This is a genomic window from Ectothiorhodospira variabilis, assembly GCF_022227625.1.
Classification (GTDB): domain Bacteria; phylum Pseudomonadota; class Gammaproteobacteria; order Ectothiorhodospirales; family Ectothiorhodospiraceae; genus Ectothiorhodospira; species Ectothiorhodospira haloalkaliphila.
The window spans coordinates 1-40,415 of record NZ_JAJNAO010000019.1 but is presented as its reverse complement, the minus strand read 5'-3'; the positions used below and the strand labels follow the sequence as shown (position 1 = coordinate 40,415).

Annotated in this window: 40 protein-coding genes and 2 tRNA genes; 23 read left to right on the top strand and 19 right to left on the bottom strand. The window is 64.5% G+C overall.

What is annotated here, in order from left to right:
* Positions 1-489: 489 nt before the first annotated feature.
* Together LPW30_RS14195 and LPW30_RS14190 are read left to right on the top strand one after the other, a co-directional pair.
* The gene (locus LPW30_RS14195) at positions 490-2,592 is read left to right on the top strand and encodes an adenosylcobalamin-dependent ribonucleoside-diphosphate reductase (RefSeq protein WP_239681166.1); all 2,103 of its coding nucleotides are present in this window, start codon (positions 490-492) and stop codon (positions 2,590-2,592) included.
* A 17-nt stretch (positions 2,593-2,609) separates the two neighbouring features.
* Positions 2,610-3,377 carry a TSCPD domain-containing protein gene (locus LPW30_RS14190; RefSeq protein WP_239681165.1) on the top strand — a complete coding sequence of 256 codons (768 nt, stop codon included), beginning with the start codon at positions 2,610-2,612 and terminating at the stop codon, positions 3,375-3,377.
* On the opposite strand, the gene LPW30_RS14185 is transcribed toward LPW30_RS14190, so the two are convergent.
* The 9 genes from LPW30_RS14185 to LPW30_RS14145 form a co-directional block, all read right to left on the bottom strand.
* A complete protein-coding gene (locus LPW30_RS14185; protein ID WP_239681164.1) occupies positions 3,349-5,955 on the bottom strand; it encodes a DUF2339 domain-containing protein in 2,607 nt (868 codons plus the stop codon). The genes LPW30_RS14190 and LPW30_RS14185 overlap by 29 nt on opposite strands.
* Positions 5,956-5,992: 37 nt before the next feature.
* Complete coding sequence (glk, locus tag LPW30_RS14180) at positions 5,993-7,018, bottom strand: glucokinase (RefSeq protein ID WP_239681163.1); 1,026 nt, start codon at positions 7,016-7,018, stop codon at positions 5,993-5,995.
* A 261-nt stretch (positions 7,019-7,279) separates the two neighbouring features.
* Positions 7,280-8,404, bottom strand: coding sequence for a transaldolase (gene tal, locus LPW30_RS14175; protein WP_239681162.1), 1,125 nt, complete (start codon positions 8,402-8,404; stop codon positions 7,280-7,282).
* Between the two features lie 48 nt (positions 8,405-8,452).
* A complete protein-coding gene (gene rsmA, locus LPW30_RS14170; RefSeq protein WP_239681161.1) occupies positions 8,453-9,247 on the bottom strand; it encodes a 16S rRNA (adenine(1518)-N(6)/adenine(1519)-N(6))-dimethyltransferase RsmA in 795 nt (264 codons plus the stop codon).
* A gap of 14 nt (positions 9,248-9,261) precedes the next feature.
* A complete protein-coding gene (locus LPW30_RS14165) occupies positions 9,262-9,591 on the bottom strand; it encodes a DUF4156 domain-containing protein (protein WP_025280718.1) in 330 nt (109 codons plus the stop codon).
* 54 nt (positions 9,592-9,645) lie between these two features.
* Positions 9,646-10,662 (bottom strand): 4-hydroxythreonine-4-phosphate dehydrogenase PdxA, encoded by a 1,017-nt coding sequence (pdxA, locus tag LPW30_RS14160; RefSeq protein ID WP_239681160.1) that lies wholly within the window; start codon positions 10,660-10,662, stop codon positions 9,646-9,648.
* Positions 10,662-12,029 (bottom strand): peptidylprolyl isomerase, encoded by a 1,368-nt coding sequence (locus LPW30_RS14155; RefSeq protein ID WP_239681159.1) that lies wholly within the window; start codon positions 12,027-12,029, stop codon positions 10,662-10,664. The genes pdxA and LPW30_RS14155 overlap by 1 nt, the downstream gene beginning before the upstream one ends.
* The gene (locus tag LPW30_RS14150) at positions 12,013-14,193 is read right to left on the bottom strand and encodes an LPS-assembly protein LptD (RefSeq protein ID WP_239681158.1); all 2,181 of its coding nucleotides are present in this window, start codon (positions 14,191-14,193) and stop codon (positions 12,013-12,015) included. Before LPW30_RS14150 ends, LPW30_RS14155 begins: the two co-directional genes overlap by 17 nt.
* A 76-nt stretch (positions 14,194-14,269) precedes the next feature.
* Entirely contained in the window at positions 14,270-14,932 is a 663-nt protein-coding gene (locus LPW30_RS14145; protein WP_025280722.1) for an adenylate kinase, read from the bottom strand.
* A gap of 177 nt (positions 14,933-15,109) precedes the next feature.
* Between LPW30_RS14145 and ppa the strand changes: the two genes are divergently transcribed.
* The 9 genes from ppa (at position 15,110) to lipB (ending at position 23,810) form a co-directional block, all read left to right on the top strand.
* Positions 15,110-15,643, top strand: a complete 534-nt coding sequence (gene ppa, locus LPW30_RS14140; protein ID WP_025280723.1) for an inorganic diphosphatase — start codon at positions 15,110-15,112, stop codon at positions 15,641-15,643.
* A 121-nt stretch (positions 15,644-15,764) separates the two neighbouring features.
* The gene (mrdA, locus tag LPW30_RS14135) at positions 15,765-17,612 is read left to right on the top strand and encodes a penicillin-binding protein 2 (protein ID WP_239681157.1); all 1,848 of its coding nucleotides are present in this window, start codon (positions 15,765-15,767) and stop codon (positions 17,610-17,612) included.
* Complete coding sequence (gene rodA / locus LPW30_RS14130) at positions 17,612-18,730, top strand: rod shape-determining protein RodA (protein ID WP_025280725.1); 1,119 nt, start codon at positions 17,612-17,614, stop codon at positions 18,728-18,730. The genes mrdA and rodA overlap by 1 nt, the downstream gene beginning before the upstream one ends.
* 29 nt (positions 18,731-18,759) lie before the next feature.
* A complete protein-coding gene (mltB, locus tag LPW30_RS14125) occupies positions 18,760-19,818 on the top strand; it encodes a lytic murein transglycosylase B (RefSeq protein ID WP_420796972.1) in 1,059 nt (352 codons plus the stop codon).
* Positions 19,815-20,699, top strand: a complete 885-nt coding sequence (locus LPW30_RS14120; RefSeq protein WP_239681155.1) for a septal ring lytic transglycosylase RlpA family protein — start codon at positions 19,815-19,817, stop codon at positions 20,697-20,699. The genes mltB and LPW30_RS14120 overlap by 4 nt, the downstream gene beginning before the upstream one ends.
* 122 nt (positions 20,700-20,821) lie before the next feature.
* Positions 20,822-21,994: a D-alanyl-D-alanine carboxypeptidase family protein gene (locus LPW30_RS14115; protein WP_025280728.1), complete on the top strand. Its 1,173-nt coding sequence runs from the start codon at positions 20,822-20,824 to the stop codon at positions 21,992-21,994.
* Positions 21,995-22,015: 21 nt separating this feature from the next.
* Positions 22,016-22,885: a D-amino acid aminotransferase gene (locus LPW30_RS14110; RefSeq protein ID WP_026623666.1), complete on the top strand. Its 870-nt coding sequence runs from the start codon at positions 22,016-22,018 to the stop codon at positions 22,883-22,885.
* Positions 22,882-23,160, top strand: a complete 279-nt coding sequence (locus LPW30_RS14105; RefSeq protein ID WP_025280730.1) for a YbeD family protein — start codon at positions 22,882-22,884, stop codon at positions 23,158-23,160. The genes LPW30_RS14110 and LPW30_RS14105 overlap by 4 nt, the downstream gene beginning before the upstream one ends.
* A complete protein-coding gene (lipB, locus tag LPW30_RS14100; RefSeq protein WP_338018743.1) occupies positions 23,157-23,810 on the top strand; it encodes a lipoyl(octanoyl) transferase LipB in 654 nt (217 codons plus the stop codon). The genes LPW30_RS14105 and lipB overlap by 4 nt, the downstream gene beginning before the upstream one ends.
* Here the strand turns inward: lipB and LPW30_RS14095 are convergent.
* The 4 genes from LPW30_RS14095 to hemA form a co-directional block, all read right to left on the bottom strand.
* Entirely contained in the window at positions 23,807-24,226 is a 420-nt protein-coding gene (locus tag LPW30_RS14095; protein ID WP_025280732.1) for a hypothetical protein, read from the bottom strand. The genes lipB and LPW30_RS14095 overlap by 4 nt on opposite strands.
* A 67-nt stretch (positions 24,227-24,293) precedes the next feature.
* Positions 24,294-25,130, bottom strand: a complete 837-nt coding sequence (prmC, locus tag LPW30_RS14090; RefSeq protein WP_239681154.1) for a peptide chain release factor N(5)-glutamine methyltransferase — start codon at positions 25,128-25,130, stop codon at positions 24,294-24,296.
* Between the two features lie 83 nt (positions 25,131-25,213).
* The gene (gene prfA, locus LPW30_RS14085; protein WP_238625222.1) at positions 25,214-26,296 is read right to left on the bottom strand and encodes a peptide chain release factor 1; all 1,083 of its coding nucleotides are present in this window, start codon (positions 26,294-26,296) and stop codon (positions 25,214-25,216) included.
* A complete protein-coding gene (hemA, locus tag LPW30_RS14080; RefSeq protein ID WP_025280734.1) occupies positions 26,293-27,576 on the bottom strand; it encodes a glutamyl-tRNA reductase in 1,284 nt (427 codons plus the stop codon). Before hemA ends, prfA begins: the two co-directional genes overlap by 4 nt.
* A 353-nt stretch (positions 27,577-27,929) precedes the next feature.
* Between hemA and LPW30_RS14075 the strand changes: the two genes are divergently transcribed.
* The 10 genes from LPW30_RS14075 to LPW30_RS14030 all read left to right on the top strand — a co-directional run bounded on the left by LPW30_RS14075 (position 27,930) and on the right by LPW30_RS14030 (position 35,625).
* The gene (locus LPW30_RS14075; protein ID WP_239681153.1) at positions 27,930-29,696 is read left to right on the top strand and encodes a tetratricopeptide repeat protein; all 1,767 of its coding nucleotides are present in this window, start codon (positions 27,930-27,932) and stop codon (positions 29,694-29,696) included.
* The gene (lolB, locus tag LPW30_RS14070) at positions 29,693-30,301 is read left to right on the top strand and encodes a lipoprotein insertase outer membrane protein LolB (protein WP_239681152.1); all 609 of its coding nucleotides are present in this window, start codon (positions 29,693-29,695) and stop codon (positions 30,299-30,301) included. The genes LPW30_RS14075 and lolB overlap by 4 nt, the downstream gene beginning before the upstream one ends.
* On the top strand, positions 30,298-31,152 hold the full coding sequence (gene ispE / locus LPW30_RS14065; protein ID WP_239681151.1) for a 4-(cytidine 5'-diphospho)-2-C-methyl-D-erythritol kinase: 855 nt from the start codon (positions 30,298-30,300) through the stop codon (positions 31,150-31,152). The genes lolB and ispE overlap by 4 nt, the downstream gene beginning before the upstream one ends.
* Before the next feature lie 26 nt (positions 31,153-31,178).
* Positions 31,179-31,253, top strand: a tRNA-Gln gene (locus LPW30_RS14060).
* A 103-nt stretch (positions 31,254-31,356) separates the two neighbouring features.
* On the top strand, positions 31,357-32,295 hold the full coding sequence (locus LPW30_RS14055) for a ribose-phosphate diphosphokinase (protein ID WP_029762245.1): 939 nt from the start codon (positions 31,357-31,359) through the stop codon (positions 32,293-32,295).
* Between the two features lie 97 nt (positions 32,296-32,392).
* Positions 32,393-33,031: a 50S ribosomal protein L25/general stress protein Ctc gene (locus LPW30_RS14050; protein ID WP_025280739.1), complete on the top strand. Its 639-nt coding sequence runs from the start codon at positions 32,393-32,395 to the stop codon at positions 33,029-33,031.
* Between the two features lie 42 nt (positions 33,032-33,073).
* On the top strand, positions 33,074-33,658 hold the full coding sequence (pth, locus tag LPW30_RS14045) for an aminoacyl-tRNA hydrolase (RefSeq protein ID WP_025280740.1): 585 nt from the start codon (positions 33,074-33,076) through the stop codon (positions 33,656-33,658).
* A 45-nt stretch (positions 33,659-33,703) separates the two neighbouring features.
* Positions 33,704-34,795, top strand: coding sequence for a redox-regulated ATPase YchF (ychF, locus tag LPW30_RS14040; protein ID WP_238625223.1), 1,092 nt, complete (start codon positions 33,704-33,706; stop codon positions 34,793-34,795).
* A 46-nt stretch (positions 34,796-34,841) separates the two neighbouring features.
* Positions 34,842-34,918, top strand: a tRNA-Met gene (locus LPW30_RS14035).
* Positions 34,919-34,998: 80 nt separating this feature from the next.
* Positions 34,999-35,625 carry a LysE family translocator gene (locus LPW30_RS14030; protein WP_026623670.1) on the top strand — a complete coding sequence of 209 codons (627 nt, stop codon included), beginning with the start codon at positions 34,999-35,001 and terminating at the stop codon, positions 35,623-35,625.
* 85 nt (positions 35,626-35,710) lie between these two features.
* Here the strand turns inward: LPW30_RS14030 and LPW30_RS14025 are convergent, their stop codons facing one another.
* The 5 genes from LPW30_RS14025 to pufA form a co-directional block, all read right to left on the bottom strand.
* A complete protein-coding gene (locus LPW30_RS14025) occupies positions 35,711-36,214 on the bottom strand; it encodes a DUF192 domain-containing protein (protein WP_025280743.1) in 504 nt (167 codons plus the stop codon).
* 55 nt (positions 36,215-36,269) lie between these two features.
* On the bottom strand, positions 36,270-37,127 hold the full coding sequence (hslO, locus tag LPW30_RS14020) for an Hsp33 family molecular chaperone HslO (protein ID WP_239681150.1): 858 nt from the start codon (positions 37,125-37,127) through the stop codon (positions 36,270-36,272).
* Positions 37,124-37,492, bottom strand: coding sequence for an arsenate reductase (locus LPW30_RS14015; RefSeq protein ID WP_274520802.1), 369 nt, complete (start codon positions 37,490-37,492; stop codon positions 37,124-37,126). The genes hslO and LPW30_RS14015 overlap by 4 nt, the downstream gene beginning before the upstream one ends.
* Positions 37,493-37,751: 259 nt before the next feature.
* Positions 37,752-37,892, bottom strand: coding sequence for a light-harvesting antenna LH1, beta subunit (pufB, locus tag LPW30_RS14010; protein WP_063464715.1), 141 nt, complete (start codon positions 37,890-37,892; stop codon positions 37,752-37,754).
* Between the two features lie 18 nt (positions 37,893-37,910).
* The gene (pufA, locus tag LPW30_RS14005; protein ID WP_025280747.1) at positions 37,911-38,114 is read right to left on the bottom strand and encodes a light-harvesting antenna LH1, alpha subunit; all 204 of its coding nucleotides are present in this window, start codon (positions 38,112-38,114) and stop codon (positions 37,911-37,913) included.
* A 230-nt stretch (positions 38,115-38,344) separates the two neighbouring features.
* Here pufA and LPW30_RS14000 point away from each other — a divergent pair, with 230 nt between their 5' ends.
* Positions 38,345-38,566, top strand: a complete 222-nt coding sequence (locus LPW30_RS14000; RefSeq protein ID WP_238625227.1) for a heavy-metal-associated domain-containing protein — start codon at positions 38,345-38,347, stop codon at positions 38,564-38,566.
* 219 nt (positions 38,567-38,785) lie between these two features.
* On the opposite strand, the gene tnpA is transcribed toward LPW30_RS14000, so the two are convergent.
* A complete protein-coding gene (gene tnpA / locus LPW30_RS13995) occupies positions 38,786-39,202 on the bottom strand; it encodes an IS200/IS605 family transposase (RefSeq protein WP_239681149.1) in 417 nt (138 codons plus the stop codon).
* Positions 39,203-39,225: 23 nt separating this feature from the next.
* On the opposite strand from tnpA, the gene LPW30_RS13990 reads away from it, so the two are divergent.
* The coding region (locus tag LPW30_RS13990) for an RNA-guided endonuclease InsQ/TnpB family protein (protein WP_239681148.1) at positions 39,226-40,415 on the top strand (1,190 nt) is incomplete at its 3' end.

The following is a 40,415-nucleotide window of genomic DNA, read 5'->3' as shown; positions in this document are numbered from 1 at the left end:
CCCGCCGGGGGGGGGGGGGGGGGGCCCCCCCCCCCCCCCCCAGGACCGGCAAAGTGCCTCCCCCGCCCCCTCATCCCCAGCCCTTCTCCCCCTCGGGGGAGAAGGGGGTATTTGTAGCTGAACCTTGATTCCTTCACGTTGACCTGCATGATTTGGCCCCGATCGTCGGGGCCATCCTGTCCCTGACATCTCTCCCGCGGTTGCCGACCGTTCGTCGGCTGGCCGAAAAAATTATCCGCCCCGACCAAACCCCTGGAACCCCGCATCCCAGGCCCGTTTCGGTGTCCCGCACCTCTCCCGCACCTCCCCAGAGGCGCCTTTGAGCGCTTGAAATCCTTTCCGCAACTGCCTAAGCTTCGATCGCCTCACATCCATGATGTTGTGTTCTGGTTAATCCTCAACCACAACAGATAGTAGAAAAAGGATCCCGCCACCATGAAATCCCAGTCCAGCCAGGCCCTTGCAACCGTTGTCTCAAGGGAGGTCCCCATGCAGCCCGCCTCCATGGATATCTGGGACAAGAAATACCGTCTCAAGACCCGCACTGGTGAGGACCTGGACCCCACCATCGACGACACCTGGAAGCGTGTCGCCCGCGCCCTGGCCGACGTGGAGGCCGAGCCGGCCCTGCGCGAGACCTGGTACGAGCGCTTCCTCTGGGCCCTGCGCCTGGGGGCCATCCCGGCCGGGCGCATCATCGCCAACGCCGGTGCCTGGGCACACAAGCCCGCCACCTCCACCATCAACTGCACGGTGTCCGGCTCCATCCACGACTCCATGGACGATATCCTGGAAAAGCTCCACGAGGCGGGCCTCACCCTCAAGGCCGGCAGCGGCATCGGTTACGACTTCTCCACCCTGCGCCCCCGGGGTGCCTATGTCTCCGGCGCCGGCGCCTACACCTCCGGCCCCCTGTCGTTCATGGAGATCTACGACAAGATGTGCTTCACCGTCTCCTCCGCCGGGGGGCGGCGCGGTGCGCAGATGGGCACCTTCGACATCGGCCATCCGGATGTACAGGACTTCATCCGCGCCAAGCGCACCGACGGTTGCCTGCGCCAGTTCAACCTGTCGCTGCTGATCACCGCCGACTTCATGGAGGCCGTGAAGAACGATGCCCAGTGGCCGCTGGCCTTCCCCCTGGGCCCCCAGGAGGCCGAACAGGACGACATCGACCTGAACGATCCCGCTCAGGTCCTGTGGCGCGACTGGCCGGTGGACAACGACTACATCACCAACGACGAAGGTCTGGTGGCCTGCCGCATCTACAAGATGCTGCCGGCCCGCAACCTGTGGAACATGGTGATGACCTCCACCTACGACTATGCCGAGCCGGGCTTCGTGCTCATCGACAAGGTCAACGAGATGAACAACAACTGGTGGTGCGAGCAGATCCGCGCCACCAACCCCTGTGGCGAGCAGCCCCTGCCACCCTATGGTGCCTGCCTGCTGGGCTCCATCAACCTGACCCGCTTCGTGCAGGATCCCTTCACCGATCAGGCCCGCTTCGACATGGAGACCTTCCGCGAGGTGGTGGCCGTCTTCACCCGCATGCTGGACAACGTGGTGGAGATCAACGGCCTGCCGCTGCCGGAGCAACGCGAGGAGATCACCCGCAAGCGCCGCCACGGCATGGGCTACCTGGGGCTGGGCTCCGCCATCACCATGCTGGGCATGAAATACGGCGACGAGGGTTCCCTGGCCTTCACCGAGGAGGTCACCCGCGAGATGGCCCTGGCCGGCTGGCGCGCCGGGCTGGAACTGGCCCGGGAAAAGGGGCCGGCCCCCATCATGGACGAGGAATTCCAGGTGACCCCGGCCATGCTGCGCTTGCGTCCGGAGCTGGAAAAGGACGGCATCCAGGTGGGCGACACCCTCAAGGGTCGGGTGCTGCATGCCCGCTACAGCCGCTACATGCAGCGGGTGGCCCAGGCGGACCCCGAACTGGTGGAGGCCCTGGCCGAGGAGGGGTGTCGCTTCACTCACCACAGCTCCATCGCCCCCACGGGGACCATCTCCCTGTCCCTGGCCAACAACGCCAGTAACGGCATCGAGCCCTCGTTCGCCCATCACTACGCCCGCAACATCATCCGTTCGGGCCGCAAGACCAAGGAAAAGGTGGACGTGTTCTCCTACGAGCTGCTGGCCTACCGGGAACTGGTGAACGCCAGGGCCATGCCGTATTCCGAGGAGCCGGGCGCCCAGTTGCCCGAGTACTTCATCACGGCCGACGACATCACGCCCAAGTCCCATGTGGATGTGCAGGCAGCGGCGCAGAAATGGATCGACTCCTCCATCTCCAAGACCGCCAACGTGCCCACGGACTACCGCTTCGAGGACTTCAAGGACATCTACCGCTACGCCTACGAGCAGGGGCTGAAGGGCTGCACCACCTTCCGCTTCAACCCGGAGGCCTTCCAGGGCGTGCTGGTCAAGGAAAAGGATCTGGAAAACACCACCTACCGGTTCGTGCTGGAAGATGGCAGCGTCGTGCTGGCCAAGGGCAACGAGGAAGTGCAATACGACGGCGAGACCCACAACGCCGCCAATCTCTACGAGGCCCTGAAGGAAGGGTACTACGGCAAATTCTGAATCAGGGGCACAGGCACATGAGCATCAAGATTGACAAACCGATCGTGGATTTCGGAATCTGGCGGGAGGAATCCGCCGAGGAGAGCGCTGCCCAGGCCGGCGCCCCCACGGAATCGTCCGCCCCGCCGGCGGCGCCCAGCGCGCCCGCCCCGGCCCCCGTGCAGCCCGCCCAGGGCTCCGGTAAGGTGGTGCACATGCACGAGAAGCTGGAACGGCCCGAGATGTTGCTCGGGTCCACCTACAAGTTGAAGACGCCGTTGTCGGAGCACGCCCTGTACGTGACCATCAACGACGTGATCCTGAACCCGGGCACGGAGCATGAGTTGCGCCGGCCCTTCGAGATCTTCATCAACTCCAAGAACATGGACCACTTCCAGTGGATCGTGGCGCTCACCCGGATCATCTCGGCGGTGTTCCGCAAGGGCGGGGACGTGACCTTCCTGGTGGAGGAACTGCGCTCGGTGTTCGATCCCCGCGGCGGCTATTTCAAGAAGGGCGGCAAGTACATGCCCTCTCTGGTGGCCGAGATCGGCGACGCCATCGAGAGCCACATGCGCATGATCGGCCTGATCAAGGACGACGGCCTGGACGAACACCAGCGCCGCCTGGTGGAGGAAAAGCGCGCCCAGTACGAAGAAAGCGTGCACCAGGCCAGTGACGACCCCCAGGCCCGGGAAAGCTTCCCCCCCGGCGCCCAGCTCTGCGGCAAGTGTCACACCCAGGCCGTGGTCGTCATGGACAACTGCCTCACCTGCCTCAATTGCGGGGATAGCAAGTGCGGTTGAGCCATTGCCGGTGAAGCCAGGCCAGGGCCAGCAGTGACAGGCCCAGGCCCATGAACGAGGCGACGCGCCACAGGCCATCCAGCCCCGCCATGTCCACCAGGAACAGCTTGGCGATCACCAGCGTCAGCAGGGCCATGCCGGCCCGATAGACCCCCTGAAGGCGCCACAGGCTGCCGGCCAGCAGGCCGGCAGCCGCCATCACCAGCCAGACGGCCGAATAGGTGTACAGTTCCCCCGGCCCGGTGGATAGCCACAGCGACACATCCCCCTGCCACAGGTGACGCACCTGCAGGCTCGCAAACAGCCAGAACCCCACGCCGGCCACCGCCAGGGCCACGGGCCGTGCGTGCGGGGCATGCTTCCAGGCCACCCACAGGGCCATGAGGACCGGTGCCCCGTAAGCCAGCAAGAGCAGATTGGCGATGGGGCGGGCAGAGACCGCTTCGGCGCTCCAGAGGGGGTTGAGCACCGTCACTGCCAGGGCATAGCTGCCCGCCGCCAGGGCCAGCAAAACCCACGAGCATACCCGATAAAGCCCCGCCAGGGCCTCATCACGGCCCGCCCGATACCAGTACACCATCGCCAGCGTCGCCCACAGGGTGGTGTTGATGGCCGCCTCGGTGAGGCTGTAATGATCGATGAAGATATCGCCGTCATGCAGCCAGTAACGCACCTCCGCACCCAGGGTGAGCACCAGCAAATGCAGGGTGCCGGCCTCCAGCCAGCGCTGCAGGGACGGGCGGCTGCGGCTCTGCCAGGCGGCCAGGGCGCAGAACAGCGTGGCACCGCCGCCGGTCCAGAGCGACCAGTGCACATCCGGTGGGTAGTTGAGCACCCAGGGGTTGAGAGTCAGACGGGCCACCACCAGCAGCAGGATCCCCTTGATGATGAACTCCAGCCAGGGCAGTGGGTAGCGCTTGCGCAGCCAGGCCAGGGTCAGCAGGGGCGCGGCCAGGGCCAGGGTGAGGCCGGCCTCCCGGAAGTACACGGCCGCCGACAGGGCGTAGGCCAGATGGCCCGCCAGCACGAACCACAGGGCAATGACATCGCCTGCCTGGCGTTGAAGACGTCGGGCAGCCACGGCGCCGTAGATCATGCCGGCGATCAACAGGGTCATGGCCCAGCCGGCGTGCGGGTCCATGCGGCTGACCAGCAGCCAGCCCAGGGCCACCCAGGCCAGTGGTGCGATCAGGGCCAGGGACATCCAGGCATGGGAAAAGCCGCGATGTTTCAGGTGTAGCAAGGCCAGGCCGGCGTAGAGCAGGCCCATGGCGCCGGCGAACTGCAGGAAGGGTATCTCCAGGTCGGATGCAAGCCCCCGTAGCTGGTACTGGTCCGCCAGCAGGTTGAGGGTCATGGCGCTGGCGAGCCAGGCCAGCCACTGTATGCCCAGGCTCAGCCAGGGCAGGGCCTGCAGTTCCGCACGCCGCCAGGCAGCCAGGGTGAGGATCACCACCAGGGGTGCCCACTGGACCAGTGCCTGGGTGTCGAACCCCTGGCGATGAATGGATGCCCCCCAGGCCAGGGTGATCAGCAGCAGCGTCAGGGCCTGCGGGCCCCATCGACGCCCCATCAGCGAGACATGCCCACCGACCATCCCCGCAGGGCGCGGGCGAGGCTTCCAAGGCAGCCATTGATGGCGCGGGATGGCGACCACGGCGTAGGCGAGGGCAGCCAGGTAAAGACCGCGTAACCCGTCCCCATCGGGGGTGGTCATGGATAACATCCACCAGCCCAGGGCTCCGGCGACGATCCCCCACCACAGCCAGGGGCGAAAGATCCTTCGCAGCAGCCAAAGCCCACTGGCGGTGATGATCAGGCTGTAGATCAGGGGGATGGCGATGTCACCACTGCCGTCGCTCACAAGCAGTGGCACCACGAAGGCGCCGAGCAAGCCGATGGCCGCCAGTATCGGGCCATGGAGCAGGGCCTGGGCCATGGTCAGCAGCGACACCAGGGCCAGCAGGACAAAGATGATGCCGGGGTCCAGCAGTGCATAGAGGTGCAGCGCTGCCAGCAGGGCTCCGTACAGGGTGATGCTGGCAGCGCCCGCCAGGGCGGCCAGGGACGGGTCATGGCCTCTGCGTTGCCGCAGCCACTCGGCCAGCACGTGGAGTGCCAGACCCGTGACCAGGGCCAGGATCACCCGACCCCATGGGCCAAGAAGACCGGCATCGATGCTGTACTTGACCATGAAGATCCCGGCCAGGCTCACGCACAGACCACCGAGCCAGACCATCCAGTGGCTGAGCAGGTGTTGCAGCCAGGCGGGGCGCTTCCATGGGTGAGGCAGGTCCGGTGGATCCTTGGCGGGCTGATCCGGCAGACTGATGGGAATGTCGTCGGAAGGGGGGGAGGCTGCTACCGGGGTCCGGGTATCTTCCACGCGGGTGGGGGAGTCGGTGGCCGTGCCCCGGTAGGCTTCCCCGGCTTGCCGCTCCGAAGAGGCCAGTATCCGTTCAAGTTGAGCGATGCGGGACTTGAGTGCCCGCTGTTGGAACAGGATCCACCAGCCCAGCAAACCTCCGACCAGGGCCGCCAGCACCAACAGACTGAGCAGGATGGAGATGACCTGCATGCCGGCTAAGCGGTCACGACCCGAAAAGGGTAGGGGTTCATGAGCGCCAGGCCGCCCCGTCCAACCCTCGACACAGGCTGGCCGCATGGCGGGCAGCCCCCAGCAGGCCGGCGTCGGTATCGCCGATCACCTGAACCGGCATGCGTTCCAACAGGTGGGTCATGGGGGGCTTGCTGCGAAAGGCTTCGATGAAGCCACCCTCGCGCATCCGTGGCAGCAGCCGCGGGGCGATGCCGCCGGCGATGAAGACACCGCCGAAGGGCAAGCAGCCCAGCGCCAGATCGCCGGTCTGGCCGCCATAAACGGCCAGGAACAGGTCCATGGCCTCCACTGCCACGGGGTCGCTGCCCTCCAGGGCCAGTTGGGAAATCACCGGAGCGGGGTCGTCCCCTTCCAGGGCCTGACTCAGGGTCTGCCCCGGCGATTGGCCCTGGGCCACCAGAAAACCGGCCACGCGCCCCAGCCCCCGGCCACTCAGCAGGTGTTCACGACTGCAGCGCCCGTCCAGGTCCGTCACGTACTGCCACAGGCGGTCCTGGGCGGCATTGGCCGGTGCGAAGTCCGCATGTCCGCTCTCCGTAGGCAGAACCTGAAGGGGCTGCCCGGGCGGCACGATGCAGACTCCCAGGCCAGTCCCTGCTCCGACGACCAGACGTACCCCGTCGGGTTCGGCCCGCCCGGCCTGCAGGGTATGCAGTGCTTCGGCGGGCAGGTCGTCCAGGCTGTGGCCGATGCCTTCGAAATCATTGAGCAGGGCCACCCGGGGGATGCCAAGATCCTGTGCCAGTCGGGTCGACTCCAGTTCCCAGGGCAGGTTGGTGAGTCGCGCCCGTTCCACCCCCTGAGCGCGCACCACCGGCCCGGCCAGGGCAAAGCAGGCGGCATCGATCTCCTCGTTGGGAAGCCCGGCATCACTCAGGAAGGCCTGCGCCATGGGGGCAAGGTCCGGGTAATCGGCGCTGGCATATCGCTCCCGCGCCAGCGCTGTCAGCCGACCATCAGAAACATCAGCCAGCATCAGCAGCGTTTTGGTCCCACCGATGTCGCCTGCCAGGATCTTCATCGCATCACCTGCCGGTAAAGGGCTCAGCACCCATGATGAAGGAACCTGCAGAAAGGGGACAGCCCCCTTTCACCTGCAGAGGGGGGCGGGCCCTTGCGGGAGCGGGCCTTGCCCGCGAAGGCGGTGGGCAGATGGCCTGATTTGGATGCTGTTGTCGCAGCACATCGCCGGCCAGGTCGGCTCCCACAGGGAGCCGGGGGGGGCTTGGGGGGAAAGGGGGCCGCTCCCTATTGCCGGGAGGAAGGTCCTGCCCTGGAGGAATCAGGCGGTCAGGCGGGCGCGCTTGTCTTCCAGGCCCTGCATCAGGTGATCGAAGGCCTTGGCGAAGGCTTCGATCCCTTCGCTTTCCAGGCGGTCGGTCACGCTTTCCAGGTCGATGCCCAGGTCGGGCAGGCCCTGGATCAGGGCGCGGGATTGCTCCAGGTCGGTGGCCAGGGTGGGCTCGGCGTGGCCATGGTCGCGGAAGGCATCGTAGGTGGCCGGGGGCAGGGTGTTCACCGTGTCCTCGCCGATCAGGGATTCCACATAGAGCACGTCGCTGTAGGTAGGGTTCTTGGTGCCGGTGCTGGCCCACAGCAGGCGCTGGGGACGGGCGCCGGCGGCCTTGAGGCGCTGCCAGCGGTCGCTTTGTGTGACTTCCAGGAAGTGGGCATAGGCCAGCTTGGCATTGGCAATGGCCAGGCGGCCCTGCATGTGCTCCACCGGCCGGCCCTCGCGGATGCGTTCCTCCAGCATGTCGTCCAGGGCGGTATCCACCCGACTCACGAAGAAGCTGGCCACCGAGGCCAGGCGATCCACCGCCAGGCCCTGTTCCATGCGCGCCTCCAGGCCCTTGAGATAGGCCTCCAGCACGGCCTCGTAACGGGCCACCGAGAACAGCAGGGTCACATTCACGCTCACGCCCCGGGCAGTGAGCTGCTCGATGGCGGCCAGCCCCGGCAGGGTGCCGGGCACCTTGATCATCAGGTTGGGACGATCCACCCGGGCGGCTAGGTCCAGGGCCTCGCGCACGGTGCCTTCGGTGTCGAAGGCCAGGTCCGGTGACACCTCCAGACTGACGAAGCCATCCTGGCCCCCGGTCCGGTCATGGGTGGCACGGAAAGCGTCGGCGGCGGCCTGGAGATCCTCGATGGCCAGACGGTAGAACAGGGCGGGGGTGCTGATGTCCGGATCTGCCGCCAGGGCCTGGCGGATGCCATCATCATAGAGATCGCTGCCGGTGATGGCCTTGTCGAAGATGGCCGGGTTGGAGGTGAGGCCGCCCAGGCCGTCCTCGCGAATCAGCCGGTCCAGTTCGCCGGATGCCATCAGGTCCTTGCGGATGTAGTCATACCAGACGCTCTGGCCCAGGTCACGCAAACGCAGCAAAGGGTTCTGTTCGCCCATGTGATTCTGTCCTCGCCCACGGCGGAGAAAAGCGTTCAGTGTAACGTGTTAGTCGGGGAGGTCGCCAGCGGTGTCGGCGACGCTATCGGCGATGCGCACGAAGGCCTCCACCGACAGGGTCTCGGGCCGATGCGATGGGTCGATGCCCGCGGCCTCGATCTGCTCCACCAGGGCCAGCCCCTGCAGGGCGTTGCGCAGGGTCTTGCGTCGCCGGGTGAAGGCCTGCTGCACCAGCCGGGCAAACAGGTGTTCGTCCCTGGCTGGATGGGGCAGGGTCTCGTAGGGGGTGAGACGCACCACGGCGGAGTCCACCTTGGGTGGCGGGCGGAAGGCCCCGGGACCCACATGGAACAGGGGCTCGGCGCGGCAGCGATATTGCACCATGATGCCCAGGCGCCCATAGGCGGCGGTGCCGGGGCCGGCGGTGAGCCGCTCCACCACCTCCTTTTGCAGCAGAAAATGCATGTCGCGGATCTGCGCGGCCTGATCCAGCAGGTGAAAGATCAGCGGCGTGGAGATGTTGTACGGCAGGTTGCCCACCACCCGCAGGGGCCGGGGCCACGGGATGCTGTCCAGGGCAAAGCGCAGGGCGTCGGCCTCATGCACGGTGATGGTGCCGGGTGGGCCCAGGGTGTGCAGGTGGGGGATCAGGTCCCGGTCCAGTTCCACCACGTGCAGGTGATCCAGGCGTTCCAGCAGGAGGCCGGTGATGGCCCCAAGGCCGGGACCGATCTCCACCAGGGTGTCATCACGGCGGGGGGCGATGGCCCCGACGATGCGCTGGATGACGCCGGGGTCGTGCAGGAAGTGCTGGCCGAAACGTTTGCGGGGGGCGTGATTCAAGAGGGGTTATCCGGTCATTGCAGGCAGCGGTAGACGTCATAGGTGCGTCTGCCGTCGATGATCTCGCCGCGGGGCACCACGGTGTCCCCGCCCATGTCGGCGGCGGCATTGCGGGCGGCGTGTTCCAGTTCCTGTTCTATGCGTTCGGGTGGGCGCTTGAGGAAGCCGATGCGCTCGGCCATGGAGGCGGTGGTGCTGCCCAGACGCTCGCAGTCGGCCACCCGGTCGGCGGGAACCACCCGGGTTTCCTGGGCCTCGGGGGTGAGTTTCACGAAGGTGCAACCGGTGGACAGCAAGGCGGCACCCACCAGGGTGAGGGCGATCAGGCGCGGGGCGCGGTTCATGGCTGGCTCCTTTGCATGGGGCAGGGTTTCAATGTCATGGGGCGGTTCGTTCCACTACGGCGCTACGTTGCCGTGACGGGCGTGGACCATATGAATGGCGGTGGCCAGGGCCTCATGCAGGCTGCCCCCTTCGGCCTGGCCGGTACCGGCCAGGTCCAGCGCCGTGCCATGGTCCACCGAGGTGCGGATGATGGGCAGGCCCAGGGTGATGTTCACGGCGCCGCCGAAACCGGCATGCTTGAGCACTGGCAGACCCTGGTCATGATACATGGCCAGTACTGCATCGGCATGACGCAGGTGCCGCTGGGTGAACAGGGTGTCGGCGGGCAGGGGGCCGGTCAGGTTCATGCCTTCGCCACGCAGTCGCTCCAGCACCGGTGTGATCACACGGATTTCCTCATCGCCCAGGTGCCCGCCCTCGCCGGCATGGGGGTTGAGGCCGCAGACCAGGATGCGCGGCGTCTCCAGGGCGAATTTGTTCCTGAGATCCGCATGCAGCACGCGCAGCACCGTCTCCAGGCGCTCGGGGGTGATGGCCTGGGCCACCCGGGACAGGGGCAGGTGGGTGGTGACCAGGGCCACCCGCAGGGTACCGGCGGTGAGCATCATCACGGGCATGGAGGCCCGGCAGCGCTCGGCCAGGAACTCGGTGTGGCCGGTGAAGGGGATACCTGCCTCGTTGATGACGCCCTTGTGCACCGGTCCGGTGACCAGCGCATCAAACACTCCTTCAAGGCAGCCGTCTGCGGCCTGGGTGAGGGTGTCCAGCACGTATCGGGCGTTGGCCGGGTTCAGTGTGCCGGGGATCACTGGTTCGGCCACGGTGCAGCCTTTCCACAGATGCAGTTGCCCCGGTGCGTTGGCCTGGGGGGGCTGGTCAGGATCCAGCGGGGTGAGCGTGAGATGTATCCCCAATTGCTCGGCCCGATCCAGCAGAACCTGTGGGTCGCCCAGCACCACCCGCTGCGCAGAGCAGGGCTCCCGGCTGAGCATGGCCACCAGGTCGGGACCAATCCCGGCGGGCTCGCCGGGTGTGATGGCAATGCGGGGAATCGCCTGGGCCAGGCTCATCAGCGGGCCTGCTGGTTCAGGCCGCGATCCACCGCTGCAACATCATCCAGGCGCATCTCCACGTAGGATTCGTCCCGCAGGCGGCGCAGCCAGATCTCCAGTTCGTCATCCCGCTTGCGGTCGCGAATGATTTCCCGGGCCTGGGAACGCATCAACTCGCGGGAGCTGTCATGGCTGCGGCGGTCCTCCACCTGGAGGATGTGCCAGCCAAAGCGGGTGCGGAAAGGCTCACTCACCGAACCGGGCTCGGTGCGGCTCATCACCTGTTCGAACTGGGGCACCATGTCGCCAGGGTCGGTCCAGCCCAGGTCACCACCGCGCAGGGCACTGCCACGATCGTCGGAATGGGCCCGGGCCAGTTCCGCAAAATCGGCCCCATCCTCAATGCGGTTGCGCAGGGAGCGAATGCGATCGTGGGCCTCCCGGTCGCTGACCACTTCGCTTGGGGTGATCAGGATATGGCGTACCCGGGTTTGCTGGATCAGGCTGCGGCTGCCGGCACGCCGATCGGCCAGCTTGACGATATGAAATCCCGAGGGGGAGCGGATCACCTCGCTCACATCCCCCTCCCGCATGAGCACCACGTGCCGGGAGAACAGGGTGGGGACCTGATTGGCATTGCGCCAGCCCAGATCCCCGCCTTCCAGCGCCTGCTGTCCCTGGGATTCGCGTAGTGCCAGTTGGGTGAAGTCGGCGCCCTCGGCGGCCTCTTCGCGGATGCGTTCGGCCCGCTGCCGGGTCTCCCGAATCTGTTCCGGGGTGGCCCCCTCGGGCAGGGACACCAGCAGGTGCAGCAGGCGATATTCCACATCCCGGTCGATGGCGCCGCTTTCGCTGGCGATCAGGTCGTCGATCTCCTGTTCGCTCACCTGGATACGGCTGTCCACCTGTCGCCGGTGCAATTGGGCGATGGCCATTTCATCGCGGATCTGTTCCCTGAAGGCGCGAAAATCGATGCCATCTGCCACCAGCCGGTCGCGGAACTGGCCCAGGGTCATGCCGTTTTCCCGGGCGATGTTCTCGATGGCATTGTTCAGGCTGATGTCATCGATACGGATGCCGATGCGGCGTGCCTCCTGCAGTTGCAGACGCTCCAGTACCAGCCGGTCCAGCACCGGGCGTACCAGTGCGTTCGACGGTGGGGCCCGGCCGTCCCGGGCGGCCAGCTGGCGCTGGATGGTCTGGATGCGCTCGAACAATTCGCTGTGCATGATCACATCCTCTTCCGCGACGGCCACGATGCGGTCCAGAAGGCGGCCATCCTCGTCCAGAGGCACCACCCCGGGGTGGTTGTTGCCGCCCTGGGACAGGGCCACGCCCGGGAAGGCCACAAGCCCCATGAGCAGGATGCTAATAATCGTCTTCATAACCCAGTATGCCTTCACTCAGGAGTTCTCCCAGCCCGGTGCCCAGGCTGCCCAGACCCTTGAGGATCAGTTGAAAGTAGATGCCTTCATTGTATTCGCCCTGCACGCCATCGGTCAGATAACGCCGGGCCACCACCCGCGCACCCCAGCAGCAGCTGTTGTACTCCAGACCCGCCAGGATCTCCAGATCCCGATGGTCTTCCAGGCTGTAAGCCCATCGCCCTACCGCATCCCAACGCTTGGACAGGGGCCAGGCGAAGGAGAGATCGGTCTGTTCCAGGCGATCCTCCTGGAACCGATAGCCCAGGTTGGCCACTCGATTGCCGTCCTGCCGGTATTGCAGTTGAGCGGTGCGGCGCTCGGTTTGTTCCCGATGCGGGTCCCATTGGGTCGTGCCACGCACATTCCAGTAGCGATCCGGCCGCCAGGCGGCCTCGGCCACGATGGAGGAACTGTCCTGGGTGCGGGGGGTATCCTCCGGTCGCAGCCGCACGCGCTGGTCGTCGAAATACTGGATCTGCCCCAGGCTTACACGGAAACGTTCGATACCGCTGCTCGCATCCACCACCCGGCTGGTGAGGGCGGTAGTGAGTTGGTTGGCGTTGGCTACCCGGTCCGGGCCGCTGAAGCTTTCGTCGCGGAACAGCTGGTCAAAGCTGAAACCGTATTCGGAGGTATCGAACCGGGGGATATCATCCTGGTCCCGGTAAGGGGTGTAGCGGTAGAACACCCGGGGCTCCAGGGTCTGGAAGCGATCTCCTTGCAGGGGGCGATCGAAGAACAGCCCCCCGTCCACGCTGGCGATGGGCACGTCCCGCTGCAACTGACTGTCGGCACCGGACGGTTGTCCCTCCAGGTCGTAGTGGGTGAGACGATACCGCACGCGGGGGGTCAGAAACCAGGCCGCGCCCTGCAGGGGCAGGCTGGCCTCGGGCATGATGTCGGTGCGCTGCCCGGTCACACTGTCGCGCCGGTCAAAGCTCACCCATTCCGCACGCATGCCCAGGTCGATGCCATGGGTGGCCCGCGGCCAATCTCCACGGTAAAGCAGTTGTGGCAGGCGTTTATAGGGCCGGTCCGGGCCGACAATGTTGTCGTCCACGGTCTGGTAATCCTCTACTCGAGCCAGCAGATTCCAGTTGCTGGCCTGGTAGCTCAGGTCGGCGCGCCGCTCCAGGTGCGTGGTGCTGGTGTCATCCAGGGAACTGCCGAAATCCGACAGGTAATCCGCATCGGATACATCCGTGCCCCGGGTGTGCAGACGCAGCCGGGAGGTGGGACGCCATTCCTGATCCCAGGTGAACCAGCTGCGGTCATCCCCGTACACTTCGTCATCCTGAAGGTATTCCAGATCGAAGCGCCCCACGGAGCTACCCGACATGTGTCGATACTGGCTGCCCAGCATGATGCCTCGACGGCCCAGGTAACGCGGGGCCAGGATGGCGTCCCGGTTGGGAGCCAGGTTGAAGTAGTAGGGAATCTCCACGTCCAGGCCGGTGGAATCGGCATTGCCGATGCTGGGCAGCAGCAATCCCGTCTGGCGCCGGTCGTCGATGGGGAAGTTGATCCAGGGGGTGTACAGCAGCGGCACCCGATGAAAGCGCAGCAGCACATTACGGGCCGTGCCCCGGCCGCTATCCTGGTTCAGGTCAACCCGGCTGGCGGTGAGCTGCCAGTCCTGGCGGCCCGGGTCGCAGGTGGTGTAGCTGGCGTCGCTGAGCCGGAACCGGTCGGGTCCGCGTGGTTCGATGGCGCTCGCCTTGCCCCGGGCGTGCCGGGGCCGGAAGAAGTATTCCACCTCCTTGAAGCGTCCTTCCTCGGAATCCAGATAGAGGTGGCCGGCGCTGCTTTCGAAGCTCAGGCCGGCCTTGTCCTCAAAGGTGACGTTGCCCATGGCCTCCAGGTAATTCCGGGCGTGTTCGTACTCGAAGCGATCGGCGGTGAAGATGCGCGTGCCCTCGAAGACCTCCACGTTCCCCTCCAGTCTTGAGATGCCGTCACGGTCAAGGAAGGCCCGATCGGCCTCGAAGCGCAGTCGACCGTCATCGGCGTGGGAGATCTCTGGGGCAGGGGGATGGTAATCGCACAGGGCCCATTCATCCGCCAGGGCGGGCGTGACGGCGACACTGGCACACAATATCAAGGAGGGGGCGTGTCGGTACACGATGGCGAGTCCGATCAGCGGGAGTGAAATCCGGCGCCGTTCCCTCGGCACCGGCGAAGTCCGGGTCTCAGGGCCTTCAGGCCTTCGGGCCACCCACGGACTCGAGCACCTTGGAGACCTCCTTGAAGATGTCCTCGATCTCGCCCTCACCCTTCACGGTGTGCAGCAGGCTTTTGTCTCCGTAGTATTGCACCAGAGGCTCGGTCTGGGCCTGATAGACCTTCAGGCGACTGCCGATGGTCTCTTCGTTGTCATCGGAGCGATGCTTGAGTTCACCACCGCACAGATCGCAGACGCCTTCCTGGCGGGGGGGGTGAGTGTAGCTGTTGAACACGGCACCGCAGGAGGCGCAGGTGAGGCGACCGGTGAGGCGCTGCATCAGGCTCTCGAAGTCCACGTGGATGAGCACGGCGGCATCCAGGGGCTGGCCCAGGTCGCTGAGCATGTCGTCCAGGCTGCCGGCCTGGTTGAGGTTGCGAGGGAAGCCGTCCAGGATGTACCCGCGCTGGGTGTCCGGCATGGCCAGCCGCTCGCGGATCATGCCCAGTACCACGTCGTCTGTGACCAGTTCGCCAGCGTCCATGGCGGCCTTCGCCTGCTGACCCAGAGGTGTGCCTGCGGATACCGCGGCGCGCAGCAGGTCGCCGGTGGAGATCTGCGGGACCTTGTAACGTTCCATGATCAGTTTGGACTGGGTTCCCTTGCCGGAACCGGGAGCCCCCAACAGGACGATACGCATGGTATTTCCCCTTTAGCTTAGAGCTTGTTTTAAGCGATTTATTCAAGACAATAGGCCGAGACTTATACCTGCTCCAGCTATTGGGGCGCAACCACCCCCACTGGATTCATGCTTTCCGCAGCGCGTCATGCCGTTATAATGCCGCGTCGGTTTACAACCCATCTGGAGTGAAGACACATGAATATAGACAATATTCCCGCTGGCAAGGACCTGCCCAATGATGTGAACGTGATCATCGAGATCCCGGCCCAGGCCTCGCCCGTCAAATATGAAGTGGACAAGGACAGCGGCGCCCTGGTGGTGGATCGCTTCATGGCCACGCCCATGTTCTATCCTTGCAACTATGGCTTCATCCCCCACACCCTGTCCGATGACGGCGACCCGGTGGACGTGCTGGTCCTGACCCCGCATCCGCTCCTGAGCGGCAGCGTGATCCGTTCCCGCCCAGTGGGCATGCTCAAGATGACGGACGAGGCGGGTGAAGATGCCAAGCTGCTGGCGGTGCCCGTGTCCAAGCTCTATCCTGAGTACGATCGCATTCAGGGGCCAGACGATGTGTCGCCCTTGCTGCTGGACCAGATCAAGCACTTCTTCGAGCACTATAAGGAACTGGAACCCAACAAATGGGTCAAGGTGGAAGGCTGGGAAGGCGTCGATGCCGCTCGCGCGGAGATCGAATCCTCCGTCAAGCGCTTCCAGCAAAAGGGCTGATTTGAACGGTTCCGTGGGGTGTGGCGTCCTGTGAAGGGCTGCGCGCCCCGCGCGAGTCGTGGGCCGGCGGCCCCGGTCCCGCACTCTTACTCCCGCACGTATCACCGGAATCAGCGAGTCCATGCCGGCGCGCCAACCCCTCAAGAATCACCACCAGGAAAAGAGGCTTTTCCTCGCCCGGGTCGTGATCCTGGTGGTGGTGGTCGCCCTGCTGTTCGGTATCCTCAGTGCGCGTTTGGGTCACTTGCAGGTGGCCAGCTATTCTCATTTTTCCACCCTGTCCCAGAACAATCGCGTGCGCCTGGAGGCCCTGCCGCCCCCCCGAGGTCTGATCTTCGACCGCAATGGTGTGGTGCTGGCGGAAAACCGCCCCGCCTATCAACTGGAGATCACCCCGGAGCAGGTGGAGGACATGGAGGACACCCTGGAGCGACTTGCCCAGGTGGTGAATCTGGAGGAGATGCATATCGAGCGGTTTCGCCGCATGCTGCGTGGCAAGCGTCCCTTCCAGGCGGTACCCCTGAAACTCAACCTCAGCGATGAGGAATTGGCCAACTTTGCCGTGAACCGGCATCGCTTCCCGGGGGTGGATGTGGAGGCGCGCGTCGCCCGACATTATCCCCAGGGTGCCTCACTGGCTCACGTGCTGGGCTATGTGGGGCGCATCGACGAGCGGGAACTGGCCCGTATCGATACTCGGCGCTATGCCGGCACCTCCCATATCGGCAAGCTCGGGGTTGAACGCTACTACGAGGACGAGCTCCACGGCCAGGTGGGCTTCCAGAAGGTGGAGGTGAATGCGCAGGGACGCACGCTTCGGGTCCTGGAGCGGGAGCCGGCCACGCCGGGACGCGACCTGGTGCTGAGCCTGGATGTGCGCCTGCAGCGGGCGGCGGAAGAGATCCTGGACGGCTATGCGGGCGCCATCGTGGCCATGGATCCGCGCAATGGCGAAGTGCTGGCCATGGTCAGCATGCCCAGTTTCGATCCCAACCTGTTCGTCCACGGCATCCCCCGGTCCGTCTTCCAGGAACTGCGCACCCATCGGCGCCAGCCCCTGTTCAACCGGGCGCTGTCCGGACAGTATCCGCCCGGCTCCACCCTCAAGCCCGTCGTGGGGCTGGCGGGTCTGGAGCACGGCATCACCACGGCCGAACGCACCATGTACACTCGGGGTTACTACACCCTGCCCAATGATTCCCGCCGCTACCGTGACTGGCGCTACCACGGCGCAGTGGATCTGGATCGGGCCATCGCCCAATCCTCCGACGTGTATTTCTACGATCTGGGCCACAAGATGGGCATTGATCGCATGTCCGAGTTTCTGGGGCTTTTTGGTCTTGGTCAGCGCACGGGCATCGATAGTACCGGCGAACGTCAGGGCCTGCTGCCCACCCGGGAATGGAAGCGTGCCACGCACAACCAGCCCTGGTATCCCGGCGAGACACTCATCACGGCGATCGGGCAGGGTTATATGCTCACCACGCCCCTGCAGCTGGCCTCCGTGACCAGCACTCTGGCCATGCGCGGCGAACGGGTACGCCCGCATTTGCTGCGGGGACGCATTCAGGGAGAGGGCGGGGAGCTGACCATCGACGAATCCCAGTACCTGCCCCCGGTACAGGTCAGCCGGCCTGAATTCTGGGATCAGGTGCTCGTGCCCATGGAGAACACCATGCACCGACCCCGAGGGACGGCATACAACACGGCGGGCCGGGATGCTGCCTACCGCATTGCCGGCAAGACCGGCACGTCCCAAGTGTTCGGGCTGGGGGAGGATGAGGAGTACGACGAGGAGCAGCTGGCCTTGCATCTGCACGATCATGCCCTGTTCATCGGCTACGCTCCGGCGGAGGATCCACGCATCGCCGTGGCGGTGATTGTCGAGCACGGGGGCAGCGGTGGCCGGGTGGCTGCCCCCATGGCCCGCAAGTTGATGGATTACTATCTCCTGGAGATGGATTCCTGATGTTTCATACGGCGGCTGCCGAGATCGGACTGGGGCGCCAGATCCTGCGCGCCCTGCACCTGGACCTGCCACTGCTGGGGGGCATCATCCTGTTGCTGTCCCTGGGCTTCGTGGTGCTCTATAGCGCCAGTGGCGAGAATATGGACATGCTGCACCGCCAGGGTGTCCGTGTTGCCCTGGCCTTCGGCGTGCTCATGCTGCTGGCGCAGATTCCCCATCATCATCTGCGCCAGTGGTCGCCCTGGGTGTATCTGGTGGGGGTGGTGCTGCTGATACTGGTGATGTTCTTCGGGGAGGTGGGCAAGGGGGCGCAGCGCTGGCTGGACCTGGGCCTCTTCCGCTTTCAGCCATCGGAATTCATGAAGCTGGCTGTGCCCATGATGGTGGCCTGGTACTTTGCCGATCGGCCACTTCCGCCGCGCCTGCGGGAGTTGATGGTGGCCGGTGTGGTGGTGGCCATCCCCGCGGCCCTGATCGCCCAGCAGCCGGATCTGGGTACGGCCCTGCTGGTGACCGGGGCGGGTCTGCTGGTGATCTTCCTGGCGGGCATCCGCTGGCGGGTGCTCCTGGGGCTGGGAGTGCTGGCCCTGAGTGCCGCCCCCTTGCTGTGGCATTTCATGCAGGACTACCAGCGCCGACGGGTACTCACCCTGCTCAATCCCGAGAGCGATCCCCTGGGGGCTGGTTACCACATCATTCAGTCCAAGATCGCCATCGGCTCGGGGGGGCTGTATGGCAAGGGCTGGCTCAATGGCACCCAGTCCCAGCTGGAGTTCCTGCCGGAGCGTTCCACCGACTTCATCTTTGCGGTGTACGCCGAGGAGTTCGGCCTGCTGGGTGTGCTGCTGCTCCTTGCCCTGTATCTGTTCGTGATTCTGCGGGGCCTGGCCATCGCCGTGCGCGCCCAGGACACCTACGCCCGCCTGCTGGCCGGCAGCCTGAGTCTGACGTTCTTCATCTACGTGTTCGTGAATACCGGTATGGTGATCGGCCTGTTGCCGGTGGTGGGGGTGCCGTTGCCCCTGTTCAGTTACGGTGGAACATCCCTGGTGACCCTGATGGCGGCATTCGGTATTCTCATGTCCATCAACTCCCATCGCAGACTGCTGGCCCGATGAACCTCCCCATGACCCCCCTGGTGACCCCGATGCGCGGCTCCTCAACAAGCCCGTTCCCTCGAGTGACGACAGCCCTCATGGGGCTCTGTCTCCTGTTTGCCCTCATGCCGGGTGTGGGCGATGCCTCGCCTCGCTTCACGGCGGGAGACCCCCCCTACCTGGAGCGAGAGGAGGTGCAGCGCTTCATCCAGGAACAGGTGGACGAGGGATTTGACGAGGATGAACTGCGCGCGCTGTTTGCCAACACCGACGGACTGCAGCGGGTGCTGGATCTGATCTCGGCGCCGGCCGAGGCCCGGCCCTGGAAGGACTATCGGCCCATTTTCCTCACCCGCCAGCGGATCGAGGCGGGGGTGCGTTTCTGGGAGGAACATGAAGCCACCCTGTTGCGGGCCCAGGAACGCTTCCGGGTGAACCCCGACATCATCGTTGCTATCATTGGCGTGGAGACCTTCTATGGTCGGCATGCCGGTGGCTTCCCGGTGTTCGATGCCCTGGTGACCCTGGGGTTTGATTACCCACCCCGGGCGGATTTCTTCCGCTCCGAGCTGGCCCACTACCTGCGGCTTGTGAGGGAGGAGGGGCTGGATCTGCTTGGTACCAAGGGCTCCTACGCCGGGGCCATGGGCCGGGGGCAGTTCATCTCCTCCAGCTACCGGGAATACGCCGTGGATTTCAACGGCGACGGGCGCCGGGATCTGCTCAATTCCTGGCCCGATGCCATCGGCAGCGTGGCCAACTATTTTCGGCGCCATGGCTGGTCCATGGGGGAGCCCGTGGTGGTGCGTGCCCAGGTGGAAGGTGACGACTACAAGGCACTGGTGAGCCGTCCTTACCGGGCCCGGCATAGCCTGGAAGATCTGGCGGAAAAGGGCATCAAGCCGGTGTCATCGGTGGATCCGGATGCCCGTTTTTCGGTGATTGAACTGGAGGCGGAGGAGGGTACCCAGGTCTGGCTTGGGTACGAGAACTTCTACGTGATCACCCGCTATAACCGCAGCCCCCTTTACGCCATGGCCGTGTACGAACTGGCCCGGGAAATCCGCGAGGCCCGGGAAGCCGAGCTGCGCCAGGGTGATGGTTCGTGAATCTTCCCGGGGTGGTGGGCGCGCTGCTGCTGGCCCTGGTGGCAGTGGGGCTGGCCGCCTGTGCTGGTCCGCGTGGACCCGTGTCCGGGGATGGTGCCCCGCATCCCCGGGAGGTGCCCGATCTGGCTGCCGTTGAGGAGCCCACGCCGCGGCCCGAGCCACCCAGTCGGTATGGTAATCCAGAGTCCTACGAAGTGTTCGGGAGGCGCTATTACACGCTGGCCTCGGCCGAGGGTTACCGGGAGCGTGGTATCGCCTCCTGGTATGGCACCAAGTTTCATGGTCGGCGCACCTCCAGTGGCGAACCCTATGACATGTACGCCATGACGGCGGCCCACACGGCGCTGCCACTGCCCACTTATGTGCGCGTCACCAATCTGGAGAATGGGCGTAGTGTGGTGGTGCGAGTGAATGACCGCGGGCCCTTTGTGAACAATCGCATCATCGACCTGTCCTATGCAGCAGCGCACCGGATCGACATGATCAATCAGGGCACGGCACGGGTGGAAGTGGAGGCCCTGGAGCCTTATCCGGCCTCCGGCAGGATGCAACAGGCGGCCACCCCCGCCGCGGTCGACAACGGTTCCGGTGAACATTGGCGGACACCCGCACCCCTGTTGCAGCCACTGCCTGCTCATGAGGCTCCCGGCGATGTCTTTGTGCAGGTGGGCGCGTTCGCCAGCCGCACCAACGCCGAGTTGCTGCAGGATCGCCTGCGGGCCCGGGGCCTCGGGCCTGTGGCCGTCACCGAAAGCCGGGTCGAGGATCGTCGTCTGTACCGGGTGCGCCTTGGCCCGAAGGCCGACGAGTCGCGGGCGGCCGAGGCGGGGCGCACCCTGGAGGCGATGGGCATCACGGACTTTCGTATCGTGACAGATTAAGTTGCGCCTGTGGGGATGCGTCCCGATCCACCCTGAAGTGTCTCCGGCATCCAGGGTGCGCATGTATGATAGCCTCATCCCATCCAGTTCCGAATCGAATCATTCCAGGTGTCTGAAGAGCCATGATCCAGAGAGTAAGCGTCTTTTTGCTGTTGTTTGCCCTGTTGCCCGGGGTGGCCCTGGGAAGTGCACTCAGGGTGTCTCCTCCCTCGGACCTCAATGCCCGTAATTACGTGGTGATGGATGCTCAGAGCGGCGCCATACTCGCGGAACGGGAAGGCGATCAGCGGGTGGAGCCCGCCAGCCTGACCAAGATCATGACCGCCTACATGGTTTTCCGGGAACTGCAGGAGGGCAAGCTCAGTCTGGACGAGGAAGTGGAGGTCAGTGAGCGGGCCTGGCGCACCGGCATGCGTGGGGCGTCGCGCATGTTCATCGAGGTGGGCAGGAAGGTCACCGTGGAAGATCTGCTCCGCGGCATGATCATTCAGTCCGGCAACGATGCCTGTGTGGCACTGGCAGAACGGGTGGCCGGCACCGAGGGGGCTTTCGTGGATCTGATGAACGCCCAGGCCCGGGCCCTGGGGATGCACGACACCCGCTTTCAGAACAGCCATGGTCTGCCCAGCGAGGCGGATCAGTACACCTCGGCCCGGGACATCTCAAGGCTGATGCAGGCCTTGGTGAATGATTTCCCCGAGTACTATGGGTACTACGCCGAGCGCAGCTTCACCTATAACGGCATCAGCCAGTCCAACCGCAACCTGTTGCTGTGGCGCGATGACTCGGTGGACGGCGGCAAGACCGGCTGGACCAGCTCCGCGGGCTACAATCTGGTGTCCTCGGCCAAGCGTGACGACATGCGCCTGGTGGTGGCCGTGATGGGAATCGAAGCCTCCAGTCACGAACAGGGTGGGCGCATGCGGGCCAACGAGTCCCAGGCCCTCTACAACTGGGCCTTCCGCCAGTTTGAAACCCACCGGGTCTACGAGGCCGGGGAGCCCCTGACCGAGGCCCGGGTGTGGAAGGGGGAAACCAAGTCCGTCCCCCTGGGCCTGACCGAGCCCTTCTATGTAAGCATTCCCCGGGGCAGTTATGAGCAACTGCAGGCACAAACGGAAATGGATCGCCTGCTGGAAGCCCCCATCCAGCAGGGTGCCAGCCATGGTGAGTTGATGCTGGTGCTGGGTGACGAGGTTGTCGCAACCCGCCCCCTGGTGGCGTTGGAGGCGGTGGAAGAGGGGGGCCTGGTCCGCCAGTTGATGGACGGGGCCTGGCTCTGGATCCGCTATTGAGCCGGCAAGCGCACGGGAGCCATGATGTCTGATAGCAAGATCATCCATCTCAACGGCGAGTTTCTGCCGGAGGATAGAGCGAAGGTCTCGGTGCTCGACCGGGGCTTTCTGTTCGGGGACGGCGTGTACGAGGTGATTCCGGTCTTCGGTGGCCGCCCCCTGCGTCTGGGGGAGCATCTGGATCGTCTGGCCCGCAGCCTGGCGGAGATCCGTATTCCCGACCCCCTGTCCCGCGAGGATTGGGCGATCCTCATTGACGAGTTGCTGGCCCGTAATCCGGGCGGAGACCGCAGCGTGTACGTGCAGGTGACGCGCGGCGTGGCGCCCCGGGATCATGCCTTTCCGGAAGCCATCGAACCCACGGTGATGGCCATGGTGAACCCCATTCGGCCGCCCGGGGAGCAGGTGCTGACCCAGGGCGTGGCCGCCGTGGTCATCCCCGACCACCGCTGGTCCCGTTGCGACATCAAGGCCATCACCCTGCTGGCCAATGTGCTGGCCCGGCAGGAGGCTGTGGACAGCGGTGCCACGGAGGCCATCCTGGTGCGCAACGGTCTGGCCACGGAAGGTGCAGCCAGTAACCTGTTCCTGGTGGCGGATGGGGTGATCGTCACGCCGCCCAAGGATCATTCCCTGCTGGGTGGGATCACCCGGGACCTGCTGGTGGAACTGGCCGAGGCCAACGGTCTGCCGGTGATGGAAACGCGTATCCCCGAGGACAGTCTTCAAGGTGCCCAGGAGATCTGGCTCACCAGTTCCACCCGCGAGATCCTGCCGGTCACGCGCCTGGATGGCCGTGCGGTGGGGGAGGGGGTGCCGGGGCCTGTGTGGCGGCGTGTTCATGCACTTTATCAGGACTACAAGGCCAGCCTGCGTCAGGAGGCCCCATGAGCGATCACAGTGAAACTCCTCTGCTGGATGACGCCTTTCCCTGTGAATTCCCCGTGAAGGTGATGGGGGCATCGGTGCCCGAGTTCCATGAGCGGGTGGAGGCCATCGTGCGCCGCCATGTACCTGAGGTGTCCAGCCAGGCCTTCTCGTCCCGGCCTTCCCGCAATGGTCGGTATGTGGCCATCACCGTGGTGGTGCAGGCCCGGAGCCGTCAACACATGGATGCCCTCTACCAGGACCTGACCGCCTGCGAACTGGTGACCATGGCCCTGTGAAGCCGCCCATCCGCGTGCATCGCCTGGGCCAGCGCGACTATGAGCCGGTGTGGCGAGCCATGCAGGACTTCACCACCGGGCGCGGCGAGGATACTGCAGACGAGATCTGGCAGGTGGAGCATCCGCCGGTGTTCACCCTGGGAATGAATGGCAAGCCGGAGCATGTGCTGGATGCCGGCGATATCCCGGTGATCCCGGTGGACCGGGGTGGGCAGGTGACCTATCACGGCCCCGGTCAGGTGGTGATCTATCTGCTGCTGGATGTGCGACGTCAGGGCATGGGGGTGCGTGCCCTGGTAACGACCCTGGAGCGCACCGTGATCGATTACCTGGAAGGCCTGGGTATCCAGGCGCAGGCCCGTGCGGATGCCCCCGGGGTGTATGTGGGGGGTGCCAAGATCGCCGCCCTGGGCCTGCGGGTGCGTCGCGGTGGCAGCTACCATGGGCTGGCCTTCAACGTGAACCCGGATCTGAGCGCCTTCGCTCGCATCAACCCCTGTGGCTATCAGGGGCTGGCAACCACGTCGCTGGAGCAGTTGGGGGTGGATGTGAGTTGGGGAGAGGCTGCCGAGGGATTGACGCTCGGTCTGGGGGCGGCGCTGGGGCGTCGGATCGAGTGGGTGCCCTCCGCGCCCCTCATCCCCGGCTAGAGGTATTCCCGCCAATGCCGGGGCCGCTGATCCCGGCAGCCGTGGGCCTGTTGCCGGTACTGGTTCACGAACACCCGTTGTGCCACGCCGCTGATGCTTTCGTCCTTCACCAGGCCCAGGTTGTCGCGGACGGTATCCTCGCCGTAGTTGTACAGGGCACGGCGTAGTTTCGACAACAGGCTGTTATCCATGTGGAACCCCACCTCGGTGAGGGCTTGCTCCAGTTCCGCATAGGTGATCTCGCGGATGTCGTAGGTGACCTGGAGTTTCCTGTCGCCATCGCGGTGTACCTCGCGGATGGCGGGCACCTCGTCCCGTAACATCAGCCAGGCGGCCTCCAGCTGGTCCTGTTCTTTCTGCGGGCCCCGGAACACCAGTTCCCGATGGCGAATGTATGCGTCGTCTGCGGATTCCATGAGGCCAATGCTAGCGGCCTGCTCGGAATATGCAAGACAAAAAATGCAGGCTTTCCGTCCCGGGGGTTTAGCCCCGGCAGCCGAGGGTCACCCGGTCCCGCGCGGCCAGGTCCTTGAGTGTGGCCACCTGTGACAAACCGGCTGCCTGGAATAGTGCGCGGACCGCCCCCCCCTGGTCCGCGCCATGCTCCACCAGCAGCCAGCCGCCGGCCAGCAAATGATCCGGCGCACCGGCCACAATCTGACGCAGGTCGTCCAGGCCGTCGGCACCAGACACCAGGGCCTCACGGGGTTCGTGACCCAATTGGCCCAGATGCGGGTCGGCTTCGGCCACATAGGGGGGGTTGCTGACGATCATGTCAAAGCGCGTGTCCCCCAGTGGGTCATACCAGCTTCCGTCGAGCCATTGGATGCGGGTGTCCAGGCCCAGGTGGCGGGCGTTGTCAGCGGCCACCCCCAGCGCGAGGGGGGAGCGATCCGTGGCGGTGATGCGTGCCTTCGGGCGTTCCGTGGCCAGAGCCAGGGCGATGGCGCCGGAGCCGGTACCCAGGTCGAGGATGGAGGCGTTACTGTCCTCGTCCAGGTGTGACAGGGCTGTCTCCACCAGGATCTCCGTGTCCGGGCGCGGGATCAGCACCTCGGGGCCCACCTTCAGATCCAGTGACCAGAACTCGCGACGCCCCAGCAGATAGGCCGCAGGCTCCCCGGCGGATCGGCGCAGCGCCCACTGGCGCACCTGCTGGATGACGTCTTCTGGTGCAGGGTCTTCCCCATGGGCATAGAGCCAGGCGCGGTCGCGACCCAACGCCTGTGCCACCAGCAACTGGGCCTCCAGGCGGGGGGCATCCACCGTTTGCAGGCCCTGGCAGGTTTCGGTGATCAGCTGGGCAACGGTCAGGGTCATCTCAGGGTGCGCCTTTACGTTGGAGGGGGCAGGTGAGAGGCCCATTGTGAGGGCCTTGCCTGGTGCTTCCTGAGAGTCTTGCCTCAGTCGCCCAGTGCCGCGAGTTGCTCGGCCTGGTGTTCATTGACCAGCGGATCGATCACCGGGTCCAGGTCGCCCGTCATGACGTTTTCCAGCTTGTAGAGGGTGAGGTTGATACGGTGGTCAGTCACCCGGCCCTGGGGGAAGTTGTAGGTGCGGATGCGTTCGGAGCGATCGCCGCTGCCCACCAGGGATTTGCGGGTGGCGGACTGTTCCGAATGCCGCCGGGTCTCTTCCATTTCCAGCAGCCGGGCGGCCAGGTAACTCATGGCTTTGGCCCGGTTCTTGTGCTGGGAGCGTTCCTCCTGGCATTCCACCACCAGGCCCGTGGGGAGGTGGGTCAGGCGCACGGCGGAGTCGGTCCGGTTCACGTGCTGCCCACCCGCGCCGCTGGCCCGGTAGGTATCCACCCGCAGATCGGCGGGGTTGATCTCGGGGACTTCCATCTCGTCGGGTTCGGGCATGATGACCACGGTGGCCGCCGAGGTATGGATGCGACCCTGGGATTCCGTCTCGGGTACCCGCTGCACCCGATGGGCGCCGGATTCGAACTTGAGGCGCGCATACACGCCCCGACCGGTCACCCGGGCGATGATCTCCTTGAAACCCCCATGTTCACCCTCGCTTTCCGAGAGGATTTCCATCTGCCAGCCCCGGGTCTCGGCGTAGCGGGAATACATGCGGAACAGGTCGCCGGCAAAGATGGCGGCCTCATCCCCGCCGGTGCCGGCGCGGATTTCCAGAAAGGTGTTGCTGTCGTCGTGGGGGTCGCGGGGGATCAGATGCCGCTGAAGGTTACGCTCCAGTTCCGCCAGGCGGACCTGGGTGGCATCCATCTCGTCCTCGGCCATGGCGCGCAGGTCCGGATCCGGGTCGCGGGCCATCTCGCGTGCAGCCTCCAGGTCGTCACGGGCCTGGGCATATTCGTTCCAGGCCGCCACCACCGGTTCCAGCTGGCTGTATTCCACGGAATACTGGCGAAACCGATCCTGGTTGCCAATCACCTCCGGGTCGGAGAGCAGGCCGCCCAGTTCTTCAAATCGCTCGGCAATGTCTTCCAGCTTGCGGCGAATGGAGTCTTTCACGAACTGATCTTGTGACCGCTGGTGTCGGTTTCAGGCAGCTTGAACAGGGCATGGGCCGCGTCGATGAGCTCCAGTTTGCCGTCCCGGGCCGCCTGGTTCATGCTGTCGCAAGGCTCGTGCAGGAACTTGTTGGTGAGGGTGTGGGCGAGAAAGCCCAGGGCCTCCTCCGGGGATTTTCCGGCAGCCACCATCTGCAGGGACTTGTCCAGCACCTCAAGCTGCATGCTGTGGGCCTTGTCGCGGAAGGCGCAGATGGTGCTCACCGCGTCCTGGGCCCGCAACCAGCCCATGAAGGTATCCACCTGGGATTCGATGATCTCCTCGGCCTGGCGCGCTGCCTCGCGGCGGGACTGCAGGTTCTCCTGGATGACCTCTTCCAGGTCGTCCACCGTGTAGAGATACACGTCGTCCAGCTTGCCCACTTCCGGTTCGATGTCCCGGGGTACGGCGATGTCCACCATGAACATGGGCCGATGCTTGCGCACCTTCAGGGCCCGCTCCACGGCCCCCTTGCCCAGGATGGGCAGCGGGCTGGCGGTGGAAGAGATCAGGATGTCGGCCTCGGCCAGGCGATTGGGGATCTCCTGCAGGGTGATCACCTCGGCGTTGAACTGATCCGCCAGGGGCTTGGCGCGTTCCACTGTGCGGTTGGCGACGATGATGCGCCCGATCTCGTTGGTGCTCAGGTGACGGGCGGCCAGTTCAACGGTTTCGCCGGCGCCGATCATCAGCGCCGTCAGGGGCTTCATGTCACCCCAGATCTGCTTGGCCAGGGAGACCGCAGCAAAGGCCACGGAGACCGGGCTGGAACCGATGGCGGTGGAGGTGCGTACATTCTTCGCTACGGAGAAGGCGTGCTGGAACAGGCGCCCCAGTTGACGGCCCAGGGTGCCGGAGCTGTTGGCGTTCTGGTAGGCCCCTTTGAGCTGGCCCAGGATCTGGGGTTCGCCCAGCACCAGGGAGTCCAGGCCGCAGGCCACACGCAGCAGGTGACGCACGGCGTCATCATCGTGGTGGCGGTAGATATAGGGCTGGATCTCGCTGGGTTTGAGGCGGTGAAATTCCCCCAGCCAGTGCAGTACACGGTCGGTGGGCTGGTGGGCTTCGGAGCGGAAATAAATTTCCGTGCGATTGCAGGTGGACAGTATGGCTGCCTCTTCCACCGGCGTGGACTGGGTCAGCCCATTAAGAGCCTCCTCCATGCGATCCGGTGAGAAGACGACCCGTTCGCGAATCCCGACGGGGGCGGATTTGTGATTGACTCCGAGAGTAAAAAGCATCGCACGTGAGGACCTGGTGAATAGCGTATTTTGCGCCAGCATTGAAGTCATGACAAGTTTACCCCAGTTTCAACCCTTTGAGTCCGCACGGAAAACTCTTGATCTTTCAGGTGTTGGCCAAGAGCCCGGGAACTTATCGGTCGCGTTATGGTGCCAAAGGGAGACGAGGCGACGCAGTCCATGCGGCTGTTTCCTCAATCTGACACTCAGGGTGCCCGGGCGCTGTCCAGTTGAGTTTACACTGTCCGGGGCCTTTGGCGCGCCCCCCTTGTGGGTATTCGTGCCGACGGGTTGCAACAAGCGATCCGGTCTGGTGTTCTGCTCATTTCGACCTATTGGGTTACTGTCCCCTGATGAAGCCTTCCGCCACGTCTTTTGCATCGTTTCCCGCTCGCGCCGCCGTCGGTCTGGCCGGCATCGTTCTTGCGGCCAGCCTGCTTACCGCCTGTGCCGGCCTCACCCAAGGGGGCGGCGGGCACGATCCGGAAGTGTATCCCAATCTTGATCTGCGGATGGGAACGCCGGAGGACAATGGTCAGGCGGATCTCTTATATGAACTGCTGGTGGGGGAGATTGCCGGTCATATGGGCGAACTGCAAGTCTCCCTTGATCATTACTTGCGCGCGGCCGGACGAAGTGATGATCCGGGCGTGGCCGAGCGAGCCACAAGGATCGCCCTCTTCTCCGGTGACCGGGAGAAGGCCCTGCCGGCGGCCCAGCGCTGGGTGGCATTGGACGGCGAAAGCCTGGAGGCCCGCCAGGTGCTGGCCGCCATGCTGGTCAACGACGATCAACCGGATGCGGCCGTGCCTCACCTGGAGAGGGTGCTTGAGCGCATGGAGGCCGTGGAGGGGGACGGCCTGGGGCTGTTGGTGAATATTCTTTCCCGGGCCCAGAATGGTCCGGCGGCGGTGAAGGCCATGGAACAGGTGGCTGCCGGACGCTCCGATGATCCGAGGGCGCAGCTGGCTCTGGGCAGCCTGGCGCTGCAGCAGGACCAGCCCCATGCGGCGGTGGCCGCCACGGAGAGGGCGCTGCGCATGGACCCGGGCCTGCGCGAGGCCAGCGTGCTCAGGGCGCGGGCAATCCAGCGCACCGGTGATCGTGAGGCTTCCCTGCAGGCCATGAAGGAGTTGGTGGAGCGCTATCCCGACGATCTGGATCTGCGGGTCAATTACGGTCGGCTGCTGTTGCAGGAAGAGCGCTTTGCGGATGCCCGGATCCAGTTCGAGGCAGTGGTGGCTGAGCGCGGCGATGACGCGGACATGCTCTACACCCTGGGGCTGATCAACATCGAGATGGAGCAGTACGGCGAGGCCGAACGTTATCTGGAGCAGTTGCTCAAGATCGGTCAGCGCGCCGGTGAGGCGCGCTACTACCTGGGACGCATTGCCGAGCTCACGGGGGATGTCCAGCGTGCCGTGGACTTTTACGAAGAGGTGGATCGGGGTGATTACCGCCAGGAATCCATGATCCGTGCCGCCCGTCTTCGGGGTGAAATGGGGCAGGTCAACGAGGCTCGGGAGGCCCTGACCCGGTTGCGCGAGACCAGCGACAACCCGCGCCTGCAGGTGGAAACCTATCTTTCGGAAGCCCAGTTACTGCGTGAGACCCGGGACTATCAGGCAGGCCTGGCGCTTCTGGATGAGGCCCTGGAGTCACATCCCGATCACCTGGAGCTGCTCTACGCTCGGGCCCTGATGGCCGAACGTCTGGATCGGATCGACCAGCTGGAGGAAGACCTGAACCGCATCCTGGAGCAGGATCCTGATAACCCCGCGGCACTCAATGCGCTGGGGTATACCCTGGCGGATCGTACCGATCGCTTCGAAGAGGCCTACGACTACATCAGTCGGGCCTACGAGCAGCGCCCCGACGATGCCGCCATCATCGACAGCATGGGTTGGGTGCTGTACCGCCTGGGTCGCCTGGACGAGGCGGAAAGTCACCTGCGCCGCGCCTACGGCAAGATGGAGGATGGCGAGATTGCCAGCAACCTGGCCCAGGTGCTTTGGGAACGGGGCGAGCGCGAGGAGGCCCTGGACATCCTCGAGGCTGCCCTGGAGCGGGATCCGGATCACGAACGCCTGTTGCGCCTCAAGGAAAGGCTGAACCCATGATGCGACTGATCACGATATGCCTGGCGGCAGCCCTGCTCGCCGCCTGCGCCGTACGTCCGCCCGAGCCGGTTGAGGATGTTGAGCGCACCTGGCAGCAGCGGCTGGAGGTCTTGTCGGCACGGGATGACTGGGTGCTCGCGGGGCGCGTGGCCGTGGCCGTGGATGATGAGCGCTGGAATGCCAATTTGCGCTGGCGCCAGGAGGGTGAAACCTATGATATCCAGATCTATGGGCCTTTCGGTCGCCATGCCGCCCGCCTGCGTGGCGATGCCTCCGGCGTGACCCTCACTGACAGTGAGGGGCGCAATCATCATGCCCGGGACGCCGATCAACTGGTGTACGATACGCTCGGCTGGCGGCTGCCTGTGAACGGCCTGCGCCACTGGGTGCTGGGGGTTCCTGCTCCGGGGGGCTCCCTTGAGGCCTATGCGCTGGACCCGGCCGGTCGGCCCGAGCAGCTGGCGCAATCAGGATGGACTGTGCGCTACCAGCGCTACCAGCGCTACAGCGACGAGTCCCGTCCGCCGCTGCCCGATCGCATGACCCTGGAATTCGATGACATTCGCGTCCGTGTACTGATGGATGACTGGCAGATGAACCCATGAATCTGGATGCCTGGAGGGGCTGGCCGGCGCCAGCCAAACTCAATCTGTTCCTGCATATCACCGGTCGCCGTGCCGACGGCTATCACGAGCTGCAGACGGTGTTTCAGTTTCTCTCTCATGGAGATGTGCTGGATTTTGAGCCGCTCGCTGGAGATCAGGTACGTCCCGCTCACGTGCTGGAGGATGTGGCGCCGGAGGATGACCTGACGGTGCGGGCGGCCCGCTGCCTCAAGCGTGCCACCGGGTATGGCGCCGGGGCGCTGATCCGGGTGCGCAAGGTGCTGCCCATGGGGGGCGGCCTGGGTGGAGGCAGCTCTGATGCTGCCACCACTCTGGTGGCGCTCAATCATCTTTGGGGTACTGGATTGACCCTTGGGGAATTGGCGGAACTGGGCCTGGGCCTGGGGGCTGATGTGCCCATCTTTGTCCACGGGCGGGCGGCCTGGGCGGAGGGGGTGGGGGAGCGCTTTGAGCCCGTTGCCCCCCCCGAGCCCTGGTATCTGGTGGTTCACCCCGGGGTTCATGTGTCCACTGGTGCCGTCTTTGGCGATCCTGGATTGACACGAAACTGCGAAGCCATCAAAATAGCCGACTTTACTGCGGGACGGGCTGCAAACGTATGTGAGCCCATCGTGTGCAAGCACTACCCAGCCGTTGCCGAAGCCCTTGGCTGGCTGGAGGGGCAGGGCGTCCAGGCCCGCATGACGGGGACCGGTAGCTGCGTCTTTGCCGCCTTTGAGGGAGAACATGCTGCTCGGGAGGCTCACGGCCGGTTGCCGGCACACTGGCAAGGCTTCGTGGCCCAGGGCCAGAACCGCTCCGCATTGCAGTACCGCATGGATCGCGCATGAGTTGCAACTCTCGCTGAAAGTGTTCTTGGGCCGTCGCCAAGTGGTAAGGCACCGGGTTTTGATCCCGGCATTCGCAGGTTCGAATCCTGCCGGCCCAGCCAACCATCGTCGAGTCCCCTGCGCCCACCCGGTGCAGGGGATTTGGTGTTTTTAGGGTTCCCTAAAATTATGCTCCCTAGATCCACAGTGGTCGAAAAAACCAAAATGATGATCTTCGCCGGGAACGCCACTCCCAACCTGGCGCAGAGCGTGGTCAACCATCTCAATCTGCCCCTGGGCAAGGCGGTCGTCGGTCGGTTCAGCGACGGCGAGGTGCAGGTGGAACTGCTGGAGAACGTTCGTGGGAGGGATGTCTTCATCATCCAGTCCACCGGTTCCCCCACCAACGACAACCTCATGGAACTGCTGATCATGGTGGATGCCCTGCGTCGCGCCTCGGCAGGCCGCATCACCACTGTCATCCCCTATTTTGGTTACTCCCGTCAGGACCGTCGTGTGCGCTCCGCCCGCGTGCCCATCTCCGCCAAGGTGGTGGCCAACATGCTCGAGGCAGTGGGGGCAGACCGGGTGCTCACCGTGGACGTGCATGCCGACCAGGTGCAGGGCTTCTTCAACGTACCGGTGGATAATGTCTACGCCTCCCCCATCCTCCTGGGGCATATCTGGCGCCAGAAGATCCCCAACCTGCTCGTCGTCTCCCCGGACGTGGGTGGTGTGGTGCGCGCCCGTGCCCTGGCCAAGCGTCTGGACGACGCCGAACTGGCCATCATCGACAAGCGTCGGCCCAAGGCCAATGAATCCCAGGTGATGCATATCATTGGTGATGTGCAGGACAAGACCTGCATCATCATCGACGATCTGGTGGATACCGCCGGCACCCTGTGCCAGGCCGCCAAGGCCCTGAAGGAGCACGGAGCCTCCAAGGTCATGGCTTATGCCACCCACCCGGTCCTGTCAGGCCCTGCCATCGAGAACATCACGAATTCGGAACTGGATGAGTTGGTGGTGACCGACACCCTGCCGCTGCGCCCGGAAGCCCAGGCCTGTGATCGCATCAAGCAGCTCAGTGTGGCCGGCATGCTGGCCGAAACCATCCGTCGCATCAATCGCGAGGAGTCGGTCAGCTCGTTGTTCGTCGACTGACGGTAGGGAACACATTTTGGCCGGGAGGTTCCTCTCCCGGCCCCATCGCCCCTCCTGGTCGCGGGAGGGGTTTCTTTTGTAAGTCGGAGAGCAAGACATGAGTGCCAATTTTGAACTGCAAGCAGAGTCGCGTACGGAGCGGGGCAAGGGTGCGAGCCGCCGCCTGCGCCGGGCTGGCCGACTGCCCGCCATCATCTATGGCGCCGGCAAGGAACCCGTGAGCATCACCCTGGATCACAGCGCGGTCTGGCTGAGCCAGGAATACGAGGCCTTCTATTCCCATATCCTCAACGTAACGGTCGACGGCAAGCTGGAAAAGGCCATCGTGCGCGATCTGCAGCGCCACCCCTATAAGCCCTTCCTGGTGCATATGGACCTGCAGCGCGTGAGTGACAATGAGCCCGTCCGTGTGCACGTACCCCTGCACTTCCTCAATGAAGAAACCTGTGTGGGCGTGAAGAAGGGTGGCGGCATGCTGAGCCACCAGTCCGTGGAAGTGGAAGTGGAGTGCCTGCCCCGTGACCTGCCCGAGTACATCGAGGTGGACGTGGGCGAAATGAGCGTGGGCGATTCCCTGCACCTGTCTCAGCTGACCCTGCCCCAAGGCGTGAGCTTGACTGCACTGGCTCAGGGCCCCGATCACGACCTGCCGGTGGTGAGCGTGCTCAAGACCCGTGGCGCTAGCACCGCCGAGGACGAAGAGTCTGAGGGTGGCGAGGAAACCCCCGAGGCCTGATGGGCTCACGGGGTTGACCGGGATCCGGAATGGACGCGTACCGTGAGTGAACAGGACACGATCCGCCTGATCGCGGGGCTGGGCAATCCCGGCCCCAAATATGACCGGACCCGGCATAATGCCGGGTTCTGGTTTGTGGACGCCCTGGCCCGGCGTCACGGTGGGCAGTTCCGCTCCGAGAGTCGGTTTGCCGGTGATGTGGTCCGGGTGACGATCGATGGGCAGGATGTCTGGCTGCTCAAGCCCATGGCCTACATGAACCACAGCGGGCAGCCCATTCGCCTGTTGTCGGACTTTTACCGGATTCCCGTGGCTTCCATTCTGGTGGTCCACGATGAGATCGATCTGCCTCCAGGTGCCGCCCGGATCAAGCGCGGCGGTGGCCATGGTGGCCACAACGGGCTGCGTCATATCATGGCCCATCTGGGCAAGGACTTCCTGCGTCTCAGGCTGGGCGTGGGTCACCCCGGGCATCGGGATGACGTGGTACCTTTCGTCCTCAGCCGACCGGCCCCCGATGAGGATGTCGCCATCCAGGACAGCATCGATCGGGCCCTGGATCTCACCCCCCAAGTGGTCATCGGAGAGGTTCAAAAGGCCATGAATCAGCTCCATACCAGTCCTTAGCCCCACCTCCCAGACAAGAACTCAAGACCGGAGTCCGGACACCCCATGAGCCTCAAATGCGGTATCGTCGGCCTGCCCAATGTGGGCAAGTCCACCCTGTTCAATGCCCTCACCAAGGCCGGCATTCAGGCCGAGAACTATCCCTTCTGCACCATCGACCCCAACGTGGGCGTCGTGCCGGTGCCTGATCCGCGTCTTGAGGTGCTGGCGGGGATCGTCAAGCCCGAGCGCGTGCTGCCAACCACCGTGGAGTTCGTGGACATCGCCGGACTGGTGGCTGGTGCCTCCAAGGGGGAGGGGTTGGGCAACCAGTTTCTGGCCCATATTCGCGAAACCGACGCCATTGCCCACGTGGTGCGCTGCTTCGAGAACGATGACGTGGTGCATGTGGCGGGCCGCGTGGACCCGGTGTCCGATATCGAGGTGATCCACACCGAGCTGGCCCTGGCGGACCTGGAGACGGTGGAAAAGGCGCTGACGCGACTGGTGCGTAATGCCAAGTCCGGCAACAAGGAGGCCATCGCCCGCAAGACCGTGGCAGAAAAGGCCCAGGCCGTGCTGGCAGAAGGTCTCCCGGCGCGCACCGTGGAACTCACCGACGAGGAGCGTCCGCTGCTCAGGGAGTTGCAACTGATCACCGCCAAGCCGGCCATGTTCATCGCCAACGTCAACGATGATGGCTTCAGCGATAATCCGCTGCTGGAACGTGTGCGCGAACTCGCCGAGGCGGAGCATGCCCAGGTGATCCCTGTATGTGCCGCCATCGAGGCCGAAATCGCCCAGTTGGAAGAAGACGAGAAGGTGGAATTTCTGTCCGAGATGGGCCTGGAGGAGCCGGGTCTGGATCGAGTGATCCGTGGCGCCTACGATCTTCTGGGGCTGCAGACCTTCTTTACGGCTGGTGTGAAGGAGGTTCGCGCCTGGACCGTCAAGCGCGGCGCCACCGCCCCCCGTGCCGCCGGAGCGATTCACACGGACTTCGAGAAGGGTTTCATTCGCGCCGAAGTGATCGCCTACGACGACTATGTGGCCTGCAAGGGTGAGCAGGGCGCCAAGGATGCCGGCAAATGGCGCCTGGAAGGCAAGGAATACATCATGAAGGAAGGCGATGTGGTGCACTTCCGTTTCAATGTGTAGGCCTTGACAATTCGGGCGAAAACCACGAAAATCCTGCGCTTCCCAAGGCTACGTAGCTCAGCTGGTTAGAGCATCGCACTCATAATGCGGGGGTCGGTGGTTCGAATCCACCCGTAGCCACCATCTGCACCCTGACGTGTGTCAGGCAGCAAAAAGCCCGGATTTTATCCGGGCTTTTTGCGTTCATGGAGGCCCCATTGGCCATGACGGAAACCCTCGCTGTCTTGTTGATGGGCGCGGCGCTTGGCCTGTCTGCCGGGGTGGCGCCTGGCCCCTTGCTGGCCCTGGTGATCTCCGAGACCCTGCAGCACGGTTTGCGTGCCGGCATGAAGGTTGCCCTGGCACCGCTGCTGACGGATCTGCCCATCATCCTGCTCACCCTGTTCATCCTGGCGCAGTTGGCCCATGTGGATCAGGTGCTGGGCGGGTTGTCGATCATCGGCGCTGGCGTGGTGGCCTGGCTGGGGTGGGACTCGCTGCGATTTCGCCCGGCTGGCCCGGGCGCCGGCGTGCTGCCCCGGGAGCGCTCGCTGCAAAAGGCTGCGCTGGCCAACATGCTCAGCCCGCATCCCTATCTGTTCTGGCTCAGCGTGGGCGGCCCCATCGTCATCCGCGCGTCCGAGTCCGGCCCCTGGGTTCCCGTGGGCTTTGTCACGGTCTTTTACGTATTGCTCATTGGTGCCAAGGTGGGCATCGCCCTGATGACCGCGTGGGCCCGCCCCTGGCTGGCAGGACGGGGCTATGTGATGACGGTGCGGGCGCTGGGGGTGGTGCTGTTGGCTCTGGCCGCGGTGCTGTTGTATGAGGGGGTGCGGACCCTGCTGGGTTGAGAACCCGGGGTCGAGCTCGTGAGCATGGAGTCCTGTACCAGTGTATCCGGCTTGATTCGCGTCCCGCTCGAGACACAACGGTTGCTCAAGGCGGCGAGGCTCGTGTTGCGGTGAAAGCCTTCCCACCGACCTCATCTCCCGGTTCGATTCCGTGGCGCTCGAACCAGCCCGCATTCACCTCCAGGGCGAAGCGCACCGGCTCAGAGGCGGTGTGCGAATCGGTGGTTTCCGGTTGCATGGTCATGATCTCGATGATGCGATGATCGGCACTGATAAAGGCCACGTCCAGAGGAATGAGGGTGTTTTTCATCCACATGCCGTAACGGGCCTCCCGGGGCCACACAAAGAGCATCCCCTGGCCTTCCGGCAGATGCTCGCGGAACATCAGGCCCTGACGGCGGCTGGCCGGATCCGCAGCCACTTCCACCATGACGGTGTGTTCGCCAATGGTGAGCGGCAGCAGCAGGGGGGCGCCAGCATCGGCTGGGGGTGAGTAGCGCAGCAGGGGAAGGCAGGCCGTCAGCAGCAATGCGCCGACGAGGATTGCCCACAGCAGTTTCCGGGACGGGCCGGAGGGCCTGGATGGCATGAGTCAGTGCTCCCTTCAGGGGGTGTCCACCACCTCGGTCGGCTCGGCGCCCGGACTAGTGCAGGGTCGGCGGCGATTCATCGAAGAGGGCCGCCACAGCGGCGGCATCCAGCCGGTATTCCCGGTTGGCCAGGTCGTCACGGATGACCACCTCGCCTTGTTCGCTCAAGACGGATTCCACCTGCTCGCGTCCCAGGGAGCGCAGCATGTTGCGTACCTTGGTCCAGTCCTCCGGCGCGTCGTGGATGACCCGGCGGGGCTCGAAGACGCGCACCGTCTCCTCGGGGAAGAGGCGCGTGAGCAGGTTCTGCGCCGGGAGTTCAATCTGCTCCTGCGGGGTGACGGTGGAGGCCAGTTGCTCGACACGGTTCCAGCCATCCGGATCCCGGGCGTCGGCCTCGGGCAGCTTTTGCAGCAGCAGGCCGGCGACGCCGGTCCGGGTGGCGGCCAGGAAGAGTCGGGAGGGCAGTTGGTCTGACAGCCCCAGGTAGTGCTCGAACATGCTGGCGATGCGCTCCCCCTGCATGGGGACCACGCTCTGCCAGGGCTGGCGCATGGTGGGCATGTCCAGGGAAAGGAGCAACTGACCATCACCCAGGAGCTGTGGAGCGGGTGCCGGCTCGATGCGGGGCTCGGTCTGGGCCATGGCCCGCAGATTCAGGCGCTCGTCGCAGTCCACCACCAGCAGGGAGATGGGGCCGTCACCCTTCAGTTGAAAGGTGATCCTTCCGGGTTGCTTGAGCGATTCGGAGATCAGCAGGGCAGTGGCGCACATCTCGCCCAGCAGTTCGGTGGCCGGAAAGGGGTATTCCCGTTCCGCCATGACCTGTTGCCATACCGGCCCTAGGCGCACCACGGCGCCGCGGATGTCCAGGTCCTCGAGCAGGAAGCGCTGCAGTTGATCCTGGCTCATGCCAGCACCGCCTTGTACTGATCGGCGTCAAAGCCCACCAGCACCTCCGTGCCCCTCTCCAGCACCGGTCGCCTGATCAGGGTCGGGTGCGTCTCCATCAAATCACGGGCGCGGCTCTCGTCCAGTGGATCACGTGCCTCCTGCGGAAGCTTGCGCCAGGTGAGGCCCCGACGGTTGATCAGGGCGTCCCAGCCCACGGCCTGGTTCCAGTGAGGCAGTCGTGAGGCGACCACGCCTGTTTTCTTGTAGTCGATGAAGGTGTACTCGATACCGTGATCATTCAGCCAGGCGATGGCCTTTTTCATGGTGTCGCAGTTCTTGATGCCGTATAGGCGGCAGACAGAGTCTTGCTCGAGGTGGGGCATGGGAGGGGATGCGGGCCTGTGTGTACGAGCCTCGGATTATAACGCCCTGCCCGGCAACGGGAACATGCTTCCGGTGTGTCAGATGGTTGGGTAAGGGGAGAGGGTGGTGGCAGATAGAAAGAAGGGGGAAGGGGGTGGAACGGTAGAGGCGGCTGACAAACCGCGCCGGGTGGGCCTCTGCAAAAGTCACCATCCAGCGTTTCAGGGGGTTGTCAGCGCGGCCTCTACCCGCACCGCGACTTCCGATGCCGCGAAGACCTCAGTAGAAGGGTCTCCACAGGAACACCAGGAAGTGGGCAGCCGCCGCCAGCACCATGAACACGGTGAAGGTGGTCTTGAACTGCTCGTGGAATTCCTTGGCTTGTTCTTCGCTCAGGCCGGAGATGCTGTTTTCGTTCATGGTCTAAGTCCTCGTCGCTCAGGCGATGTCTTGGGTGGCTTCAACAACTTCGCCGCGCAGCGGGTTGTAGTCGTCGTTGCTGTAGACAAAAGCGTGAACCACCAGGGCCACCACCAGAACGGCCATCAGGATCGGCATCAGCCAGGTGCCGGGGTTGACCACCAGCCACAGCTTCCAGTCGTCGCTCGGGTTGCTGGGCTTCTTCGCTCTGTATTCGCTCATGGACATCATCCTCTTGAGATTGAAGGCGGGTCTGCGCAGACCCTGAACACAACACATGGTGCTAATCACGAGCGTGGCGGGCTATGCTCCCCGAGTCACCCGAAAGTGGCGGGAATGACCCTGCTCGTAGTCCGGGTGTGAGTCTACGTTGACACGGGGGGATGTCAAGGCAAGTGGACGCCCGCTTTGCCAGGACAGCCCCAGAACCCTTCAAAGTGTTGAGCCAAATCATGAATAACGAGGTGCCCATGACCCGGATACACATCACTGGAATGAGCTGCGGCCATTGCGAGGCCAGCGTGGAAAAGGCCCTGACGAACGTGCCTGGTGTGGACCAGGTGGTGCGAGTGGATCGCCAGCGGGAGGAGGCGGTGGTGGAGGGGCCTGCCGCTGCCCAGGCCCTGGAGGAGGCCATCATTCGCCTGGGTTTTCAGGCAAAGGTGACGGAATAAGTCCCGTCTTCACCGGTCCAATGGACCTCCATACGTCGAGATCCGGATCGAGCCCCCTGGTGATCCTGACCACCGTGCCCCTGGCTGTGGTCGGGGCGTTGCTGGGTCTGTGGCTCACCGGGCAGAGTCTCAACATCTACCAAATTGCGCCGCAGTGCTCCGCCTATAGCCGCGCAGCGGCTTAGGGGGTGGTGGAAAGGCGCATGGCGCGTAGCGCCATCACTCCGGTGCTTCCTGCTGTTCGATGTATTGCTTCAGGACCGAGAGCGGCGCACCGCCGACGCTGATGATGCAGTAGCTGCGAGACCAGAACACTGGCTTGTGCCAGTAGTAGCGCCGTATGTGTTCCCCGTACTCCTTGCGGATCAGTCGCGAGGTGACGGTCTTGAGATTATTCACGAACGCAGACGGCGCAGTGCGCGGCGTCAACTCCAGGAGCAGATGCACATGATCCGGCTCGCCGTTGAACTCTAGAACCTCGCCTTCCCACCTTTTGGTGGTAGCACGGACGATTTCTTCCAGGCGGAAAAGCATCGGACTCGTGATGCACTTGCGCCGGTACTTGGTGACGATAACCAAATGGTACTGGAGCCGATATGTGCAATGGTAGAGCCGTTTTAGCGGTTGCGAACCCATAACAACCAAGTTACATTTTCAGCATGGTCCAGCGCAAGGTCACATATCGGCTTTACCCCACGGCGGCCCAGCTCTCTGCCTTGGAGCACCAACGCTGGGTTCACTGTCTGCTGTGGAACGAAGCACTGGCTGATCGGCGGCGGGCCTGGAGCGAACGGCAGGAGTCGCTGGGGTTTTCGGCTCAGTGCAAGCGATTGACCGAGTGGCGACGTCTGTCGAAACTGCTTCGCGGCCTTAACGCCCAGTCCACACAGGTCACGCTCAAGCGCCTGGATCTGGCATTCAAGCACTTTTTCCGGCGGGTAAAGAACGGCGAAACGCCGGGCTTTCCGCGCTTCAAGCCCCTGCATCGCTTCAAGGGGTGGGGTTACAAAACCCACGGTGACGGTTGGCGCCTGATCACGAATGAACGGATGAAACACGAGACACTGCGGCTCAGTGGTGTCGGCAAGATCGCGATCCGGGGCAAGCCTCGAACCACCGGCACGCCGAAGACCTGCGAGGTATTGTGTCGCAACGGCCGCTGGTACGCGTCGGTGACGCTGAACTGCGCACCGTCGCGTCAGCGCGGAGACGCACTTGGCGGTCTGGACTGGGGGCTGGAAACCTTCGCCACCATGGCCACGCCCGCGGGGACCGAAACCATCGATAACCCGCGCCACCTGGCCGGCAGCCTGAACGAAATTCGCCGGGTCCAGCGCCACATTTCCCGCAAAGAGGAGGCGGCCAGGAAGGCGTCCGACAAACAGCGGCGCTTCCCTGTCTCCAACCGGCTCCAGAGGGAATACGAGCGCCTGCGCCGCCTCCACCGCAAGGTGGCGAACCAGCGCCACGATTTTCAGCATCAGACGACGGCGCGGCTTGTTGGGCAATTCGCCGTCCTGGGCCTGGAGGCACTGAATATCCGCAACATGACCGCTTCGGGCGGTCAGTACAAAAAGGGCTTGAACCGCAGCATCCTGGATGCCGCTGGCGGAGCCTTCCATCAATTGCTCGGGTACAAAGCGGAAGAGGCTGGGACCTGGGCGATGGAGGCTCCGACGCGGCATCTCAAGCCCTCGCAGACCTGTCACGCCTGCGGGCGGCAGAAGAAGAAGCCGCTCGGCCAGCGGCGTCATGAGTGCCCCTGTGGTGCGTCCTGCTCGCGGGACGAAAACGCCGCTCGGGTCTTGATGAACTGGGCCAAGCAGCAGTTATCCGGTCGGGAACGTGG

Coding starts and splice junctions, on each gene's coding strand:
- ispE (WP_239681151.1), top strand. CDS start 30,298: ATGAATCTGGATGCCTGGAGGGGCTGGCCGGCGCCAGCCAAACTCAAT.
- lolB (WP_239681152.1), top strand. CDS start 29,693: ATGATGCGACTGATCACGATATGCCTGGCGGCAGCCCTGCTCGCCGCC.
- tnpA (WP_239681149.1), bottom strand. CDS start 39,202: ATGGGTTCGCAACCGCTAAAACGGCTCTACCATTGCACATATCGGCTC.
- LPW30_RS14190 (WP_239681165.1), top strand. CDS start 2,610: ATGAGCATCAAGATTGACAAACCGATCGTGGATTTCGGAATCTGGCGG.
- rodA (WP_025280725.1), top strand. CDS start 17,612: ATGTTTCATACGGCGGCTGCCGAGATCGGACTGGGGCGCCAGATCCTG.
- LPW30_RS14155 (WP_239681159.1), bottom strand. CDS start 12,029: ATGAAGACGATTATTAGCATCCTGCTCATGGGGCTTGTGGCCTTCCCG.
- LPW30_RS14105 (WP_025280730.1), top strand. CDS start 22,882: ATGAGCGATCACAGTGAAACTCCTCTGCTGGATGACGCCTTTCCCTGT.
- LPW30_RS14115 (WP_025280728.1), top strand. CDS start 20,822: ATGATCCAGAGAGTAAGCGTCTTTTTGCTGTTGTTTGCCCTGTTGCCC.
- mltB (WP_420796972.1), top strand. CDS start 18,760: ATGCGCGGCTCCTCAACAAGCCCGTTCCCTCGAGTGACGACAGCCCTC.
- LPW30_RS14110 (WP_026623666.1), top strand. CDS start 22,016: ATGATGTCTGATAGCAAGATCATCCATCTCAACGGCGAGTTTCTGCCG.
- tal (WP_239681162.1), bottom strand. CDS start 8,404: ATGGGCGAACAGAACCCTTTGCTGCGTTTGCGTGACCTGGGCCAGAGC.
- LPW30_RS14030 (WP_026623670.1), top strand. CDS start 34,999: ATGACGGAAACCCTCGCTGTCTTGTTGATGGGCGCGGCGCTTGGCCTG.
- LPW30_RS14055 (WP_029762245.1), top strand. CDS start 31,357: ATGATGATCTTCGCCGGGAACGCCACTCCCAACCTGGCGCAGAGCGTG.
- LPW30_RS14095 (WP_025280732.1), bottom strand. CDS start 24,226: ATGGAATCCGCAGACGACGCATACATTCGCCATCGGGAACTGGTGTTC.
- LPW30_RS14050 (WP_025280739.1), top strand. CDS start 32,393: ATGAGTGCCAATTTTGAACTGCAAGCAGAGTCGCGTACGGAGCGGGGC.
- LPW30_RS14185 (WP_239681164.1), bottom strand. CDS start 5,955: ATGCAGGTCATCTCCATCCTGCTCAGTCTGTTGGTGCTGGCGGCCCTG.
- mrdA (WP_239681157.1), top strand. CDS start 15,765: ATGCCGGCGCGCCAACCCCTCAAGAATCACCACCAGGAAAAGAGGCTT.
- LPW30_RS14195 (WP_239681166.1), top strand. CDS start 490: ATGCAGCCCGCCTCCATGGATATCTGGGACAAGAAATACCGTCTCAAG.
- LPW30_RS14025 (WP_025280743.1), bottom strand. CDS start 36,214: ATGCCATCCAGGCCCTCCGGCCCGTCCCGGAAACTGCTGTGGGCAATC.
- pdxA (WP_239681160.1), bottom strand. CDS start 10,662: ATGAGCCTGGCCCAGGCGATTCCCCGCATTGCCATCACACCCGGCGAG.
- LPW30_RS14145 (WP_025280722.1), bottom strand. CDS start 14,932: ATGCGTATCGTCCTGTTGGGGGCTCCCGGTTCCGGCAAGGGAACCCAG.
- LPW30_RS14015 (WP_274520802.1), bottom strand. CDS start 37,492: ATGCCCCACCTCGAGCAAGACTCTGTCTGCCGCCTATACGGCATCAAG.
- prmC (WP_239681154.1), bottom strand. CDS start 25,130: ATGACCCTGACCGTTGCCCAGCTGATCACCGAAACCTGCCAGGGCCTG.
- pufA (WP_025280747.1), bottom strand. CDS start 38,114: ATGAGCGAATACAGAGCGAAGAAGCCCAGCAACCCGAGCGACGACTGG.
- LPW30_RS14075 (WP_239681153.1), top strand. CDS start 27,930: ATGAAGCCTTCCGCCACGTCTTTTGCATCGTTTCCCGCTCGCGCCGCC.
- LPW30_RS14000 (WP_238625227.1), top strand. CDS start 38,345: ATGAATAACGAGGTGCCCATGACCCGGATACACATCACTGGAATGAGC.
- glk (WP_239681163.1), bottom strand. CDS start 7,018: ATGAAGATCCTGGCAGGCGACATCGGTGGGACCAAAACGCTGCTGATG.
- ychF (WP_238625223.1), top strand. CDS start 33,704: ATGAGCCTCAAATGCGGTATCGTCGGCCTGCCCAATGTGGGCAAGTCC.
- LPW30_RS14165 (WP_025280718.1), bottom strand. CDS start 9,591: ATGAACCGCGCCCCGCGCCTGATCGCCCTCACCCTGGTGGGTGCCGCC.
- ppa (WP_025280723.1), top strand. CDS start 15,110: ATGAATATAGACAATATTCCCGCTGGCAAGGACCTGCCCAATGATGTG.
- hslO (WP_239681150.1), bottom strand. CDS start 37,127: ATGAGCCAGGATCAACTGCAGCGCTTCCTGCTCGAGGACCTGGACATC.
- pufB (WP_063464715.1), bottom strand. CDS start 37,892: ATGAACGAAAACAGCATCTCCGGCCTGAGCGAAGAACAAGCCAAGGAA.
- hemA (WP_025280734.1), bottom strand. CDS start 27,576: ATGCTTTTTACTCTCGGAGTCAATCACAAATCCGCCCCCGTCGGGATT.